This is a genomic window from Kitasatospora sp. NPDC004745 (genome assembly GCF_042873275.1).
Classification (GTDB): Bacteria; Actinomycetota; Actinomycetes; order Streptomycetales; family Streptomycetaceae; genus Kitasatospora.
This window is the reverse complement of record NZ_JBIALK010000008.1, coordinates 110536-168206: the sequence shown is the minus strand read 5'-3', so window position 1 is coordinate 168206 and position 57671 is coordinate 110536. Positions and strand designations below refer to the sequence as shown.

Below are 57671 nucleotides of genomic sequence, written 5' to 3'. Positions count from 1 at the left end.
ACAGCCCGCGCTCGGGGTCGGCCGCCCGCGCCACGCCGAGGTCCGTCTCCGCGTACGGGTAGCCCGGCCCCGGCGAGGCGGTGGCGGCGCCTGACGCGGCCGGGGTCACCGCGTCCAGCAGCGGCTGGCAGGCCGGCACGTCCGCCACCTCCCGCCCGGCCCCGGCCCCGGTGTCCCCGTGACCGGGCGTCATCACCGTCACCGCGTAGCCCGCCCCGAGGTCCGCGTCGGCCACCGCGGCGGCGCGCAGCTCGGCCGCGGACAGCTCCCGGGCGGGCGCCGCCCGGTCCGCGGAGGGGCCGCCGACGGTGGTGCAGCCCGCGGCGAGCAGCAGCAGACCGGCGAGGGCGGCGGCGGACGGTCGGGCGGGGCGGAACGGCACGGGGGCCTCGGCAGGGTGTCGGCGGCGGATCCGGCGCGGTGGGTCCGGCGGCGGGGCGGGCCGCCACCGTAGCGCAGCCGAACCGTCACCCAGAGCGACGGAACGGGCTCCGGTTCCCGTCCAACTAGGCCAGTCGTGCCTGATTGATCACACCTGAGGCCCCCGGAGGCGGTTCACCAGACGGCGTCGATAGGATGCTGGCGGCCGGTGGACCGTACCCGGCCGGGCTGACCGACACCGAAGCCGGCCGAGCCCCCAATCGCTTCCGGAGGGTTTTTCCGTGCCGGCTGGAACGCTGTACCGCGGCCGGGAAGGCATGTGGAGCTGGGTGGCTCATCGAGTCACCGGCGTCCTCATCTTCTTCTTCCTGTTCGCCCATGTCCTGGACACCGCGCTGGTGCGGGTGTCGCCCGAGGCCTACGACACCGTCATTCAGACGTACAAGACGCCTCTCGTGAACCTGATGGAGTACGGCCTGGTGGCCGCCATCCTGTTCCACGCCCTCAACGGCCTGCGGGTCGTCGCGGTCGACTTCTGGGCCAAGGGCCCGAAGTACCAGAAGCAGATGCTCTGGACCGTCGTCGGCGTCTGGGTCGTCCTGATGGCCGGCTCCTTCTACGGGATCCTGCAGCACACGCTGATCTCCTGGTTCGGGAAGTGAGCCGACACATGTCCACGGAAATCTCCGACGCGCTGGTGGTCCCCTCCGCCCAGGCGCACACCGGCAAGGGCCTCGGCACCGGGAACCCGGCCGACGAGTTCGTCATCGAGCCTCCGCGCAAGCGGACCGCGAAGACCCCGCGCCGCACCCGCACCAACTTCGAGATGCTGGCCTGGCTCTTCATGCGCCTGTCCGGTGTCGTCCTGGTCGTGCTGATCCTCGGCCACCTGCTGATCATGCTGGTGCTCGACGGCGGCGTCTCCAAGATCGGCTTCGCCTTCGTGGCCGGCCGCTGGGCCTCGCCGTTCTGGCAGGTCTGGGACCTCGCGATGCTGTGGCTCGCCATGCTGCACGGCGCCAACGGCATGCGTCAGGTCATCAACGACTACGCCGAGAAGGACTCGACCCGGCTCTGGCTCAAGGGGCTCATGGGTACCGCCACGGTCTTCACCGTGCTGCTCGGCACCCTGGTGATCTTCACCTTCGACCCCAACATCTGAGCCGCGAGCAACATCGGACATCGGCAGAGGCCAGAGGCGAGTTAACCCCCCATGCAGATTCACCAGTACGACACCGTCATCGTCGGCGCCGGCGGCGCCGGCATGCGCGCGGCCATCGAGTCGACGCAGCGCAGCCGCACCGCGGTCCTGACCAAGCTCTACCCCACCCGGTCCCACACCGGCGCGGCCCAGGGCGGCATGTGCGCCGCCCTCGCCAACGTCGAGGAGGACAACTGGGAGTGGCACACCTTCGACACGGTCAAGGGTGGTGACTACCTGGTCGACCAGGACGCCGCCGAGATCATGTGCAAGGAGGCCATCGACGCCGTCCTCGACCTGGAGAAGATGGGTCTGCCCTTCTCCCGCACCGAGCAGGGCCGCATCGACCAGCGCCGCTTCGGCGGGCACTCCCGCAACCACGGCGAGGCCCCGGTCCGCCGCTCGTGCTACGCGGCCGACCGCACCGGCCACATGATCCTCCAGACGCTGTTCCAGAACTGCGTCAAGCACGGCGTCGAGTTCTTCAACGAGTTCTACGTCCTCGACCTGCTGCTCAACGAGGGCAGGACGGCCGGCGTCGTCGCCTACGAGCTGGCCACCGGCGAGATCCACGTCTTCCAGGCCAAGTCGGTCGTGTTCGCCTCCGGCGGCACCGGCAAGTTCTTCAAGGTCTCCTCCAACGCCCACACCCTCACCGGTGACGGCCAGGCCCTGGTCTACCGCCGCGGCCTGCCGCTGGAGGACATGGAGTTCTTCCAGTTCCACCCGACGGGCATCTGGCGCATGGGCATCCTGCTCACCGAGGGCGCCCGCGGCGAGGGCGGCATCCTGCGCAACAAGGACGGCGAGCGCTTCATGGAGCGCTACGCCCCCGTCATGAAGGACCTCGCGTCCCGTGACGTCTGCTCCCGCGCGATCTACACCGAGATCCGCGAAGGCCGCGGCTGCGGTCCGGACGGCGACCACGTCTACCTGGACCTCACCCACCTGCCGCCGGAGCAGCTGGACGCCAAGCTCCCGGACATCACCGAGTTCGCCCGCACCTACCTCGGCATCGAGCCCTACACGGACCCGATCCCGATCCAGCCCACCGCGCACTACGCCATGGGCGGCATCCCGACCAACGTCGAGGGTGAGGTGCTGCGCAACAACACCGAGGTCGTCCCGGGCCTGTACGCGGCCGGCGAGGTCGCCTGCGTGTCCGTGCACGGCGCCAACCGCCTGGGCACCAACTCGCTGCTGGACATCAACGTGTTCGGCAAGCGCGCGGGCGTCGCCGCCGCCGACTACGCGCAGACGGTGGACTACACCGAGCTGCCCGAGAACCCGGCCGAGAAGGTCCAGGCCCTGGTCGACGGCCTGCGCGAGTCCACCGGCACCGAGTCCGTGGCGCAGATCCGCAAGGAGCTGCAGGAGACCATGGACGCCAACGCCATGGTCTACCGCACCGGCGCCACCCTGAAGCAGGCCGTCGAGGACATCGCCGCGCTGCGCGAGCGCTACAAGCACGTCTCCATCCAGGACAAGGGCTTCCGCTACAACACGGACCTGCTGGAGGCCGTCGAGCTGGGCAACCTGCTCGACCTGGCCGAGGTGCTGGCCGTGTCCGCGCTGGCCCGCGAGGAGTCCCGCGGCGGCCACTACCGCGAGGACTTCCCGACCCGTGACGACGTGAAGTTCATGCAGCACACCATGGCGTACCAGGAGGTTGCCGCCGACGGCACCACCTCCATCCGCCTCGACTACAAGCCGGTCGTCACGACCCGCTACCAGCCGATGGAGCGTAAGTACTGATGAGCACTCCGACCGTGGAGAAGCACTCGGCCGCTCTGGACGCGGCCGAGAGCGGTGCCACCCAGCTGATCACCGTCACCTTCCGGATCCGCCGGTTCAACCCGGAGGAGCACCCGGACCCGGTGTGGGTCGACTACCAGCTCGAGATGGACCCGAAGGAGCGCGTCCTGGACGCGCTCAACAAGATCAAGTGGGAGCAGGACGGCACCCTCACCTACCGCCGTTCCTGCGCGCACGGCATCTGCGGCTCCGACGCCATGCGGATCAACGGCCGCAACCGGCTGGCGTGCAAGACCCTGATCAAGGACGTCAACCCGGAGAAGCCGATCACGATCGAGGCCATCAAGGGCCTCACGGTCCTCAAGGACCTGGTCGTGGACATGGACCCGTTCTTCCAGGCGTACAAGGACGTCATGCCGTTCCTCATCACCAAGGGGAACGACCCGACGCGCGAGCGCCTGCAGTCCGCCGAGGACCGCGAGCGCTTCGACGACACCACCAAGTGCATCCTGTGCGCCGCGTGCACGTCGTCCTGCCCGGTGTTCTGGAACGACGGCCAGTACTTCGGCCCGGCCGCCATCGTCAACGCGCACCGCTTCATCTTCGACTCGCGTGACGAGGGCGCCGAGCAGCGCCTGGAGATCCTCAACGACCGTGAGGGCGTGTGGCGCTGCCGCACCACCTTCAACTGCTCCGAGGCCTGCCCCCGTGGCATCGAGGTCACCAAGGCGATCCAGGAAGTGAAGCGGGCCCTGGTCACCCGCCGCTTCTGAGCCACCCGGCCCGGCCCGACGAAGGCCCCCGTCCGCACCGCGGACGGGGGCCTTCGCGCGTACCGGCGCGCGGTCGCCGGCCTCAGTCCGCGGCCGGGGCGGCGCGGCGGGCGGCGCGCAGGCCGCGGACCCCGACGGAGCCGACGGCGATGCCGAGGAGGAAGGAGGTGACGGCGAGGAGGAGGTGCACCCAGAAGAAGGCGGTCGGCTGGGAGTGGTCGCCGCCGGTGAAGGCCTGGCCGCCGGAGTCCTTCCACAGGTTCTTGACGAAGGTCGTCCAGATGATCATCGACCAGACGCCGAAGGCGGTCAGGAACCAGGAGGTGCGGCGGCTGAGCTTCATGGGATCCTCGGCGGGGGTGTGAAGGCGGTGTGCGTCCCCAGTATGCGCGGACGGCCGATCGGCGTACGGCGGGGCCCTCCTGCGGAGGACCGGCCCGGTGCGGCGGACGGCCGGCGCCCGGAGTGGGTACGGTCAGCTGGTGCCCACAGCCCGTCACACGTTCGCCCACCTGTGCGCCGCGGTCACTGCGGCCCTCCCCGTCCTGCTCGTCGCCCCGGCGGCGGCCGCCGCCCCGTACGAGCCGCCCCCGCCCACCGCGGTCGGCGGCGGCCGGCTCGGGCTCCCCGGGGTCCAGGTCGACCCGCTGGCCGGCGCCCCGGCGCTGCCCGGGGACCTCACCGGCCAGTCCTGGATAGTCTCCGACGCCACGTCGGGAGAGGTGCTAGCGGCGAACAACCCGCACCTGAAGCTGCCCCCGGCGAGCACCCTGAAGATCCTCTTCGCGGACACCGTGCTGCCCAAGTTCGACCGCAACCTGGTGCACCGGGTCGCGGACGAGGAGATCCTGGGGATCGGCGCCGGCAGCAGCCTGGTCGGCATCAAGGAGAACCTCGACTACCGGGTCGAGGACCTGTGGCGCGGGGTGTTCCTGAGCTCGGGCAACGACGCCGTGCACGTCCTCGCGCACATGAACGGCGGCGTGCAGCAGACCGTCGGCGAGATGCAGGCCCGCGCCGACGCCCTGCAGGCCCGGGACACCCGGGTGATCTCGCCGGACGGGTACGACATGGACGGCCAGGTCTCCTCGGCCTACGACCTCACCCTGTTCGCCCGGGCCGGCCTGCGCAATCCCGACTTCCGGATGTACTGCGCCACCCGGGACGCGATGTTCCCCGGCGCGGTGGACAAGAACACCGGCCAGCGCGGCAGCTTCGGGATCGCCAACACCGACCGGCTGCTGGGCAAGTACCCCGGCCTGATCGGGGTGAAGAACGGCACCACCACCAACGCGGGCTCGACCTTCGTCGGCGCCGCCGAGCGCAACGGCCGGACCCTGCTGGTGACGGTGATGCACCCGGCCAGCTACCAGAAGGTCTACGACGAGACGGCCGCGCTGCTGGACTGGGGCTTCGCGGCGGCCGACAAGGTGCGACCGGTCGGCCGGCTGGTCGACGAGCTGCCGCCCGGCGGCGAGCCGACCGGCCAGGCCGGCGGCGCCGCCGGCGTTCCCGCGCCCCCGCCGCACCCGTCCCCCACCGCCACGGCACCCGCCACCCCGGCGGCGGCCCCCGCCGCGGCCTCCCGGGGCACCGGGCCCGGCCTCGGCGGCTGGCTGGCCGTCGCGCTGGCCGTGGCCGCGGGCGGCTACGGGGCGCTGGTCGTGCACCGCCGCCGCAGGGCCGCGGGCTGATCCGCCGACGGGCCCGGGCACGGGCCCAGGGGCCGGCTCCCAGGACGCTCAGGACTGGGCCGGACCCTGGGCCCTGGCCGCCGGCTCCGCCGCGGCCCCCGCCTCGTCGGCCGCCTCGATGACGGCCCGGCCGTGGGCCCTGGCCCGCTCCCGGGCGGCCTCCGGGTCGGCGAGGGCCGTCCAGGCCACGCAGTACATCAGCAGCCGGCTGACGAAGTTGATCCAGAGCAGCAGCGCCACCGGTACGCCGAAGGCGCCGTAGAGGCTCTTCCCGGCGACCGAGCCGAGGTAGGAGGCGAGCAGGATCTTCAGCGCCTCGAAGCCGACCGCGCCGATCAGCGCCCCCTGCAGCACGTCCCGCCGGCGCTGGCCGCCGATGCCGGGGAAGGGCGCCAGCAGGTAGGCGAAGAGCAGGGTGTCGCACCCTATGGCGATGAGGATGCCGATCCCGGTGAGCAGGTAGCCGTTGTGCAGGCCGAGCTGGTCGGCGATCCGCCCGGCCAGCGTCGTCCCCGCGGCGGAGGCGCCCAGCGAGACCAGCGAGACCAGGCCGAGGCCGCCGAGCACCACGCAGTCCCACGCCTTGCGCAGCACCGGGTTGCCGTCCTCCTCGGGCAGCTGCCACACGTCCCGGATCGAGGTGCGCATGGTGTCCACCCAGCCGAGGCCGGAGATCAGCAGCAGTGCCCCGCTGACGAGTCCGACGGCGCCCGCGTTGGCCACCAGCGACGGCAGGTTGAGTGCGTCGGAGATGCCCGGCAGCTGGTCGGAGATGCGTTTCTGAATGTCCGCCACCCGGCTGTCGCTGAACGTCGCCACGGCGATCGCCAGGGCGACGGTGAGCAGCGGGAACAGGGCGAGGAAGCCGAAGAAGGTGACCGCGCCGGCCAGTCTGTTCCCGCGGGCCGCGGTGAAGTGCTCGTACACCCGGTACGGGCGGCTGCGCAGCAGTCGCGTCACGAGCGGGCCGATGACCGGAAGGCGGGTCAGGAAGTCCACCCGACCGGTTATACCGGCCCGTCCCCCGAACGGCCGTCAGGCTCGACGCGCGGCCGGGGCCGCGTCGTGGCCGCCGGGGCCGCCGCAGCTAGCCGCGGACCAGCCGGCGGGCCCGGGCGAGCGCCCTGACGGCCTGGTAGGCGCCGTAGCGGCCGTGGCTCAGCAGTTCGGTGCGCACGCCGTCGACGCCCGCCGGGGGGCGGTAGCCGGCCGGGCGCAGCCGGGCGCAGTGGGCGGCCGCGCGGCGGAAGTACTCGCGGCGGTCGCCGGGCGGGACCCGGCCGGGCTTGGAGACGACCGTGTTGAGGTGGTGCAGCATCCGGCCGTAGACGACGGGGCGCCAGTGGTCCAGGTCGGGGCGGCCGTCCAGGAAGCCGAAGACCAGGTCGTACTGGTCGAAGACGTCGAAGTGCTTGCGGCTGGCGGTGGCCAGGATGTTGCCGCCCTCCTGGCGCTGGCGGTAGTGCACGCCGACCTCGTCGAGCAGGGTGATCCGGGCGGCGGCGAGGAGCGCCGGGTACGTCCAGGGGGTGTCCTCGTAGTAGCCGGCCGGGAAGACCAGCCGCTGCGCGGTGACGAAGTCGCGGCGGTAGGCCTTGTTCCAGACGACCTGCAGCAGGTCGAGCAGGTCCGGGCGGGCGGCGAGGTCGAAGACCTCGGGGGAGGCGGCGCCGAAGACGTGGGCCGAGGCGGCGCGGGTGATCCGGCCGTCGACGTAGGTGCGGGCGTAGTCGTAGACCAGGACGTCCGGGTCGCCGGTGGCGGTGAGCCGGTCGTCGACGCTCTTGAGCAGGTTCGGGGTGAGCGTGTCGTCGCTGTCGAGGAAGACCACGTAGTCGCCGGTGGCGACCTCCAGGCCGGCGTTGCGGGCCCGGCCGAGTCCGACGTTCTCCGGCAGGTGCAGCACCCGGATCCGCGGGTCCGCGGCGGCGGCCTCGTCGAGCATCGCGCCGCAGCGGTCCGGGGAGCGGTCGTCGACCGCGATCAGTTCCAGGTCGGGGCCGCCCTGGCCGAGGACCGAGTCGAGGCACTCGGCGAGGTAGTCCTGGACCTTGAACACGGGGACGATCACGCTGAAGCGGGGCACGGGCCCCAGAGTAGTGGCCCGGAGGGGCCGCGGAGCCCGGAGGTAGGATCGGGGCGCACGTACGCACCGATCAAATGCGGTCACGCCCCCCACGGGCTGCCACGCTCCTTCCCGAGAAAGGCCTGCGTAGCCGATGGCTCCCCGCCTCTCCATCGTCGTTCCGATCTACAACGTCGAGCGTTACCTGGTCGAATGCCTCGACTCGATCGCCGCCCAGACCTTCACGGACTTCGAGTGCGTCATGGTCGACGACGGTTCGAAGGACGACAGCGCGGCCCTCGCCGAGGCTTACGCGGCCAAGGACTCCCGGTTCCGGCTGGTCCGCCAGGTGAACAAGGGCCTCGGCGCCGCCCGCAACACGGGCATCCGGCACATCGACCCGGACTCCGAGTTCCTGTGCTTCGTCGACAGCGACGACTCGATGCCGCCGAGCGCGTACGAGCTGATGATCAGCACGCTCGACGAGACCGGCTCGGACTTCGCCACCGGCAACGTGCTGCGCTTCCGCGCCGTGGGCTACTACCAGTCCGGCGGGCACTCCAGGCCGTTCCGGGAGACCAAGCTCAAGACGCACATCACCGAGATCCCGGCGCTGGTCACCGACCGCACCGCGTGGAACAAGGTGTACCGCCGCTCCTTCTTCGACGCGGCCGGCATCCTCTACCCCGAGGGCATCCTGTACGAGGACGCCCCGGTCAGCGTGCCGCACCACTACCTCGCCAAGAGCGTGGACGTCCTCTCCGAGCCGATCTACCACTGGCGCGAGCGCGAGGTCGGCGAGATGTCGATCACGCAGATGCGGACCAACCCCAAGGGCCTGATCGACCGCGTCACCTCGGTCGAGCTGGTCCGCGGCTGGCTGAAGAAGCAGACCGAGCCGCGCTTCGCCCAGTACCTGCGCTCCTACGACGAGAACACCCTCGTCGAGGAGATCCCGATGTTCTTCTGGTCCGTCGTGGACGGCGACAAGGAGTACCGGGACGCCTACCTCAAGAACGTCAGCCGGCTGCTCCGGGCGATCGGCCCCGAGCAGGTCCGCAAGCTGCGGGCGCCGCTGCGGCTGAAGTACCACCTGACCCTGCAGGGCCGCATCGACGAGTTCGTCGAGCAGATCAAGTACGAGGGCGAGAGCAACGGCGGCGTCCAGGCCCGCGGCCTGCTGCGGCCGTACGCCGACTACCCGTTCCTGCGCGGCGGGCGCAAGAGCGTGCCGTCCGGCGTGCTCAAGCTCGACAACTCGCTGGTCATGCGCAGCCGGCTGTACGAGACCGGCTGGGTCGGCGGGCGGCTGGAGCTGTCCGGCCACGCGTACCCGGAGCAGATGGGCGCGGCCGGCAAGCACGACATGGTCCGCACCCTGGTGCTGCGCGAGGCCAAGGGCCGCCGGGTGATCGCGGTGCCGATGAAGACCACGTACAGCCCCGAGGCCACCGCCAGCTGCCACCACGACCTGTACAACTGCGACTGGGCCGGCTTCAACGTCTCCATCGACCCGAAGAAGCTCCGGCACCGCGGTCAGTGGAAGGACGGCAACTGGCGCGTCCTGGTGGCCGGCGCCGGCAAGGGCGGCGTCTACAAGGGCCGGATCTGGGCCGGCTGGAGCGACACCGCCCAGTACATCCCGGCGCACTGGGTCGAGCCGGACGTGCGGATCGTGCCGTGGGTCCGGGACGGCAGCGTCTACCTGCGGGTGGAGACCGTCAAGGCCCGGGTGACCGGCCTGGCCGCGCACGGCGGCCGGGTGGAGGTCTCGGGTGCGGCCCGCTCCGGCGCGAGCTTCGCCGGGGCCAAGCTGCGGCTCCTGCACGTCGAGTCGGACCGCGAGCTGGCCTACCCGGTGGAGCTGGGCACGCCGGTCGGCAGCCTGCAGCCGTTCACGGTCTCCTTCCCGGTGGCCGAGCTGACCGCCCTGCGCGAGTCCTGGGCCGAGCTGGACCCGGTGGCGGCCGACCGCGCCCGCGACCGCTGGGACACCTCGCTGGTGCTCGCCGACGGCAGCACCGTCGCGATCGCCTGGGACGACCGCAACGCCCCCTCGCAGCTGCACCTGGCGCTGAACCCGGAGGCCCCCTCGGACCGGCGCCGGGCCCTCTACTCCAAGCCCTCCCCCAGCGGCTACCTGCAGTTCTCCGACCAGCTGCTGCAGCCGGTGGTGGACGAGGTCTCCTCCCGCGGCGCCGACGGCTTCCTGCTCAGCGGCTCGTTCCCGCTGCCCGGCACGCACCGCTGGGAGCTCGTCGTCCGGCACAACTGGCGCGAGGAGGAGCACGTCTACCCCGTGGAGATCGCGGACGGCCGGTTCCGGACCGCGATGCCGGCCGTGCCGACGGCCTCCTTCGCCGGCCGGGTGCCGCTCGCCCAGGGCACCTGGGGCGTCTTCTTCCGCCCGCTCGGCGCCCCCGTCGAGGAGATGCCGAGCTCGTACGCGCTGATCGCGCCGGAGTGCTTCGGCGCGCTGCCGCTGGAGGTGGAGTCGCGCGGCAAGCGCGTCGTGCTGGAGCGCCGCCACCACGACGGGATCTCGCTGGAGTCGCACTCGGCGCTGCTGCCCGAGGAGCGCAGCGGCTACCGCCAGCGCCAGCTGCGCAACGTCGACTACCCGGGCGCCCGCCGGCACCCGCTGCGCGACGCCGTGCTGTACAACGTCGGCCTCGGCGGCCTGTACGCCGACTCCCCGCGGGCGATCCACGAGGAGCTGGTCCGCCGCGGCCTGCCGCTGGAGCACCTGTGGGGCAGCGACGACCTGCAGGCCGAGCTGCCGCAGACCGCGGGCGCGCTGCGGCTCTGGAGCCCGGAGTGGTTCGAGGCGCTGGCGACGGCCAAGTACATCGTCACCAGCACCCACCTGCCCGACTTCTTCGTCCGCCGCCCCGGCCAGGTCGTCGTGCAGACCTGGCTCGGCAGCCCGCTGAAGCAGATCGGCCTCGATTTCGAGAAGGTCTGGTTCACCGATTCGAACTACCTGAAGGGCCTCGCCAAGGAGGTTCCGAACTGGAGCCTGCTGGTCGCCGGGAACAGCTGGTCGGCTCCGGTGCTGCGACGCGCGTTCGACTACAAGGGCGAGATCCTGGAGAGCGGTTCGCCCAGGAACGACCTCCTCTTCGCGGTCGACCGGGAGAAGACCGCCGAGCAGGTCCGGGAACGGCTCGGCCTGCCCGAGGGCAAGAAGGTCGTGCTCTACGCGCCGACCTGGCGCGAGGACCGGCGCCGGCCGGACGGCGGCTACCAGCTGGACCTGCGGATCGACCTGGAGGCGGCCAAGGCCGCGCTCGGCGACGACCAGGTGCTCCTGGTGCGCCGGCACAGCATGATGTGCGGCCAGATCCCGGACGCCGGCAACGGCTTCGTCTGGGACGTCGGCAGCTACCCCGACATGGCGGAGCTGCTGCTGATCGCGGACGTGCTGGTCACCGACTACTCGGCGAGCGTCTTCGACTTCGCCGCGACCGGCAAGCCGGTGCTGTTCTTCACCTACGACCTGGAGCACTACCGCGACAACCTGCGCGGCTTCAGCCTGAACTTCGAGGCGGAGGCGCCCGGCCCGCTGCTGGCCACCTCCGAGCAGCTGGTCGACGCGCTCGGCCGGGTGGACGAGGTCGCGGCCGAGCACGCGGACCGGGCCGCCGCGTTCCGCGAGAAGTACTGCGACCTGGACGACGGCAAGGCCGCCGCCCGGGTGGTCGACGCGATGCTCCGAAAGGAGTAACCGCCCCCCGCCCCGCCGAGGCGCCCGACGCGATCCGCGTCGGGCGCCTCGGCGCATTCTGGACGTTTCCTGGACACTTCCCCGCCCTTTACGTCCGCATTGCACTCGAACTCGTGTTTCGTTGACGAATTTCGCGGGAAATTCGCCGGACCGTACAGTTGACCCCGGGTGTCGTCCCGGTATGGGATGTCAATTCGGATCCGGCCCGGTGGATATCGGCCCGGAGCCCCGGTCCACCGCCATGGCCCGGCCGCCGTCCCGAAGGGCCCACCCCCGATGTCTGTGCTCACGCGGTTCGTCCTCCCCCACGCGGGCCCGCGGGTCGGCACCGAGCGGCCCGCCGAGGACGAGGACGTCGTCTTCGGCCTGCTGCGCGCCCGCTGGACGGGCCGCGGGCTGGAGCTCACCGGCTTCGCCCGGCCGGATGACCTCGACACCGGCCGCCCCGGCTCCGCCTGGACCTGGCTGACCCTGCGCCACCCCGACCCGGACCTCCCGCCCGTCCACCTCCGCTCCCGGCCGCGCCGGCTGCCCGAGGTCACCGACGACAGCGCCCAGCCCGACCTCAACCACGACTGGTCCGGCTTCACCGCCCTGGTCGACCCGGCCCGGCTGCGCCGCGGCCCCGACTGGCCGCTCGGCGACTGGCAGGTCGAGGCCACCCTGTTCACCCGCCCGCGCCCGGCCCGGGTGCGGCGCCAGTACGGCTCCCTCGCCCCGCACTGGTGCGGCTCCGGCGAGTACCCGCCGGCCCGCTGGCTGGACCGGGACGTCCGCCTCCAGCCGGAGTTCTCCGACGGGCGGCTGCGGCTGCGGCTCGAACGCCCCGGCGTCCGGCTCACCCACGCCGCCCCCACCGCCGACGGCCTCGACCTGCGCGGCACCGCGCACGACCAGCCCGACGGCACCGTGCTGCGGCTGCGCCACCGGCAGAGCCCGGCCGTCATCGAAAGGCCGGTCGCCCGCACCGGCGACCGCTTCGCCGTCCACGTCCCGTACCGGCCGTTCACCGCCGACGGCCGCGGCGCCGACGACCTCGAACACTGGGACGCCGAGTTGCAGCGCCCCGACGGCACCACCGAGCAGCTCTGCCTCGATGAGCGCCACGGCCGGGTGGCCGGCCAGCACCGGCTGCCCGGCGCCCCGGACCGCGCGCTCTACCTCAAGCACCTCGCCGACGGGCGGCTCCAGCTGTGCGTCCAGCCGGCGGCCGGCCTGGTCGAGCGGATCGCCGTCCGGGCCGGCGGCTTCGAGCTCACCGGCCACTGCCCTGGGGGCTCCGCCGACCGGCTGGAGCTCGTGCTGCGGCACACCGGCGTGGCCGGCGAGGTGCGCAGCCCCGTCGAGACCGGCCCCGGCGGCCGGTTCCTGGTCCGGGTGCCGGCGACCCGCACCGGCTCGGACGGCGCCGGCCTGCCGCTGCGCAAGGGCGTCTGGGAGGCGTCGCTGGAGCCCGTCGGGCACTCCGGCCCGAGCCGCCCGCTGCTCGCCGCGCCCGCCGCGCTCCCCGCCCTGCCCGCCGCCACCTCCGTCGGCGGCAAGCGGATCCTGCTGCAGCGCCGCTGGCACGACACCCTGCTGGTGGACTCCACCCCGGTGCTCACCGCCACCGAGCGCAGTGCCTGGACGCAGGCCCGGCTGCGCACCCGCGCGTACCCCGCCGCCCGCCGCGAGCCGCTGCGCGAGGCCGTGCTGTACGACGTGTTCGGCGGCCGCGGCTACGCCGACTCGCCGCGCGCGGTGCACGCCGAACTCGACCGCCGCAGCGCGCCGTTGGAGCACCTCTGGGTGGTCGACGACGCCCAGGCCGAACTCCCGCCCGGGGTGCGCGCCGTCCGGATCTGGAGCCCCGAGTGGTACCGGGCCCTGGCCACCTGCCGCTACCTCGTCGGCAACACCCACTTCCCGGACTTCCTGGAACGCCGCCCCGGCCAGGTGGTGGTGCAGACCTGGCACGGCTCACTGCTGAAGCGGATCGCCCACGACGTCGACAACCCCTGGCTGGCCGACCACGGCTACCTGGACGCGCTCGACCGGGAGACCCCGCAGTGGAGCCTGCTGCTCTCCCCCAGCCCGTTCGCCACCCCGATCCTGCGCCGCGCCTTCCGCTACCAGGGCGAGATCCTGGAGGCCGGCTACCCCCGCAACGACGTGCTCGCCAGACCCGACCGACGCACCGCCGCGGCCGTCCGCCGCAGGCTCGGCGTCCCGGACGGCAAGCGGATCGTGCTGTACGCGCCGACCTGGCGGGAGGACCAGCAGCGCGGCGACGGCGACGGCTTCCGCTTCGACCTGCGCCTCGACCTCGACCACGCCCGGCGCCTGCTCGGCCCGGACCACGTGCTGCTGGTCCGCCCGCACGCACACGTCCGCGAACCGCTGCCCGGCGCCGGGGACGGCTTCCTGTACGACTGCGGGGACTACCCGGACCCGCAGGAGCTGCTGCTGGTCGCGGACGTGCTGGTGACCGACTACTCGTCGATCATGTTCGACTTCGCCGTCACGGGCCGCCCGGTGCTCTTCTTCACCTACGACCTGGAGCACTACCGGGACACCCTGCGCGGCTTCTACTTCGACTTCGAGCCGCAGGCCCCCGGCCCGCTCGTCCCCACCTCCGCCGGACTGCTCCGCGCGCTGCGCGAACTCGCCGACGGCGGCACCGGGCTGCCGCCCGGCTACGCCGAGCGCCACCGCCGCTTCCGGGCCGAGCACTGCGTCCTGGACGACGGCGGGGCGTCCCGCCGGGTGGTGGACCGGATGCTGGAGCTGGGGACGGGTCAGGAGAACCGGTAGCCGCGCCAGGGCCGCCAGACCTCGTCCGCGTCGAAGCGGGAGAGGCTGAAGCCCGGCACGTCGAAGGCCGCCCGGAAACCGCGGGCCTGCGCGTACGCCTGGTCGAGCGCGTCCTCGGACAGGCCGTGCGCCACCGTCACGTGCGGGTGGTAGGGGAAGGCCAGCTCGCGGGCCAGCGGGCCGGAGCGGACGTCCGCCTCCAGCAGGCGGCACTCCTGCGCGCCCTCCTCGACCCGGACGAACACCACCGGGGAGACCGGGCGGAAGGTCCCGGCGCCGCTCAGCAGCATCCGGAACGGCCGGTGCGCGGCGGCCACCGCGGCCAGGTGCTCCTCGATCTTCGGCAGCGCCCCGGCCGGCACCTCGGTCGGCGGCAGCAGGGTCACGTGCGTCGGTATCGACCGGGCCTGCGGATCGCCGTGCCCGGCGCGGGCGTCCTGGATCTCCGTCCCGTACGGGTCCGGGACGCTCACGGACACGCCGATGGTGAGGACCTCCGGGAGGTCCTCACCATCGGGCAGTCGCGGCAGCGCAGTCACCGCTTGGCGGCCGGGAGGAAGCCGATCCGGTCGTACACCGTCGCCAGCGTCTGCGCGGCCACCTCGCGGGCCTTCTCGCCGCCGATCGCCAGCACCCGGTCCAGCTCGGCCGGGTCGTCCAGGTAGACGCGGGTGCGCTCCTGGAAGGGGGTGACCCACTCGGTGAACAGCTCGGCCAGCTCGGTCTTCAGGGCGCCGTACATCTTGCCCTCGAAGTGCGCGACCAGCTGCTCGACCGACTGGCCGCTGAGCGCCGAGTGGATGCGCAGCAGGTTGGAGACGCCGGCCTTCTCCTCCTCGTCGTAGGAGACCACGGTGCCGGTGTCGGTGACGGCGCTCTTGAACTTCTTGGCGCTCGTCTTCGCGTCGTCCAGCAGGCTGACCAGGCCCTTGGCCGAGGAGGCCGACTTGCTCATCTTGATCGCCGGGTCCTGGAGGTCCTGGATCTTGGCCGTCTCCTTGAGGATGTACGGCTTCGGGACCGTGAAGGTCGGGCTGTAGCGGGTGTTGAAGCGCTCCGCGAGGTCGCGGGTGAGCTCCACGTGCTGGCGCTGGTCCTCGCCGACGGGGACGGCGTCCGCCTGGTAGAGCAGGATGTCGGCGACCTGGAGGATCGGATAGGTGAACAGGCCCACGGAGGTGCCGGCGGCGCCCTGCTTGGCCGACTTGTCCTTGAACTGGGTCATCCGGGAGGCCTCGCCGAAGCCGGTGAGGCAGTTCATCACCCAGCCGAGCTGCGCGTGCTCGGGCACGTGCGACTGGACGAACAGGGTGCAGTGCTCAGGGTCCAGGCCGGCCCCGAGCAGCTGTGCGGCGGAGATCCGGGTGTTCTGGCGCAGCGTCGCCGGGTCCTGCTCGACGGTGATCGCGTGCAGGTCGACGACCATGTAGAAGGCGTCGTTCTCCTTCTGCAGGTCGACCCACTGGCGCACCGCGCCCAGGTAGTTGCCGAGGTGGAACGAGCCGGAGGTGGGCTGGATGCCGGAGAGCACCCGGGGACGGTCCTTGACCGGACCGGTGACCGCTGCGTTGACCATGCGCGCCATTGTTCCAGTTCCACCGGTCGCTCAGGAAACGTCTGCCCCTGGAGGTTCCGCCAGTGTGACCGCACTCACCCTCACCCTGGCGATCCGCCGGCCCTCCATCTTGGCCACCGTCAGCAGCACGCCGCCCCCGCCGTCGACCGGGACGCGCACCTGGTCGCCGTCCCGGGGGAGCCGGCCGAGCGAGGCGACCAGGCAGCCCGCCACCGTCTCGTACGGGCCCTCGGGCAGGGTGGCGCCGGTCTCCTCGGTGAAGTCGCCGAGGTTGAGCAGGCCGTCGAGCTCCATGCCGCCGCCGGCCAGCCGACGGGTGGCGGCGGTCTCCGGCCGGTCGTACTCGTCCCGGATCTCGCCGATCACCTCCTCGACCAGGTCCTCCAGGGTGACGATCCCGGCGGTGCCGCCGTACTCGTCCACCACGATCGCCAGGTGGTGGCCCTCCCGGCGCATCTCGCCCATCGCCTCCAGCACCAGCTTGGTGCCGGGCAGCAGCTTGACCGGGCGGGCCAGGTCGCGGGCCTTGACGGCCTGCTCGCCGCGCGCGCCGTACAGGTCGCGGACGTGGACGAAGCCGACCACCGCGTCGGCGCTGCCCTCGACCACCGGGTAGCGCGAGTGCGGCGAGGTGTCCGCCTGGTGCCGGACGGCGGCCAGCGGGCGCTCGGCGTCCAGGAAGGTCACCTCCGTCCTCGGGACCATCACCTCGCGCAGCTGGCGCTCCCCGGCGGAGAACACGTCCGCGATCAACGCGCGCTCGTCGCTGCCGAGTTCGGTGTTGGCGGCGACCAGGCCGCGGAGCTCCTCGGAGCTCATCGACCCGCGGCCGGCGGCCGGGTCGCCGCCGAGCAGGCGGACCATCAGGTTGGTGGAGTGGCCGAGCAGCCAGATCACCGGGCGCAGCACCACCGACATCACGTCGACCACCGGCGCCGCGAGCACCGCGATGGACTCGGCGCGCTGCAGGCCGATGCGCTTGGGGGTGAGCTCCCCGAGCACCAGCGAGGCGTAGCTGATCACCAGGGTGAGGCCGACCAGGGCGATCGCGTCGGCGACGCCCTCGGTCAGCCCGGCCCGCACGAACAGCGGGGCGACCTTGCCGGACAGGGTGTCCGCGCCGAAGGCCGCGGACAGGAAGCCCATGCAGGTCACGCCGACCTGGACGGCGGCCAGGAAGCGGTTGGGGTCGGCGGCCAGGTGGGCGGCCCGGGCGGAGCGGCGGGTGCCGTGCGCCTCCAGGGTCCGGATCTGGCCCTCGCGCAGCGAGATCAGCGAGATCTCGGCGACGTTGAACAGTCCGCCCAGCAGGATGAAGACGAGGACGAGCGCGGCGTCCCCGAGGGTTTCGTTCACAGCGGGCCAGTGTAGGGCGACGGCCCGCCGCCCCTCGGGAGGGGCGGCGGGCCGTCGGGAGGCGTCGCGCGGGGCTCAGATGAGGCCGAGCTCCTGGACCGCGTCGCGCTCCTCGGTCAGCTCCTTGACCGAGGCGTCGATGCGGGCGCGCGAGAAGTCGGAGATCTCCAGGCCCTGGACGATCTCGAACTTGCCGGCCTTGGTGGTGACCGGGAAGGAGGAGATCAGACCGGCCGGGACGCCGTAGGAGCCGTCGGAGACGACGCCCATGGAGGTCCAGTCGCCCTCGGCGGTGCCGTTGACCCAGGTGTGCACGTGGTCGATGGCGGCGTTGGCGGCCGAGGCGGCCGAGGAGGCGCCGCGGGCGTCGATGATGGCCGCGCCGCGCTTGGCGACGGTCGGGATGAAGTCGTTCTCCAGCCAGGCCTGGTCGCTGCCGACGGCCTCGAAGGCCGGCTTGCCGGCGATCTCGGCCTGGAAGACGTCCGGGTACTGGGTGGCGGAGTGGTTGCCCCAGATGGTGACGCGCTTGATCTCGGAGACCGGCGCACCGGTCTTCAGGGACAGCTGGCCGACGGCCCGGTTGTGGTCCAGGCGGGTCATCGCGGTGAAGCGCTCGGCCGGGACGTCCGGGGCGTTGCGCTGGGCGATCAGGGCGTTGGTGTTGGCCGGGTTGCCGACCACCAGGACCTTGATGTCGTCCGCGGCGTGGTCGTTGATCGCCTTGCCCTGCGGGCCGAAGATGCCGCCGTTGGCCTGCAGCAGGTCGCCGCGCTCCATGCCCGCGGTGCGCGGACGGGCGCCGACCAGCAGCGCCACGTTGGCGCCGTCGAAGGCCTCGTTCGCGTTGTCCGTGATGGTGATGTCGCGCAGCAGCGGGAAGGCGCAGTCGACGAGCTCCATGGCGGTGCCCTCGGCGGCCTTGAGGCCCTGCGGGATCTCCAGGAGGCGCAGGTTCACCGGCACGTCGGCACCGAGCAGGTGGCCCGAGGCGATGCGGAAGAGCAGCGCGTAGCCGATCTGGCCGGCCGCTCCGGTGATGGTGACGTTGACGGGGGTGCGGGTCATTTCTACCTTCTCCAGCAAATCGCCAGGTGCCCCAGGCACACCGGCGCACTGGAGCCGAGGATGGTCTCTCGACATCGAGAGACCGGCGTCAGGTTATCGCAAAGCGAAGCGTACGCCGCGGGTACCGGACTGGCTGATGCGTCACAACGACGGCGGCCCCCGCCCGGAGGGTCCGGGCGGGGGCCGTCACGGGGGCCCGGCTCAGTGCTTGGGCCGGCCGATCAGCTGGCCGATGTTGTCGAGCAGCGGGATCTCCAGCCACGGGTTCGGCTGTGCCACCAGGGTCAGCAGCACGATCGACGCGCCCAGGAAGGTCAGCACGATCACGTCGGTGAAGCGGCTGCGCACCGCCAGCATCCCGACCTCGGGCATCACCAGCCGCAGCACGGCGCCGAGCAGCACCCCGCCGCCGAGGATCAGCAGCCCGTACTTGAAGCCGTCCTTGAAGTCGGCGAACCAGGTGACCGCGAGACCGGCGCCGACCACCAGCAGGACCAGGGTTATCGGCCACTGCCGGACGGGCAGCGCGTGGTCACGCCCCAGGGCCGCGGCCGAGCCCTCGGGCGGCAGGGTGCCGGTGGTCTTGACCGGCCTGCGCCGGGTCCGCGCCGGTCGCGGTTCCGTCATGCTCGCCGTCCCTCGTCGTGGTGTCGGTCGGGTGTCAGACGCCGGCGCGGCGCTCGGCCGCCACGACGATGTTGTTGAGCAGCATGGCCCGGGTCATCGGGCCCACGCCGCCGGGGTTGGGGGAGATCCACCCGGCCACCTCGGCCACGCCGGGGTGCACGTCGCCGACGATCTTGCCCTCGCTACGGCTGACGCCCACGTCCAGCACCGCCGCGCCCGGCTTGACGTCCTCCGGCTTGACCAGGTGCGGCACACCGGCGGCGGCCACCACGATGTCGGCCTTGCGCAGGTGGTAGGCGAGGTCCCGGGTGCCGGTGTGGCACAGGGTCACGGTGGCGTTCTCGCTGCGGCGGGTGAGCAGCAGGCCGATCGAACGGCCGACGGTGACACCGCGGCCGATCACGACCACCTCGGCGCCGTCGATCCCGACGCCGTGGCGGCGCAGCAGCTCGACGATGCCCAGCGGGGTGCAGGGCAGCGGGCCCTCGATGCCCAGGGCGAGGCGGCCGAGCGAGGTCGGGTGCAGGCCGTCCGCGTCCTTGTCCGGGTCCATCAGCTCCAGGACCGGGTTCTGGTCCAGGCCCTTGGGCAGCGGCAGCTGGACGATGTAGCCGGTGCACGCGGGGTCGGCGTTGAGCTCGCGGACGACGTTCTCGACGTCCTCCTGCGTGGCGGTGGCGGGCAGCTCGCGCTGGATCGAGGCGATGCCGACCTCGGCGCAGTCGCGGTGCTTGCCGTTCACGTACCAGCGGCTGCCCGGGTCGTCGCCGACCAGGACGGTGCCGAGGCCGGGCGTGACGCCCTTCGCCTTGAGGGCCGCCACGCGGGCGGCGAGTTCGGACTTGATCGCGGCGGCGGTGGCCTTGCCATCGAGAATCTGGGCAGTCATGACCCCATTCTCCCGGATCGCGGCGCGCCGCCGTACCAGGGCCCGCCAGCCGACCGAACGGACACGGAACGTCCTGGCCACGTTGCGGTTGCGCCACAGTCCGGCCCGCGCGCGGGGAACCGGCTGGACACGGCCAGGCCGTCCGTTCGACGATATGCGGGCATTCCCTGCCGCGAACCGGCCCGGTGACGGGCCGACGGACTCCCGGCGGGGCGTACCCGGGGGAAAGAGCACGTGAGCCGACCACTTCAGATCGAGCAGCCCGACCAGCGAGGCGTCGTCCCGCCCGCGGCGTGCCCGTCGACGACTCCGCTCGCGCCGCCGCCACCGCGCTCACCACGCGGCTGAGCCGACCGCGCCGCCCGGCCCCGTGCCGGGCCTCCGCCCTGCCCGCGCCCCGTTCCGTCGACGACCCGACCCGCCGACCGGAACCGGGACCTCCGCACCGTCCCCACGTCCCCGTAACTGCCCGGAGGCATCGATGAGTTACCCGCCCGACCCGAACAACCCGTACGGCCAGCCGCCGCAGGCCCCCGGCTACGGCTACCCCCAGCAGGCCCCGCCGGCCGCCGCGTACGGCTACCCGCAGGCCGCTCCGGGCTACGGCGCCCCGGGCTACGGCTACCCGCCGGCCGTCCCGCAGAGCATGCCGGGCCTGGTCGTCACCACCCGGGTGCTGCTGTTCGTCATCGGCGCCGTGCAGATCATCGGCGCGGGTGCGTACCTGATCATCGCCGCGGCGGCCAAGGAGGTCACCAACCGGGCGCAGGAGATCGACGGCAACGACCCGTTCAACGGCTTCGGCAACGCGGCGGCCGGTGTGCTGGTGGTGATCGGCGTCGTGTGCGCGCTGTTCGCGGCGTTCTCGATCACGCTGGGCGCGAAGTTCGGCAAGGGCGGCCCGGCCGTGCGCGTCACCACCCTGGTGTACGGCGCGCTCGGCGCGCTGCTGGGCCTGCTCGGGCTGCTCGGCACCTTCGCCAACAAGGCCAACCCGGTCGGCCTGGTCTTCGTGCTGATGTGGCTCGCGGTGTCGATCATCATGATCGTCTCGATGAGCGTGAAGGACGGCGTCGCCTGGTTCTCCCGGCCGCGCTACTGAGCACCGGGCCCGGCGGGCGGCGCCCGCACCGGGCCACCGGCCGCCGGGCCGGAACGACGAGCGGCCCGGCCCCCTCCCGCGGGAGGGGGCCGGGCCGCTCCGTCACACCGTCAGCCGGTGACGGTCGGGCGACCGGACGGGTCGGGCGACCGGGCGATCAGTGGAAGAAGTGCCGGGCGCCGGTGAAGTACATCGTCACGCCCGCCTCGGCGGCCGCCGCGACGACCTCCTCGTCCCGGATCGAACCACCCGGCTGCACGATGGCCCGCACGCCGGCCGCGATCAGGATCGCCGCACCGTCCGCGAACGGGAAGAACGCGTCCGAGGCCGCGTAGGCGCCCTTGGCGCGCTCGCCGGCCCGCTCGACCGCGAGCTTGCACGAGTCGACCCGGTTGACCTGGCCCATGCCGACGCCCACCGAGGCTCCGTCCTTGGCCAGCAGGATCGCGTTGGACTTGACGGCCCGGCAGGCCCGCCAGGCGAAGGCCAGCTCGGCCAGCTCCGCGCCGGACAGCGCCTCGCCGGTGGCCAGCGTCCAGTTCGCCGGGTCGTCGCCCTCGGCGTGCACCCGGTCGGTGTCCTGCAGCAGCACGCCGCCGGAGACCGGGCGCACCTCCTGCCGGCCGGCCGGCGCCTCGGGGGCCAGCAGCACCCGCAGGTTCTTCTTCCGGGCCAGCACCTCGACGGCGCCGTCCTCGTAACCCGGGGCCACCACGACCTCGGTGAAGATCGGGGCGATCTGCTCGGCCAGCTCGACGGTGACCGGGCGGTTGACCGCGATCACGCCGCCGTACGCCGACACCGGGTCGCACTCGTGCGCCTTGCGGTGCGCCTCGGCGACGTCCGCGCCGGTCGCGATGCCGCAGGGGTTGGCGTGCTTGATGATCGCGACGGCCGGCTCGGCGTGGTCGTACGCGGCACGGCGCGCGGCGTCGGTGTCGACGTAGTTGTTGTACGACATCTCCTTGCCGTGCAGCTGCTGCGCGCCGGCCAGGCCGCCCGTGCCGTCGCTGTACAGCGCGGCGCCCTGGTGCGGGTTCTCGCCGTAGCGCAGCACGTTCTGCCGCTCCCAGGTCGCGCCCAGGAACTCCGGGAAGCGCTCGTCGCTCGGCGCGTAGCCGGCCTCGAACCACGAGGCGACCGCGACGTCGTAGGCGGCGGTGTGCGCGAACGCGGCACCGGCCAGGCGCTTGCGGGTGGCCAGGTCGAAGCCGCCGCCGGCGACGGCCTCCAGCACGTCGCCGTAGCGGGCCGGGTCGACCACGACGGCCACCGACGGGTGGTTCTTGGCGGCGGCGCGGACCATGCTCGGGCCGCCGATGTCGATCTGCTCGACGCACTCGTCCGGGGTGGCGCCCGAGGCGACGGTGGCCTTGAACGGGTAGAGGTTCACCACGACCAGGTCGAAGGGCTCGACGCCCAGCTCGGCCAGCTGCGCGCGGTGCGACTCCAGCCGCAGGTCGGCGAGCACGCCGGCGTGCACGCGCGGGTGCAGGGTCTTCACTCGCCCGTCCAGGCACTCCGGGAAGCCGGTCAGCTCGGAGACCTCGGTCACCGGGACGCCGGCGGCGGCGATCCGGCCTGCGGTCGAGCCGGTGGAGACGATGGCGACCCCGGCGGCGTGCAGGCCCTGGGCCAGCTCCTCCAGACCGGTCTTGTCGTACACGCTGATCAGCGCGCGACGGATCGGACGGACGTCCTCGGAGACAGGAGGGGTGGTGGAGCTTGCGCTCATGCCGGAATCCATACCTTTCGGTCCTCGATGCGGTGACCTTCGCGGGCCAGCCGGCCCACGACGTCGACGAGCAGCTTGCGCTCGACAGTCTTGATGCGCTCGTGCAGCGCGTCGCCGCCATCGGCGTGGTCGGCGTCGACGACCTCGACGACGCCCTGCGCGATGATCGGCCCGGTGTCCACCCCGGCGTCGACCAGGTGGACGGTGCAGCCGGTGACCCGGACCCCGTAGGCGAGGGCGTCGGCCACGCCGTGGGCACCGGGGAAGGACGGCAGCAGCGCGGGGTGGGTGTTCACGATCCGCCCGGCGAAGGCCGCGATGAACTCGGGGCCGAGGATCTTCATGAACCCGGCCGTGACCACCAGGTCCGGTTCGTGGGCGGCGACGGAGGCGGTCAGCGCGCGGTCCCAGTCGGCCCGGTCCGGGTGGTCCTTCACCCGGTGCACGAAGACCGGCAGTCCGGCCCTCCCGGCGCGCTCCAGACCGGCGATCCCGTCGCGGTCCGCGCCCACGGCGACGATCTCGGCCCCGAAGGCCGGATCGGCGGCGGCGTCGATCAGCGCCTGCAGATTGGTGCCGGAACCGGAGACCAGCACCACCAGTCGGGCCGGTCCGGGCGTACGGGGCGGGAAGAGCTGGGCGGGGGCGGCCACTGCGCGATTCTCCGTAGGTCGGGCGCCGCCCGCTGGTACGTCCACCGGCGGTGGGGCCACTACGAACGGCAGGTCGAGCGAGGGGGAACACCAGGAGAACCCGCCGCGACGCGGGCCCCCGGGAACCTATGTGAGCTGCTGACCGTCACCACGATAACGGCTGGTCGGACGCCCCTCGAACCCTCCTGTCGGCGCTACGCGCGTAGTTGAGACGGGGATCTCCTCCCGCCCCCCGCAGCGCAGTTGCCGCGGCGGGGCGCGTCCGGAACCCGGGCGGCCGTCCCGCACCGGACGGCCACGGCGGGCCCCTCCCGGCCCGGGCAGCGGGCGGGCCGCCGGAGCCCCGGCGAACGGCTGCGGGATCATAGGGGGCGCGGGAGACCGCCCCTCCGACCGAGAAGGAATGGCTGAACCATGAGCAGCGGTGACGACACCGGCGAGCGCAACCCCTTCGCGCCGCCGCCGGCGGATGCCCCGGACCAGCCGTGGCAGCCGCGCAACCCCTGGCCCGGCGAGCACCCCCGGGGCGACGGCGGCCAGGGGCCCGACGGCCAGGGCACCGGCGAGCGCCCGCAGTTCCCGCCGCCGCACCCCTGGGGCCCCGTCCAGCACGGTGACGGCCGGGGGCCGCGGCCCCCCGCCCCGCAGCCGCCGAAGCTCGACCCCACCGACCCGGCCCAGCGCCGCGCCCGCAACGCCGCCCTCGCCGGACCGGCCGCGCTGGTCTGCCTGTTCATCGGCCTCCAGTGGGCGGCCCTGTTCTTCGGCGTGCTCGGCATCGTCCTGGGCGTCAGCGCGATGCGCACCCCGCGGCGCGCGGCCGCGGGCCCCGGCGCCGCGCCCCGGCCCGCCGCCCCGAACCCGCTCACCCCGGCCGCGCTCGCGGGCATCCTCACCGGCGCGATGACCGTCGTGGTCGCCTCCTCGGTGATCGCCCTCGGGGTGTACTACGACGACTACGTCACCTGCGTCCGGGACTCGCTGACCTCCGTCGGCGCCGAGAACTGCAACCGCCTGGCGCCCAAGTGGTACGTGGACTTCACCGGGAACGCCGGGTAGGTCCCGGACCCCACCCCTCCCGAGGTCCGCTCAGGCGCACCACGGCGGCGTACGCGCGGGCGCGCACCAGCAGCGCACCCCGGTGCGCCTGCGCCGCGAGCCGGGCGCGGGCGGTGAGCGGAGCGCCCCCCACACCGCCGTCCCCGACACCGCCGTCCCCGGGGGCGGCGACCCCAGGGGCGGCGACCGCGGGACGCAGCGCCCGGTGACGGGTCAGCAGCGCCCCCGGCACGGCCACCAGCACCAGCCAGCCCGCCGCCGCCAGGCCCGTCCACCACGGCACCGGGCCGATCCACGCCATCCGCCCACCGGCGAGCGCGCCGCCCGACAGCCAGCCCAGGGCGGCCGCCCCGGCACCCGTCAGCAGCGCCGCCGCCAGCACCGCCGCCGCCGTGGCGGCCGGCGACCAGGGCACCGCACCGGCCTCCGCACCGGGCTCCCCGGTGGGCTCCCCCGTGGGCTCCGCCGGGCGGCCGTGACCGGCCGCCGCCCGGCCCAGCAGCACCGCCGGCACCACGGCCGCGAGCACCGGCAGCAGCAGCGCCGCCCACCGCCAGCCGCCCGGCCCCTCGGCCGGGAGCAGCGCGAACAGCGGGAACTCCGGCACCGGGCCGAGCGCCGTACCGGCCGGGGCCACCGCCGTCCCGGCGCCCACCGCGAAGCCCGGCCCCAGCGCGTACGCGGCCCCCCAGAGCACGGCGTTCGGCAGCAGCGCGACCCCGAGCAGCAGCAAGCCGGCCAGGGCCGCCGGACCGCCCCCGAGCACCGCCGCCCCGCGGCCGCCCCCGACCACCGCGGCCAGCACCGCCGCGACCGCCACCAGCAGCCCGCCCGCCGCCGCCAGCCCCGCACCGGCGGCCAGCGCGGCCCCGCGCACCGCCGCCTCGCCACCGGACGGGCGCAGCGACGGCGGCAGCCGGTCCAGCAGCGGCCGACCCGGACCGGAGGCCCGCGCCGAGCGGGCGCCCGCCGCCGTCGCCAGCCCGGTCACCAGGCCCACCACCAGCACGTCCGGCAGCACCCTGGTCCGGAAGAGCCCGTCGCCCGTGCAGTGCAGGACCACCGCGAACGCCACCGCGCAGTAGCCCGCCCACACCGCGACCGGGCCGCCCCACCGCCGCCGGGGCCCGCGCCGGGCGGCCACGCCGGCGGCGGCCCGGTAGAGCTGAACCACCGCCAGCACGCCCAGGAGCAGCGGAGTGACGGTCAGCGGGGCGTCCGCGGCCCCCCGCACCAGCGGCGCGCCGTGCCCGAGCAGCCACAGCGCACCCGCCAACCGGGTGGCACCGGCCGCGCCGTTGTCCGCGTACGGCGTGGCCACCCAGAGCCCCAGCACCGGCACCCCGACCGCCGCCAGGCCGACCAGCGCCGTCCGCACCCCCGCCAACAGGTCGGCCGGCAGCGGGCGTCCACCCAGCTCGCCCGGCACTTCGAGGATCGGACGGCCCATCAGCTGCGTCATGCGCCTCATGGTGCCAAGGCGACTCGCCATGCTCGGTGAAGCGGCAAACTGCCGCCGTGTCCCAGATTATTGGCTTATGCGCATTTTCAGACCCTGCCCCCAAGCCGCCGGCGCCCCGGCCCGGAGCGTCTGATGACCACGCCACCCACCGCCGAACACCCCGCCGGGGCCGACTCCCCCACCCCCGGCCGCCGACCCCGCAAACCCCGGGCCGCCCGCGCCGACCAGGACACCGCCCGCCTCCTGCGCAAGCTGACCCCCCGTGAGGCCCAGGCCCTCGGCCACCTCGCCACCGGCCGCGACCTCCCGCAGACCGCGGCCGCCCTCGGCGTCACCCCGGCCACCGCCCGCAGCTACGTCCAGCGGGCCATGCGCAAGCTCGGCGCCGCCACGGAGGCCGAGGCCGTCGCCCTCACCGCCGGCCTCCGCGCGCCCCAGACCTCGCCCCCGGCGGCTCCCCCGGCCACGTCGGCGGCACCGGCTCCGGCTCCGGCCAGGCCCCCGGGCCCGGCCGTTCCCCCGGCCGACGGCGCCGGCCGGGCCCCGGTCCTCGGCACCGGCGGACGGCCGAAGGAGAACCGCGCATCCGCCCCGGACGGCCACCGCCCGCAGCCGTCCCCCGGCGAGCGGCCCGGCGGCGCACCCCCCGGCACCGGCCGCCCACGCACGCCCCCACGCTCCGCGAGCTCCCCGGCCGCCCCGGCCCCCGCCGCCCCCGCCCCCGCGGAGCCCGGCAACCCGCCCACCAGCACCGGAAAGCCCGCGCCCGTGAAAACAGCGACCCCCACCGCGCCGACCACGGCACCGACCGAGGCGCCGACCACGGCCGGGCGGCAGACCACCGCCCCCACCGGCACCGCCCCCACCGGCACCGGGCCCGCCCGCGCCGGCCGGCGCCCCCGAGCGGTCGCGGGAGCGACCGGCCCCGGCGCACCGGCCCGGGCGGGTGAACCGGCCCCGGCGGGCCCGGCCGACCGGGGCGGTCGCGGCGAGCCCGCCCCCGCCCGGGCGGCGGAGCAGCCGGTCGACGCCCCCGCGCCCGCCCCGGCCGGCTCCGCGACGGCCGCCGTCCCCCGGAACTTCGAGGAGCTGTACGAGGCGGCCCACACCCGCCTGGTGCAGCAGGTGTTCCTGCTGACCACCTGCAGGCACCGGGCGGTGCACTGCGTCCGGCTGGCGTTCGGACAGGCGCGGCGGGAGTGGGAGGCGGTGGCCGCATCGGGGAATCCGGAGGGATGGGTACGGGTGCGGGCCTGCGAGCTGGGGCTGTCGCCGTGGCATCGCGGGGGCCCGCGGCGCTCGCACCTCTGGAGCCTGCCGCACCGCCGGATCACCGTCCGACCGGCCGACGAGTCGCAGGCCGTCCTGCCGGACCACGACCGGCTGACCGACCGGGACCGCGCGCTGCTGAAGGCGCTGCGCCGCCTGTCGCGGCCGCAGCGGCGGGCGCTGGTGCTGCACGACGGCCTGGGGCTGCCGGCCGCGGCGGTCTCGGTCGAGGTGGAGTCCACGCTGGCGGCCGCCGAGGGCCGGGTGTGGGCGGCCCGGGCGGCGCTGGCCCAGTCGGTGCCGGACCTGGTGGGCCCGGACCCGACGGCGCCCGGATTCGCGGACCGGCTCAGCGGCCTGCTGCACCGGGCGGCGGTGCGGGGCTGCCCGGAGCCCCACCGGGCCCCGGTGCCGGTGCTGCGGGCGCGGCACCGCATGTGGAGCGCGAGCCGGACCGGGGCGGCGGCGGCCCTGACGGTGGCGGTGGGCGGAGCGGTGCTGGCGACCCTGGTGGGGATCCGACCGGCGGCACTCTTCCGGGAGCCGGAGCCGCCGGAGCCGGCCGTGTGCGTGCCCGCCCCGGACGCCGACGAGCCGGGCGTGCCGGTGCTGCCGGGCGGCCCGCCGAACGGCGTGCGCAGCCTGTGGTGCAGTCCGACGCCGGGGATCGAGGCGGTGGTGGTGGAGCCGCGGACGGAGGCCCTCGCCCGGTGGGAGCTGCCCGCGGCGGCCCGGGGGGCCGGGGCGCCCCCGCCGCAGGGGCCGGCGGCCTGTCCGCTGTGGTCGCCGCTGCCCTGCACCACCGGGCCGGCACCGCGCTGAACGGCCCGGGAACGGGCGAGCGCCCCCGCCCGGGAGGGCGGGGGCGCTCGTCGCGCCGCTGACCGAGGTCAGCCGGCGATGATCTCGCGCGCCAGGCGGGCGGTCTCGGACGGCGTCTTGCCGACCTTGACACCGGCGGCCTCGAGGGCCTCCTTCTTCGCCTGGGCGGTGCCCGAGGAGCCGGAGACGATGGCGCCGGCGTGGCCCATGGTCTTGCCCTCGGGGGCGGTGAAGCCCGCGACGTAGCCGACGACCGGCTTGGTGACGTGCTCGGCGATGTAGGCCGCGGCACGCTCCTCGGCGTCGCCGCCGATCTCACCGATCATGACGATGAGCTCGGTCTCCGGGTCCTCCTGGAACGCCTTGAGGGCGTCGATGTGGGTGGTGCCGATGACCGGGTCACCGCCGATGCCCACGGCCGAGGAGAAGCCGATGTCGCGCAGCTCGTACATGAGCTGGTAGGTCAGGGTGCCCGACTTGGAGACCAGACCGATCTTGCCGGAGGTGGTGATGTCGGCCGGGATGATGCCGGCGTTCGACTGTCCGGGGCTGATCAGGCCGGGGCAGTTCGGGCCGATGATCCGGGTCTTGTTGCCCTTCGAGCCGGCGTAGGCCCAGAAGGCGGCGGTGTCGTGCACCGGGACGCCCTCGGTGATGACGACGGCCAGGCCGATCTCGGCGTCGATGGCCTCGATGACGGCGGCCTTGGTGAAGGCCGGCGGCACGAAGAGGACGGAGACGTCGGCGCCGGTCTTCTCCATGGCCTCGGCGACGGAGCCGAAGACCGGGATCTCGGTGCCGTCGACGTCGACCGTGGTCCCGGCCTTGCGCGGGTTGACGCCGCCGACGATCTGGGTGCCCGAGGCGAGCATGCGGCGGGTGTGCTTCATGCCCTCGGCGCCGGTCATGCCCTGGACGATGACCTTGCTGTCCTTGGTAAGGAAGATAGCCATGGTGTTAAGTCCCCTTCCTTACTTGTTGGCCAGCTCGGCGGCGCGGTCCGCGGCGCCGTCCATGGTGTCCACGCGCTGGACCAGCGGGTGGTTGGCGTCGTCGAGGATCTTGCGACCCAGCTCCGCGTTGTTGCCGTCCAGGCGGACGACGAGCGGCTTGGTGACGCTCTCGCCCTTGCTCACGAGGAGCTCCAGGGCCTGCACGATGCCGTTGGCGACCGCGTCACAGGCGGTGATGCCGCCGAAGACGTTGACGAACACCGACTTGACGTCGGGGTCGCCCAGGATGATCTCCAGGCCGTTGGCCATGACCTCGGCGGAGGCGCCGCCACCGATGTCGAGGAAGTTGGCGGGCTTGACGCCGCCGTGGTTCTCTCCGGCGTAGGCGACCACGTCGAGGGTGCTCATGACGAGGCCCGCGCCGTTGCCGATGATGCCGACCTGGCCGTCGAGCTTGACGTAGTTCAGGCCCTTGGCCTTGGCCGCCGCCTCGAGCGGGTTGGCCGCGGCCTTGTCCTCGAGCGCCTCGTGCTCGGGCTGGCGGAACTCGGCGTTCTCGTCCAGGGAGACCTTGCCGTCGAGCGCGATGATCTTGCCCTCACCGGACTTGATCAGCGGGTTGACCTCGACGAGGAGGGCGTCCTCCTTGATGAAGACGGTCCACAGCTTCTGCAGGACCTCGGCGACCTGGTCGGCGACCTCGGCCGGGAACTTCGCCGCGGCGACGATCTCGGCGGCCTTCTCCGGGGTGCAGCCCTCGTTGGCGTCGACCGGGATCTTGGCGAGCGCGTCGGGGTTCTGCTCGGCGACGACCTCGATCTCCACGCCGCCCTCGACGCTGGCCATGGCCAGGAAGGTGCGGTTGGTGCGGTCCAGCAGGAACGAGACGTAGTACTCGTCCTTGATGTCCGCGGTCTGGGCCAGCATCACCTTGTGAACGGTGTGGCCCTTGATGTCCATGCCGAGGATCTGCTCGGCCTTGGCGACGGCGTCCGCCGGGTCGGAGGCGAGCTTCACGCCACCGGCCTTGCCTCGGCCACCCACCTTCACCTGAGCCTTGACGACGGCGCGGCCGCCGAAGCGCTCCGCGATGGCGGCAGCGTCTGCGGCGGTCTCGATGACATCGCCGTCAAGCACGGGCACGCCGTGCTTGGCGAAGAGGTCCCTCGCCTGGTACTCGAACAGGTCCACGTGTTTGTCCTTGTTCGTGGTCGCGGATTGTGTCTCTACGAGCGTGCCACGGCAGGATCTTCGCTGCGGGTCGTCGGGGCGGTGCGGGTACGCAGAGGTACGGCCTTGCGGCCCACACAGCCACGGGCGCACACGTCAATCAACACGCGCGTCACGTCCGTCTGGCAGGTTATCCCCGTACGACGGGACTGTTTCGCCCGGGGCCTTCCCGTCTTGGGTGAGAACCGTCACAGACAGCCTAGAGCGGTGCGGCGCGGGCCCCGCCCACCGGCGGGCGGGTTTAGCGCGTCCGGGTGAATCCTCACACTCCCTGGTCAGGCACCGGGACGGGGCGCTTCTCGATCGCCGCGGCCATGACCTCCGGGAAGGCGTCGGGGGTGCAGGCGAAGGCCGGTACGCCGAGCGCGGCCAGGGCGGCCGCATGGGCGTGGTCGTACGCGGGCGCACCTTCGTCGGAGAGCGCCAGCAGGGCGATGAACTGCACGCCGGCCGCCTTCATCGCGGCGACCCGCCGCAGCATGCCGTCCCGGATCCCGCCCTCGTAGAGGTCGCTGATCAGCACCACGACCGTCTCGGCGGGCCGGGTGATCCTCGACTGGCAGTAGGCGAGCGCGCGGTTGATGTCGGTGCCGCCGCCCAGCCGGGTGGCGAACAGGACGTCGACCGGATCGGTGAGCTGCTCGGTGAGGTCGACCACCGAGGTGTCGAAGACGACCAGGCGGGTGTCCAGGCTCCGCATCGAGGCGAGCACCGCGCCGAACACCGCCGAGTGCACCACGGACGGCGCCATCGAACCGGACTGGTCGATGCAGAGGATGACGTCCTTGCGCACCGCGTGCCGGGCGCGGGCGTGGCCGACCAGCCGCTCGGGGACGACGGTGCCGTGCTCGGGCAGGTAGTTGCCCAGGTTGGCCCGGACGGTGCGGTCCCAGTCGATGTCGCGGTGGCGGGGCCGGTTCACCCTGGCGCTGCGGTCGAGGGCGCCGCCCACGGTGGCCCTGGTGCGGTCGGCGAGCCGCCGCTCCAGGTCGGCGACCACCTTGCCGACCACGGCCCGGGCGGTCTCCCGGGTGGTCTCGGGCAGCGCGTGCCGGAGCGAGAGCAGGGTGCCGACCAGGTGCACGTCCGGTTCGACGGCCTCCAGCATCTCCGGCTCCAGCAGCAGCCGGTCGAGGCCGAGCCGGGAGATCGCGTCCTGCTGCATCAGCTGGACGACGGTCGACGGGAAGTACTCGCGGATGTCGCCCAGCCAGCGGGCCACCTGCGGGGCCGAGCCGCCGAGCCCGGCACCGCGCCGGCCGCCGCGGGCCGGACGGCCGCCCTCCTCGGGTGCGCCCCGGTAGAGCGCGGCGAGGGCGCCGTCCATCGCGGCGTCCCGGCCGCGCAGGGTGCAGCCGGTGCCGTCGGCCTCGCCGCCGAGCACCAGGCGCCAGCGGCGCAGCCGGTCGTCGGTCGTGGTCGCAGCCATCTCGTCCTCCTTCGACGGGGACAACGGGGGTAAGAGGGGTGACGGGGGCACCGGGGGTGACCGGGGGGCGGCCCGGGGAGGCCGCGTCAGGTGTTGCGCCCGGCAGCCTGCCGGGGGATCCGCGGCCGGACCCCGAGCAGCAGCGCCACCACCGGCACCGCCGCGTCGGCCCGGCCCCGGTCGAGCTCGCCCGGCTGGTCGGCACCGGCCGGGGCCTCGCCCAGCGGGCCGGCCGCCACCCGGCCGCCGATCGTGGTCCGCACGCCCGCCTCCAGCCCGGCGAAGGTGCGGCGCAGCAGCGGCAGGACGTCGGTGAACACCCCGGCGGGGACGCCGCTCACCCACGCGTCGAGCAGGGCGAGCAGCCGCGGGTCGTGCAGCAGCAGGGCTCCGCCGCCGGTGAGGAAGCCCTCGATCCAGCCGGCCGCGTCCAGCGGGGCGCTGGCGGCGGACAGCACCAGGCGCAGCCGCCGGCCGGCCTCGTCGGAGTCGAGCCGGCCGTCGTCCAGCAGCAGCCGGACGGCGCGGCCGCGCAGCAGCCCGGGGACGCCGGTGGCCGGTCCGGCGCTCGGCTCCCGGCGGGCCAGGCCCCGCAGGGTGGCGGCCCAGCGCCCGGCCAGGCCGTCCGGGCTCCGGCCGTCGGGGCCCGGGCCGCCGGGCCCGTCCGCGGCGTCCGGGTCGCCCGCGGCGTCCGGGTCGGCCGGTCCGCCCGGCCCGAGCAGGCCGATCGCACCGTGCACCTCGTCGATCCTGACGCGCATGGCCGCCGCGCCCTCGGCGTCCAGCCCCACGCAGGCGGGCGGCAGCCCGACGCAGATCCGGTCGGCGAGCCCTGCGGCCACCGCGCCGAGCGCACCGTGGTCGGTGCCGCGGACGTCGCCGTAGCGCAGCGCCCGCACCAGCGCGGGCAGCGCCCCGGCCAGGTGGGCGACGTCGGTGTCCAGGGCCGCGCAGTCCGCGAGCACCCGCATCACCGCGGGCAGCGCGCCGGGCAGGCCGGCCAGCAGGCAGGTCTCCACCAGGCCCGTCAGCTCGGCGAGTTCGGCCGCCGCGCGGGCGGTGCCGACGGCCTTGCCGGTGGCCGCCTCCTCCACCGTGGTGCCCCACTGGGCGGCCTCGGCGATCCGGACCGCGAACTCGGGCTGCCAGCAGAGCCGCCAGCTCTCCCGGAACGTCCCGGTGGAGTTCACGGCGGACCGGGCGGGCACGCCCCAGTCGACGCCCAGCAGCCGCAGCCGGTGCAGCAGCCGGGAACGGGCCGCGTCGGTGTCCTTGCGCAGGTCGAGGTCCAGGTCCTTGGGCTCGGCCGCGGGCTTGAGCCGCAGCGAGCGCTGCAGCCTGGTGAGGTCCCGCTGGAGCGGCACCGCCGGGGCGGTGTCCGGGACCTCGCCGAGCGCGTCGCCGACGACCAGGCGGTCCCGGACGAGCTCCAGGGCGACGTCCGAGCCCTCGCACAGCACGGCCCGTACGGCATCCAGGGTCTCGGTCAGCCCGGCCAGCGGGCGGCCGCGCATCACCGCGAGGGCCTCGGCGAGCCGGACCGCCTCGATCACGTGGGCGGAGGAGACCGGGTGGTCCTCGGCGCGCAGCAGTTCGGCGGCCCGGGTCAGCCAGCGCGGCACCGGGTCACCCTCGGTGGTGAACAGGTGGTGGTACCAGCCGGGCGACCGCACACCCGCGCCGTAGCCGGCGGCCTGGGAGAGCCTGCGGTGCGTCCACGGCACCCAGGTGACCTCCGTCCGCACCTTCCGGGGCAGTCCGGCGAGCAGCGCCCGGTCGTGCGCGACGCTCGGCGCGGCCGCCAGCGCGGGCACGTGGAACGCCCCGCAGACCACGGCGATCCGGCCGTGCCCGGCCCGGCGGGCGGCGCGGACCTGCTGGCGCATGTAGGCCTCGCGCAGGGTGTCCCGCCGGGACTCGCCGAGGCCCTCCGCCCGCAGCGCCGCCATCGCCTCGGCGACGGCCGCGAACGGGGCCAGCGCGTCCGCACCGGGCGCGCGGTGCTCGACCACGTCCTCCCACCAGCGCTCCGGGTCGTCGTGCCCGGCGGCCTCGGCGAGCAGCGCCAGCGGATCGGCCGCCGGCGCCTCCGGCTCGCCGTCCGCCTCCCCGGCGGCCGGACCGAAACCGTGGCCCGCGGGGAGGTCGATGAAGCGGACCGGCAGCTCCCGCTCGACGGCGTGACGGATCGCCACCCACTCCGGGGAGAACTCGGCGTACGGCCAGAAGGCGGCCTTCGCCGGGTCGTCCACGGCGTGGGCGAGCAGCGCGACCGGCGGCACCAGGCCCGTCCCGGCGGCGAGGTGGAGCAGGCCGTCGGCCTCGGGCGGGCCCTCGATCAGCACCGCGTCGGGCCGCCACTGCTCCAGGGCGGCGGCGACCGCCCGGGCCGAGCCCGGGCCGTGGTGCCGGATGCCGAGCAGCGCGACGTCGGCCGTCATCGCACCTCCTCGCGGGCGGCCCGGTAGAAGTCCTTCCAGCCGTCGCGCTCCCGCACCACGCCCTCCACGTACTCGCGCCAGACCGCGCGGTCCGCGACCGGGTCGCGGACCACGGCGCCGAGGATGCCGGCCGTCACGTCCCCGGCGCGCAGCACGCCGTCACCGAAGTGGGTGGCCAGGGCGAGCCCGTTGGTCACCACCGAGATCGCCTCGGCGGTGGAGAGGGTGCCGCTCGGGGTCTTGACCTTCGTCCGGCCGTCCGCCGTGATCCCGGCCCGCAGCTCGCGGAAGACCGTCACCACCCGCCTGATCTCCGCGGCGCCGCCGGGCAGTTCGGGCAGCTCCAGGGAGCGGCCGAGCTGGTTCACCCGGCGGGTGACGATGTCGACCTCCTCCTCCAGCGAACCCGGCAGCGGCAGCACCACGGTGTTGAACCGGCGGCGCAGCGCGCTGGACAGCTCGTTGACGCCGCGGTCGCGGTCGTTGGCGGTGGCGATCAGGTTGAAGCCGCGCACGGCCTGCGTCTCGGAGCCCAACTCCGGTACCGGCAGCGTCTTCTCGGACAGCACGGTGATCAGGGCGTCCTGCACGTCGGCCGGGATCCGGGTCAGCTCCTCGACCCGGGCGATCTTCCCGTCGGCCATCGCCCGCATCAGCGGCGAGGGGACCAGGGCGTCCCGGCTCGGGCCGTGGGTGAGCAGCCGGGCGTAGTTCCAGCCGTACCGGACGGCCTCCTCCGGGGTGCCCGCGGTGCCCTGCACCAGCAGGGTGGAGTCGCCGCTGATCGCCGCGGCCAGGTGCTCGGAGACCCAGGTCTTGGCGGTGCCGGGCACACCGAGCAGCAGCAGCGCGCGGTCCGTCGCCAGGGTGGTGACGGCGACCTCCACCACCCGGCGCGGACCGATGTACTTGGGGGTGACCCGGGTGCCGTCGGGCAGCTCGCCGCCGAGCAGGTACGTCGCCACCGCCCACGGCGAGAGCTTCCAGCGCTCCGGGCGCGGACGGTCGTCCTGCGCGGCCAGGGCGGCCAGTTCGCCGGCGAAGGCGTCCTCGGCGTGCTGCCGCAGAACGTCGGTCATCGGGGGCTCCTTCGGGTCGGCCGCCGGGTGCACGGGTGCCCCGGCGGCGGGGTGATCGGGGGGAGCCAGGTCGGCGTCCCGGCCTGCGGAACCACCTTGCACCGGGCCACTGACATCACCTGACGGACCGGCGGGCGCCCTCGCGCGCGGGCCGGACGGGCACCCGGGCGATGTCAGTGCCGCCGCCTACCGTCGGTCGCATGGAGGAACGCTGGAGCACCGAACACGTCCTGTCCCTGGCACCTGACGCCGCGTCGCAGAAGGCGGCCGGCAAGCTCTCCTCGCCCGCGCCGTGGTCCGGGGCGGGCACCGACGGCACCGCGGTCTGGGGCGAGTGCCGGGGCAGCGGCAGCACGCCGTACCGCACCGTGGTCGAGCTCGCCACGCCCGCCTACCAGTGCAGCTGCCCCAGCCGGAAGTTCCCGTGCAAGCACGCGCTCGGGCTCCTCCTGCTCTGGACGGGCGCCCCGCAGGCCGTCCCCGCCGCCGAGCCGGCCGACTGGGCGGCCGACTGGCTCCGGGCCCGCGGGGAGCGCGCCGAGAAGCGCGCCGCCGCCCCGGCCGACCCTGCCGCCGCCCGCCGCCGGGCCGAGAAGCGGGGCGCCCGGGTGGCCGCCGGCGCCGCCGAGCTCCGGCTGCGGCTGGCCGACCGGGTCCGGCACGGCCTGGCCGACCAGTCCGCCGCCGGCCCCTGGGAGGCGGTCGCCGCCCGGATGGTCGACGCGCAGGCACCCGGCCTGGCCACCCGGGTCCGCACGCTCGACACCGTCCCCTCCGACCTCCTCCTGGAGGAGTACGCGATGCTCCACCTGCTCGCCACCGCCGCCACCCGCCTCGACGAACTGCCGGCCGACCTCGCCGCGACGGTCCGCACCCGGGTCGGCTACCCCGCCGACACCGCCGAGGTCCTGGCCGGGCCCACCGTCCGCGACCGCTGGCAGGTGCTCGGCAGCCGGACGGTGCAGATGGAAGGGGGCTCCGACGACCGGCTGACCACCCGCCGGGTCTGGCTGCGCGGCGCCAAGACCGGCCGGCCCGCCCTGCTGCTGGCCTTCGGCCGGCCCGGCCAGGCCCCCGACCTCGCCCTGCCCACCGGCCACCTGCTGGAGGCCGACCTCGCCTTCCACCCCGGTGCCCGCCCGCTGCGCGCCGCCCTCGGCACCCGCTACGGCGCCCCCGCCCCCGGCCCGGCCGGCCCGCCCGACGGCCTCGCCGTCGCCGAGGCGGTGGCCGGCTACGGCACCGCCGTCGCCGACGACCCGTGGCTGGAGAGCTGGCCGACCGTCCTCGCCGGGGTCGTGCCGGTCCGCACCCCGGACGGCTGGCACCTGACGGACGGCCACCACACCGTGCCCGTGCACGGCCCTGCCGTCCCCGAGGCGGCGCTGTGGCGGCTGGCCGCGGTCTCCACCGGCCGCCCGCTGACCGTCTTCGGCGAGTACGGCCACCAGGGCTTCGCCCCGGTCACGGCCTGGTCCGGCCAGGACCGCCCGATCGGCCTCACCACTGCGTAGGAGCAACGGACATGACGACCACCCAGGACCCGTGGGAGACCCTGCACACCACCGCGCTGCTCGGCACCGACCGCCGCCCGCTCCCGGCCGCCGCGCTGCCGCTCGCCGACGAGGTCGACCGGTCCGACCCGGCCACCGCCCTGCTGGAACTGGCCGCGCTCGCCACCGTCCGCCGCCGGGCCGGCGCCCTGCCCGTGCCGGCCGCCGGCCCGCCCGGCCCGCCCGCGCCGGAGGACCGGCGCCCGGTGCTGCCCGAGCCGGCCGCCCGCCGGCTCGCCGTGCTGCTGGCCGGCCGCTCCGGCGGCACCGGCGGCAGCACCCTGGCCAACCTGGCCGAACTGCTCCCGCAGTGGCTCGCCACCGCGCGCGCCCGGGGCCTGCGGCCGCCCGGCGCCCTGATACCCGGCCTGCTCGACGCCGCCCGGGCCCGCAGCGAACTGCGCCCCGACGCGGTCGCGTTGGCCGGCCCGCTGGGCCGCTGGCTGGCCGAGCAGAACCCCGACTGGCGGTTCGTGCTGCGCACCGCGGGCGATCCGGCCGGACGGCCCGGGCAGCCCGTCGACCACCACCTGTGGCACGAGGGCCTGTTCGCCGAACGGGTCACCCACCTCACCCTGCTGCGCCGCCGGGACCCGGCGGCCGGTCTGGAACTGCTGAGCGGCACCTGGCCCACCGAGCGCGCCGAGGACCGCCTGCTCTTCCTGGACGCCCTGCAGGACGGCCTCTCCGCCGCCGACGAACCGTTCCTGGAGGCCGCCCTCGGGGACCGCAGCAAGAACGTCCGCGCCACGGCCGCCGAGCTGCTCTCCACCCTGCCCGGCTCGGCCCTGGCCCACCGGATGGCCGAGCGCGCGCTGGCCGCCGTCCGCCTCGCCGACGCCGGCACGCACCTGCTGGTCACCCCGCCCGCCGAGTGCGACGCGGCCATGCAGCGCGACGGCATCGCGCCCACCTCCCCCACCGGGCGCGGCGAGCGGGCCTGGTGGTTCGGCGAGGTGGTCGCCGCGGCGCCGCTCGCCACCTGGCCCCGCAGCACCGGCCTGACCCCGGAGCAGCTGCTGGCCCTGCGGGTCGGCGACAGCATCGACGAGACCAGCAGCAGCTGGGCCGACGACCTGCGGGAGGCCTGGGCGCGGGCCGCCGTCCGCCAGCACGACGCCGACTGGGCCCGGGCGCTGCTCGGCCCCGCCCCCGCCCCGCCCGTCCGCGGCTCCGGACGGCCCCGCGCGCCGCGCGCCACCGGCGCCCCGGCCAAGCTGCTGGCCGTCCTCCCGCCCGGGGAGCGGGCCGCCTGGACGGCCGCGTTCATCGAGGTGCACGGCCTCGGCGAGGCCTTCCAGCTGCTGGGCGCCTGCGCCACCCCGTGGACGCCGCCGCTGTCCACCGCCGTGGTGACGGCCCTGGCCCGGGCCGCCGGCTCGGGCGCGTACCCGTGGAGCCACAGCGGGGTGCTCGGGATGACGGAGCGGGCGCTCGCCCCGGAGACGGCGGCCGCCGTGGAGGAGCTGGCCGCCGGGGCCGCCCCGGACTCCGCGTGGTCGGAGACCTTCGCCCGGCTGGCCGGGACGCTGCGCTTCCGGGCGGCGATGCTCGCCGAACTCGGCGGCTGACGCGGCGGAGCGGGCCGCCCCCTCCGGAGGGGGCGGCCCGCTCGGCCGTGCGCGCTACCGCTTCGAGGGAGGGGCGGGCCTCAGCCGGCCGCCCGCAGGTTGGCCTCGACCCAGGCGACGACGTCCCGGGTGGGCGTGCCCGGGGTGAAGATGTCGGCGACGCCCATGGCCTTGAGCTCGGCGATGTCCTCGTCCGGGATGATGCCGCCGCAGAACACCTTGATGTCCTCGGCGTCGCGCTCCTTCAGCAGCTCCAGCACCCGCGCGCACAGCGTCATGTGGGCGCCGGACAGGATCGACAGCCCGATGCCGTCCGCGTCCTCCTGGATCGCGGTGTCGACGACCTGCTCGGGCGTCTGGTGCAGCCCGGTGTAGATGACCTCCATACCGGCGTCGCGCAGGGCGCGCGCAATGACCTTGGCGCCACGGTCGTGACCGTCGAGCCCCGGCTTGGCGACCACCACACGGATCGGCCCCGACACACTCATGACTGCCTCCTGGACATCGTCGTCCACCGTCCGACCGGACCTCGTGGGCCGCGGGCTCGGTTAACGGTCAATAACCAACCTGAGGGGAGGTTAGCGCCACCCGGCCCCGTTGGTCGTGCCACCCCCCAAGAGGAGGGCAAAGTCACAAGCCACCGGCCTTGCTACCAGTGGGTATACCCGTCCGCCGCCGTCCGCACGGACCCCCGGCCGACCCCTTGACAAGCGCTGGTTTTTCGGGGGCGTCGGCCTTGCGACTACAGTCTCGGCTGTTTTCCCCCCGGTTTTCCCCCACGCCCGACGACGCGCCCGAGGCCCACCGAGGAGGCAGCCCCCGATGGCTCCCGAAGCAGCCCGCCCGACCCGTGCGGAGCTGCGCCTCGCGGCCCGCGAGCAGTCCCGCGCCCAGCGCCGCGGCGCCGCCCGGGCCGCCACCCGGACGGCGTTGCTGCGGGTCGCGCTGCCGTCGGTGGCCGCGCTCGGGGTCGCCGCCGCCGCCGCGGCGGTCACCGTGCAGGGCGAGGCCGACCAGCGCGCGCAGGCGGCCGGCCGGGTCCCCCCGCAGTCGACGGCGGCCGACGCCCCGGACGGCACGGCCGCCACGGCCGCGAAGGCGTCCGCGCAGCAGGCGCTCGCCGTCGGCGACCAGGCCCAGGCCTCCCGCGGCGACGCCCGGCAGCCGCTGTCCGGCGCCCAGCCCACCGATGCCACGGCCCCCGGCGCCACCCCGACCGCCCAGCCGACCGCCGAACCCGCCCAGCCCAAGGTGGTCATGCCGGTCGCCCAGCACGGCCTCGGCGAGCTGTTCGGCGAGGCGGGCACCCACTGGGCGAACCGCCACACCGGCATCGACTTCCCGGTGGACGGCGGCACCCAGGTCGTGGCCGTCACGGACGGCACCATCCGCACGCAGTGGAACCCGTCGTACGGCTACATGTCGATACTGAAGATGCCCGACGGCACCGAGGCCTGGTACTGCCACCTGCGGGCGTACAAGGTCCGCAAGGGCCCGGTGAAGCAGGGCGACGTGATCGCCTTCGTCGGCAGCAGCGGCAACAGCACCGGGCCGCACCTGCACTTCGAGATCCGCCCGGCCGGCAGCGGGCCGGTCGACCCGCTGCCGTGGTTCCTCTCGAACGGACTGGACCCCCGCTAGGACCGGACCCCCGCCAGGCCGGACCCCTGCTGGGACCGGCCCCCGCCGGCCCCTGCCCGGCGCCCGGCCCGGGGGTCAGAGCTTCTCCACCGGTGCGTACCGCAGCAGCAGCTGCTTGCGCCCCTCCGTGCCGAAGTCGACGGTGGCCTGGGCCCGGTCGCCGACACCGGTGACGCCCACCACCGTGCCCAGTCCGAAGGTGTCGTGGGTGACGCGGTCCCCGACCGCCAGCGAGACGACGTCCCGCTCGACGACCTTGCCGCCGCGCCGCGCCGACTGCCCCCAGCCCGCCTTCGGGGCGGCCGAGGCGGACGCGGAGGAGCGCTGCCCCCCGCCCCCGGACGAGGACCTGCCCCAGGACGAGCCCGAGGAGAAGCCGCGCGCCGCCGGCGCCTGCGCCGCGCCCGTCCGCTTCCACTCCACCAGGGTGTCCGGGATCTCCTCCAGGAACCGCGAGGCCGGGTTGTAGGCGGGCTGCCCCCAGGCGCTGCGCAGCACCGAGCGGGTCAGGTAGAGCCGCTCCCGCGCGCGGGTGAGCCCCACGTAGGCGAGCCGCCGCTCCTCCTCCAGCTCCTTGACCTGGTTGAGCGCCCGCATGTGCGGGAAGATGCCGTCCTCCATGCCGGTCAGGAAGACCACCGGGAACTCCAGGCCCTTGGCGGTGTGCAGGGTCATCATCGTGATGACGCCCCGGCCCTCCTCGTCCTCGTCCGGGATCTGGTCGGAGTCGGCGACCAGCGCGACCCGCTCCAGGAAGTCGGCGAGCGAGCCGACCGGCGGCGCGCCGTCCTCGCCGGCGTCCGGCCGCTCGCCCGGGTCCTGCTCGTACTCCAGCGCCACCGAGGCGAGCTCCTGGAGGTTCTCCACCCTGGTCTCGTCCTGCGGGTCGGTGGAGGCCTGGAGCTCGGCGAGGTAGCCGGTCTCCTCCAGGACGGCCTCCAGCACCGCGGCCGGGCCGGCGCCCGACTCGACGACCTGCCGCAGACCGGCCAGCAGCACGTTGAACTTCTTCACCGCGTTGGCCGAGCGCGCGGCCATCCCGTACGCCTCGTCGACCCGCAGCAGCGCCTGGGCGAAGGAGATCCGCTCCCGCGCGGCCAGCGCGTCGATCATCGCCTCGGCCCGCTCGCCGATGCCGCGCTTGGGCACGTTGAGGATCCGGCGCAGCGGCACGGTGTCCTCCGGGTTGGAGAGCACCCGCAGGTACGCCAGGACGTCCCGGACCTCCTTGCGCTCGTAGAAGCGCACCCCGCCGACCACCTTGTACGGCAGGCCGACCCGGATGAACACCTCCTCGAACACGCGGGACTGGGCGTTGGTCCGGTAGAAGATCGCGACGTCGCCGGGCTTGGCGTCGCCCGCGTCGGTGAGCCGGTCGATCTCGTCGGCGATGAACTGGGCCTCTCCGTGCTCGTCGTCCGCGACGTAGCCGACGGCCTTCTCGCCGTGCTCGCCGGCCGTCCAGAGCTTCTTCTCGCGCCGGTTGGCGTTGCGCTCGATGACGGAGTTGGCGGCGCTCAGGATGGTCTGCGTGGAGCGGTAGTTCTGCTCCAGCAGGATCGTGGTCGCGTTCGGGTAGTCCTCCTCGAACTGGAGGATGTTGCGGATCGTCGCGCCGCGGAAGGCGTAGATCGACTGGTCCGCGTCACCGACCACGCACAGCTCGGCGGGCGGCACCTCGGCGAGGTGGGCGGCGGCCGGGTTCACGAAGTCCCCGTCGACGGTGCGCCTGGGCGCGGCGGCGACGGAGCCCCCGCTCAGCTCCCGGACCAGCATGTACTGGGCGTGGTTGGTGTCCTGGTACTCGTCGACGAGGATGTGCCGGAACCGCCGCCGGTAGTGCTCCGCGACGTCGGGGAAGGCCTGCAGCAGGTTCACCGTCGTCATGATGATGTCGTCGAAGTCCAGCGCGTTGGCCTCGCGCAGCCGCCGCTGGTAGAGGGCGTACGCCTCGGCGAGCTTCTTCTCCATCGGGTTGGCGGCCTGGTCGGCGAAGGTCTCCTCGTCGATCAGCTCGTTCTTGAGGTTGCTGACCTTCGCCGTGAAGGACTTCGGCGGGAACTGCTTCGGGTCCAGGTCGAGGTCGCGGCAGACCAGCGACATCAGGCGCTGCGAGTCGGCCGAGTCGTAGATCGAGAAGCTGGAGGTGAAGCCCAGCAGCTTGGACTCGCGGCGCAGGATCCGCACGCACGCGCTGTGGAAGGTGGAGACCCACATCGCCCGGGCCCGCGGGCCGACCAGGGCCTCGACGCGCTCGCGCATCTCGCCGGCGGCCTTGTTGGTGAAGGTGATGGCCAGGATCTCGCCGGGCTGCACGCCGCGGGCGCCGAGCAGGTGGGCGATCCGGTGGGTCAGCACCCGGGTCTTGCCGGAGCCGGCGCCGGCCACGATGAGCAGCGGCGAACCCGCGTGCAGCACCGCCTCGCGCTGCGGGTCGTTCATGCCCTCCAGCAGCTGCGCCGGGTCCACCACCGGGCGGGCGGCGCCGTTGCGGTACCAGGCGTCCCGCTCGGCCTCGGCGGCGTGGTCGGTGTGGAACAAGCCGTCCGGGATCGCCTCCTCGTAGGCGTCGTACGGGACGTCGCCCTCGTACGGCGGAGGCTCCTCGTCGATGGGTGCGGCGGGCTGCTTCGACCCGGCGGCGGGGGCCTCGAAACCGGGGAGCGGGAGGTCGTCAAAGAGGCTACTCATGGCACTCCGAGTCTATGGCCACCCACCGACAAGCCCGCCCGGCCCGTACGGAACGGGCCGGGCGGGCTCGACGGGGCCCGGGTGCGGGCTCAGACCAGGCGGCGGGCGGTGGCCCAGCGGGTCAGCTCGTGCCGGTTGCTGAGCTGCAGCTTCCGCAGCACGGCGGAGACGTGGCTCTCCACCGTCTTCACCGAGATGAACAGCTGCTTGGCGATCTCCTTGTAGGCGTACCCGCGCGCGATCAGGCGCAGGACCTCGCGCTCGCGCTGGGTGAGCCGGTCCAGGTCCTCGTCGACCGGCGGGGTGTCCGTCGCGGCGAAGGCGTCCAGCACGAAGCCGGCCAGCCGCGGCGAGAACACCGCGTCGCCGTCCGCGATCCGGAAGACCGCGTTGACCAGGTCGGTCCCGGTGATGGTCTTGGTGACGTAGCCGCGGGCACCGCCGCGGATGACGCCGATGACGTCCTCGGCGGCGTCCGACACCGACAGCGCCAGGAACTTGACCGCTCCCCCCGCCTCGCCCATCAGCCCGGCCGAGCGGCGCAGCACCTCGACGCCGCCGCCGCCGGGCAGGTGGACGTCGAGCAGCACCACGTCCGGCCTGGTCTCGGCGACGACCCGGACCGCCGACTCCACGTCGTCGGCCTCGCCGACCACGTCGATGCCGGTCACGTCGGTGCGGCCGATCTCGGCCCTGACCCCCGTCCGGAACATCCGGTGGTCGTCCACCAGGACGACCCTCGCCGTGCGCTCCGGAGCTGCCTCAGTCATTCGTTCTCTCCATCTCCAGCTCGACCTCGGTCCCGCCGTCCGGCGCGGGCCGCACCCGTGCGGTGCCGCCGTTGCGCTTCATCCGGCCGATGATCGACTCCCGTACGCCCATCCGGTCCTCCGGCACCGTGTCGGGGTCGAAGCCGGGGCCGTGGTCGCGGACGAACACCATCACGGTCCTCCCCTCGACCTCGGCGTAGACCTGGACCGGTCCCCCGCCACCGTACTTGGCCGCGTTGACGGTCGCCTCCCTCGCGGCCTGCATCTGTGCCGCGATCCGCTCGTCCATCGGGCAGTCGCCGACGATCACCAGCTCGACCGGGACGCCGTGCCGGTCCTCCACCTCCGCCACGACGGCCCGCAGGCTCTCCGCCATGGTGTCCGGGGCGGCCTCCGCGGCGGCCTCCGGGCGGTACAGCCAGAGCCGCAGCTCGCGCTCCTGGGCGCGGGCCAGCCGCAGCACCTCCTTGGGGTCCTCGGCCCGACGCTGGATCAGGGTCAGGGTGTGCAGCACCGAGTCGTGCACGTGCGCGGCGATCTCGGCCCGCTCCTGGGCCCGGATGCGGGCGGTGCGCTCGGCGCCGAGGTCCTGCCACAGGCGCAGCCCGTACGGGCCGAGCAGGACCAGCACCCCTGCGAGCACCGCGAGCGAGGCCTCGACGACCGACCCGAGGGTCGAGCCGCTGCCCTGCACGGCGAGGAAGGCGATGGTGCCGCCCACCACGAGCAGCACGCCGACGCCGACCCGGGTGTAGGCGCCGCGGCGCCGGTCGCCCTCCTCCAGGCCGAACCAGCGCTGCCAGCGCGAGTCGTCGGCCTGCCGCCAGACCAGCGCGACGCCGACGCCGATCGCGAGCAGCGGCCAGGTGTACGGCTTGGCGGTCTGCACGCCCAGCACGTTCAGCAGCGCGATCAGGCCGATCACCGTGATCACCAGGGCGGCGAGCTGGCCGAGGCCGCCCTGACCGGGGCGGCCGCCGGGCGCGGCGCCCTCCCCCTCCGCGGCCGGCGCGGCCGGTTCGCCCTGCAGCGCGTGCTGCAGCAGCTCGCGCAGCCGGCCGAGCCAGCCGCCGCGGCCGCCCTTGGTCAGCGCCCCGCCCTGCTGCTGCCCCTGGCCGGTCGGGACGAAGCCGCCGTTGACGTACACCCAGTGCGCGCCGCCGCGCTGCGCCGGCTCGCCGATGCCGATCGGCACCACGAACCAGAACGCCGCGTACAGCAGGGCGCCGATGCCCTGCGCGAAGAACAGCAGCACGAACGCCAGCCGGACCCACCGCACCGGCAGCCCGAGGTGCACCGCGAGGCCGTGCGCCACACCGCCGAGCATCCGTCCCTGCGGGCTGCGGTAGAGCCGTCGGTAGGGCGGCCGCCCGCCGTCGGGCACGCTCGGGTCGGTGCCCGCCGACGCGGTGTCGGGGGCGAGGGGTCGGGGATCGGTACCGGGTGCTGCCACGGCACCGATGGTTCCACGCTCGCGCACGCGGGCGCATCAGGGTGTGTCCCTAAGCCCTTCTCAGGGACGGGTCAGGGTACGGACAGGGCTCCCACCGGTTGGGCGGGCCGGGCCCAGCCGGGAGGATGGTGCCCATGACCGAGGACCACCGCATCGAGGAGGCCGGGCCCGCCGCCCCGCCGGAACCGGACCGCCCGCCGCTGACCAGGGCACGGCACCACCGCGTGGTGGCCGGTGTCTGCGGCGGTCTCGGACGGCACCTGGACATCGACCCGGTGGTCTTCCGGGTCGTCATCGTGGTGCTCTGCCTCTCCGGCGGCCTCGGGCTCTTCCTGTACGGCCTGGCCTGGCTGGTCGTCCCGACCGAGCCGGTGCCGGACGGCCGGGGCGAGGACCGGCAGGGGCGCACCGAACTCCAGCGGGTGCTCACCGGCCGGGTGGACGGCCAGTCGGTCGGCGCGGTGCTGCTGACCGTGATCGGCACCGGGGTGTTCTTCTCCTCGATGGGCGACGACGGCCAGCTCTTCCCGCTGCTGCTGCTCGCCGGCCTGGTCTTCCTGGCGGTGCGCTACGACCCCGAGCGGCGCCGCGGCCGGGTGCGCGGACGCCGCCGCGGCGGCCCGTACGACCGGCACTTCCCCGAGGACGACCACGGCGGCCACCCCTGGTCCCGGCCGGAGGAGGACGCGGCCGCCCGCGCCCGGCACGCCGCCGCGCAGGCCGCCGGCACGGTGCCCGCCGACTCCCCGGCCCCCGGCCCGAGCGGCTACCTGTGGGACCCGCGCCACCCCGACCGCAACCCCTACGGCGGCACCGGCACCCCGCCGTACGGCACCCCGGTGCCGCCCGCCGGCGGCCCGGCCCAGCCCTGGTGGCAGCGCGCCGACCTGCCCGAGGGCGATCCGCTGCGCAAGGACGGCCCGCCCCGCCGGCCGCGGCCCGCCGCCGTCCGGCACCCGCGGGAGCGCTCCGCGCTGGGGTTCTTCGGCCTGCTGCTGGCGATCGGCGCGGGCGCCGCGGTCTGGTCCGCCTCGGTCGGCCACACCGATCTCGGCGTGCTGAGCACGTCGGTGCTGGCCACCGCGCTGCTGGTGGTCGGTCTGACCCTGCTGCTCGGCGCGAAGTTCGGCCGGGCCCGCAAGCTCGCGGCGATCGGCCTGCTGATCACCCTGGCGCTGACCTTCGTCGGCCACTCCCCGGACTCCGTGCGCGACGCGGTCGGGCGGCGCGACTTCACCGTCACCGCGACGACCGACCTGGCGCCCAAGTACACCCTCGGCGCCGGCGAGCTCCACCTCGACCTGAGCGCGCTGGACACCACCGGCGCGACCCTCACCAGCCGCGCCGAGCTGGGCGTCGGCGAACTGACCGTGGTGCTGCCGCCGGACGCGACGGTGAACCTGGTGACCCGGACGGGCCTCGGCAACGTCTCCGTCCCGGGCGGCCGCGACGACGGCACCGGTCGCCACACCTACCTGCTGCAACCCGTCGGCGGTCAGGCGTCCAAGGGCACGATCGACCTGGAACTCTCGGTCGGCCTCGGCAACATCAAGGTGGAGGTCCAGCAGTGAGGAAGCACCGGCTCGACCCGTTCTCGCTGATCGCGGGCGGACTGTTCACCACGATCGCCGTGCTCTACCTGGTCGCGGCGCTCAACGACCAGACCGTGAACGGCCGGATCGTCATCCCGGTCACCTTCCTCGTGCTCGGCCTCGGCGGCCTGGTCGGCGCCGTCGCCGCGGTCGCCCGGCGCAACCGCGGCGACGGCGGCGAACGCGACGGCGGGTGACGCAGCGACGGGCGGAGCGGTCAGCTCTGCAGCGGACCGAGCTTCAGCTGGTCGCCGTCCTTGGTCACGCCGTACCTCGGCAGCGGCTTCACCGCCGGGCCGTTGACCACCGCGCCGGTGGCGGCGTCGAACCGGGAGCCGTGGCAGGGGCAGTACAGCTGGCCGTTCTTCGGGGCGTCGACCGCGCAGCCGGAGTGGGTGCACACCGAGGAGAGGCCGCAGTACTGGCCGGCCTTGGGCTGCACGATGTAGACGGCGTCGCCGGTGGCCGGGTCCTTGACCTGGGCCGAGCCGCCGACCGGCACGCTCGCGGCGGGCACCGAGGGGGCCGGCCCGGCGGGGGCCGGGGCGGAGCTGACCGGGGCCGCGGACTGCTTGGCCGCGGACTTCCCGCCCCGGCCGAAGGTCCGGGTGAGCGAGCCGGTGAGCAGCCCGGCGCCGCCGATCGCGACGGCGGCGATCCCGCCGTCCACCAGGGCCCGGCGCTTGACCCGGTCCTCGGCGAGGCCGCGCGCCCGGTCCCGGCCGGCCCGGGCGGCCAGGTAGCCGTCCACCGACAGGTACGGGGTGCCGGCCAGCAGCAGCGGGGTCCAGGCCATCAGGTAGGCGAGGTCGTTGCCCAGGTAGTACGGGGAGACGCTCCAGCTGACGGTCAGCCAGAGGCTCAGGTTGATCAGCGCGCCGCCGAGCGCCGCGACCCGGCCCCAGAGGCCGAGCAGGGTGCCGAGGCCGACCGCCAGCTCGCCGAAGGCGATGGCGAGCGCGAACAGGGTCGGGGCGTCCAGGGCGGGGCCGAGCAGGAAGGAGATCGGGCTGCCGGCCCTGACGGCCTGGGTCTGCGAGACGAACGAGGCCGGGTCGCCGGCGCCGGCCAGGTAGTGCCCGTCGGAGAGCTTGTCGAGGGCGGCGTACACGAACGTGACGCCGAGGAAGAGGCGCAGCGGCAGCAGCGCGTACCGGGACGCGAACGCCCGCCGCTGCGCCGCCCGGTCGGCCCGACCGGCCGCTCCCCCGTCGACCGCCACGGAGTTGCTGGCCTCCGACATCCGTCACACCTTCCCTCGCGGCCTGCCACGTCCTGACAGGTCCGGTCCGCATTCTGCCCGGTCCCGATCGCTTTCGGTGGGAGGGCCCACCCGGTGGGCGGAAGCCCCACCGCGAACGGCCGCGCCGCCGCTCCCCTGTATACGGGAACGACGGCGCGGCCGTTCAGCACCGGCTCAGCGTCCGGCGGGAGTGGCTACTCCCACTCGATGGTGCCCGGCGGCTTGCTGGTGACGTCGACGACGACGCGGTTCACGTCGCGGACCTCGTTGGTGATCCGGGTGGAGATCCGGGCCAGCACGTCGTACGGCAGGCGCGACCAGTCCGCGGTCATGGCGTCCTCGGACGAGACCGGGCGCAGCACGATCGGGTGACCGTAGGTGCGGCCGTCGCCCTGCACGCCGACGCTGCGCACGTCGGCCAGCAGCACGACCGGGCACTGCCAGATCTCCCGGTCCAGACCGGCCGCGGTCAGCTCCTCGCGGGCGATCGCGTCGGCCTCGCGGAGCAGGTCGAGCCGCTCCTGGGTGACCTCGCCGACGATCCGGATGCCCAGACCCGGGCCCGGGAACGGCTGGCGCTGGACGATCTCCTCCGGCAGGCCCAGCTCCTGGCCGACCATCCGGACCTCGTCCTTGAACAGCTTGCGCAGCGGCTCGACCAGCTGGAACTGCAGGTCCTCGGGCAGGCCGCCGACGTTGTGGTGGGACTTGATGTTGGCGGTGCCGGTGCCGCCACCGGACTCCACCACGTCCGGGTACAGGGTGCCCTGGACCAGGAAGTCGACCGACTCGCCCTGCTCGCCGGCCTCGGCGATGATCTCGGCCTGGGCCTGCTCGAAGACCCGGATGAACTCCCGGCCGATGATCTTGCGCTTCTCCTCGGGGTCGGTGACCCCCTTCAGCGCGGTCAGGAAGCGCTCGGCGGCGTCGACCACCTTCAGCTGCACGCCGGTGGCCGCCACGAAGTCCTTCTCGACCTGCTCGGTCTCGCCCTTGCGCATCAGACCGTGGTCGACGTACACGCAGGTCAGCTGGTCGCCGACGGCCTTGTTGACCAGGGCGGCCGCGACCGCGGAGTCCACGCCGCCGGAGAGGCCGCAGATCGCGCGCTTGGTGCCGACCTGGGCACGGATCAGCGCCACCTGCTCCTCGACCACGCTGCCGGTGGTCCAGGTCGGGGCGATGCCCGCGCCGCGGTAGAGGAAGTGCTCGAGGATCTGCTGGCCGTGGTCGGAGTGCAGCACCTCGGGGTGGTACTGGACGCCGTACAGGCGGGCCTCGTCGTTCTCGAAGGCCGCGACCGGGACCACCTCGGTGGAGGCGGTGACGGTGAAGCCCTCGGGGGCGGCGGAGCAGGCGTCGCCGTGCGACATCCACACCGAGTGCCGGGCCGGGACGCCCTCGAAGAGGGTCGAGCCGGTGCGGCTGACGACCAGCGGGGTGCGGCCGTACTCGCGGGCACCGGTGTTGTCGACGGTGCCGCCGAGGGTCTTGGCCATCAGCTGGAAGCCGTAGCACATGCCGAAGACCGGGACACCGGCCTCGAAGATCGCGCGGTCGATCTGCGGCGCGCCCTCTTCGTAGACCGACGACGGACCGCCGGAGAGGATGATCGCCTTCGGGTTCTTGGCGAGCATCTCGGCGACCGGCATGCTGCTCGGCACGATCTCGCTGTAGACCCGCGCCTCACGCACCCGACGGGCGATGAGCTGGGCGTACTGGGCACCGAAGTCGACCACCAGGACGGGGTCGTTGTCCGGCGCGGACTGGACGGGGATTGCAGAGGACACAGACGGCCTTCCGGCAGCGGTACGAGAGGTGTCACACCGAACCGCTTCCCCGGCGGGGGCCGCGGCGGCGACGGGTGGGGGTGTCTGGACACCGATTCTACCGGGCTGTCCGGTTTCACTCGTCTGCCCGTCCAAAGAACCGTGACCGGGCGGGGCCGCGCTTCGTTGCTTCTGACGACCGTACGACCGCGCCGCGCCCGCCAGGCGCGCCGCCTTCGCCCCGGCCAGGGGCGCCGCCGTACGGGCTGCAGGACCACGCGTGGAGCTTCATCCCAGTCCACCGGCGCGCGTGGCGCCACCGCCCCGGCCCCGCCGGGAGCGCGGCGCCGTGGGACCGTGCGCGGGTGCCGCGGCCGGACAGCAGGGGACAGCGACCCCGGCCGCGACTGGACCGAGAGGTGGGACGGCCGGGCCCGGGGACGCCCGGGGCCGGCCGTCGCACCCCCGGCGCGAGCCGGACACACCCGGGCGCACAACCCCCGCCGTCCCACGCCGCTACGCGCGTCCCCGTGCGCCGCAACGCCCACACCACTACACACCGTGATCATCGACGGCCTGGTGCCGTCACTCCGACCGGAGCCGCGGAACCGGCCGGCACGGCGTCCGCAGGTCGGTACCCGCACTTTGTGGATTGCACCCAACTGTGCCGAATCGGTTGCAGAGCAAGCCCTTCGTCCAGCACGATGCTGCGTGGAAGAGGTTCTCCCGGCCGCCGGAAGGCGCACCGCGGAGGGCCGACCGGGGTCGCCGCGCGCTGCGGCAACCCCGGAGGAGATCTCACGCTCCGTGAGCGAAGGTCCGGCGCAGACCTGCGCCGACCCGCCGCCCCGGGCACTCGTGCGCCCCGCACGACCGGTCACCCACGCCGGGCCGCGGCGGCGCACCCCCGAGCCGACCGACCGGATGGCGCTCCTCCCCCGGCGCCGTCCACCCAGCACCGGCGCAGCCCTGACGCCGCGTGCTGAACGACAAAGGGCCCCGTTCCCCCGCGGGGCCCTTTGCCCTGTCCGGGCCGCCGGGCCCACCCCGACCGTCCGGGTGGGCCCGGCGGCAGGTCGCCCCGGCGGGGCTCAGTCCTGCTTGCGCCAGACGCTCGGGTCGACCGACTCACCGGCCGCCGCCGGCGGGGCGTGGCCGGCCGGCGGGGCGTCGGACGAGCCGATCACCTCGCGCACCTCCGCCGCGGGGGCGGACGGCTGCGCGGCCTGGTGCGGCACCCCCGGCGAGGCACCGGCGAACGGCGCGCCCTCGTGCGGAGCGCCCTCATGCGGAGCACCCTCGAGCGGTCCGGCCCCGTACCGGGCCGCCGCGCCCCGGCCGCGGACGGCCGCCAGCAGCGGCGGCACCAGCAGCGCGCCCACGGCCGCCCAGACCAGGCTCGCCAGCAGCACGCTCACGAACACCAGACCGACCGAAGTCTCCCGGGTCGTGTCCAGCTGCCGGCCGGCGGTGCCCCAGCCCCCGGTCGCGGAGGAGGAGGTGGTCGTCGTCAGCGCGCCGGCCGCCGCCGACAGCGCGACGAGCAGCACGGCGTACACGCCCGCCAGCCGGAGCCGGTCGGCCGCGTCCAGCTGCCGCCGGTACGCCGACCAGCCGAGGATCCCGGCGGCGGCGAGCGCCAGCAGGCCGGTCCAGCGCCAGTCGGCGCTCTGGGCGGGCAGGTCGAAGAAGGACAGCTCCGTCCGGTCCGGGCTGCCCCCGTAGTCGCCGTAGTCACCGCCGCCGGAGGAGACGCCGTCCACCCCGTTGAAGAACCGCAGCGTCGCCCCCGAGCCGAGGCCGAGCAGGCCCAGGCCCAGGTTCGGCAGGAAGGCCAGCGAGACCGCGGTCTGCCAGCCCTTGTCGCTGTTCGCGGCGACCAGCACGAATCCGGTCAGCGAGGCCAGCCCCAGGGTCAGGGCCAGCGCCTGGCCGGCGGTCAGCGCGGCCACCGCCCAGCCGCGCACCGCCCGGCTTCGCCAGGCGGCCCAGCGCAGCGCGTCGGTGCCGTGGACGGCGAAGGCCAGCAGGCCAGCCAGCAGCGCGGTCCAGCCGACCGCCTCCGGCCAGCCGGAGTCCATGGTGTACGTCGCCCCGAGAGCACGGCCGACGATGCCGCCGGGGTAGCCGGCACCACCGCGCTCCGGCTGCCAGCTCGTCCCGCCGAGGAGCCCGAGCAGCGCCGTCACGGCCGACAGGACCACCGCGGTGCGCAGCGCCTCGCCGGCCGCCTGGCCCTTGGTCAGCTGGATCCCGGCGGACCGGCGGCGCCGGGCCCCGGCCCGCAGGCCGAGCCAGAGCGCCACCGCCCACAGCACCGTGACCGTCATCGGGACGACCCGGAGCAGGAGGTCCGTCCCTCCGGCGTCGCCGCGCGTGAACGTGGTGTGGTAGCCCACCTGGAACGGCGCGCCGAGCGCGTTCAGCGCCATCGCCAGGGCGGCGCCGTAGCGCTCGCCGAACTCGGGCGCCCGGAACAGGAAGGCGTACTGGTAGTCGCTCGGGACGGCCGCGACCAGAGCCGCCAGGAGCAGCACCAGGGTCGGCGCGACGGCCGCCACGAGTGCCGGGCGCCAGTCCGCGCCGAGCAGTCCGCGCAGCGCGGCCGACTGACCGGCCCTCGGGTCGTACGGCCGACCGGCGCCCCAACCGGCCAGCGTGGGCGGGCCGGTGGGCGGGCCGGCAGGCGGCGGGTAGCCCGGCTGCGGGCCGGGCGGCGGGGGCGGGTACCCCGGCCCGGCGGGCGGCGGTCCGTACACCTGCCGGGGCGGCGTCGCGGGCGGCACCCCCGGGGGCGCGGCCGGCGGCCCGGCGGGAGGCGGCCCGGCGGGAGGCGTGGCCGCCGCCGGGGGCACCGCGGGTGGCGGGGGCGGCGGTGCCGCCGGCCGCCCGCACGAGGCGCACGCGGGCGCCCCCTCCACCGATGCCGCGCCGCACGCTGCGCAGTTGGCCATGGGCCGGTTTCCCCCCGCTCGACGAGTTCCTGGTCGCCCAGAAAGCCCGTTTATCCCATCGGATCCGAACGGATGTCAACCGGGTACCCGGGCCTGCCGGTTGGCCCGTCCGGCGTGCTCAGGCCTGCTTCTTCGGGACCTCCGGGACGGGCAGCAGCGGCAGCCGCAGCGCGCCGAACGCCCCTTCCGGGACGGCCGGCCGGGTCGGCGCCACCGGGGTGACCCGCAGGTAGGCCTCGCCCTGGGCGGGGCGGCGGTCCGTCTCGCCCTTGTTGGGCCACATCGACATGGCGCGCTCGGCCTGCGCGGTGATGGTCAGCGAGGGGTTCACCCCGAGGTTGGCGGAGACGGCCGAGCCGTCCACCACGCTGATCCCGGGGTAGCCGTACAGCCGGTGGTACGGGTCGACCACGCCGGTCTCGGGGGCGTCGCCGATCGGGCAGCCGCCGAGGAAGTGGGCGGTCATCGGGATGTCGAAGATCTCGCCCACGGTGCTGCCCGCGAAGCCGTTGATCTGTGCGGCCAGCGCCTGCGCGCCCTGCTCGGCGGCGGGGATCCAGGTCGGGTTGGGGGCGCCGTGGCCCTGGGTGGAGGTGAGCCGGCTCTTGCCGAGCAGGTCCTTCTTCAGCGAGACGGTGATCGAGTTGTCCAGCGACTGCATCACCAGCCCGATGATCGTCTTCTCGGACCAGCGGCGCTGGTTCATCGAGCGGGCGAAGGTCACCGGGTGCAGCGCCGAGTTCCCCAGGTAGCGCAGCCAGCGCGGGCCCCGACCGCCGCCCTTGACCTGGGCGATCGACAGCGCGCCCATCGCGTTCGAGCCCTTGCCGTACCGGACCGGCTCGATGTGGGTGTTGGCGTCCGGGTGGATCGACGAGGTGATCGCCACGCCCTTGGTGAAGTCCGCCCGGGCGCCGTAGCGCCGGTCGGTGGTCTGCGCGCCCACCAGCGCCTCGGAATTGGTGCGGGTCAGCTCGCCGAGCCGGCTCGAGATCCGGGGCAGGTGCCCGGCGTCGCGCATCCGGTGCAGCAGCGACTGGGTGCCGTACGTGCCGGCCGCCACCACCACCCGGGCGGCGGTGATGGTCCGCGCACCCGCCTTCACCCGGTCGGTGCGGGAGCGCGAGTCCGTGCGGCGCACGTCCACCGCGTAGCCGCCGGACCCGTCCTCGCCGCCCAGCGCGCGGATCCGGGCCACCGTGGTCAGCGGGTGGATCTCGGCGCCGCCGCGCTCGGCCAGGTGGAGGTAGTTCTCGGTGAGCATGTTCTTGGCCCCGTGCCGGCAGCCGGTCATGCACTCGCCGCACTCGACGCAGGCCTTGCGGGCCGGCCCGGCACCGCCGAAGTACGGGTCGGCGACCTCGTCACCGGGCGCCGCCTTGGCCGCGCCCCCGGCGTCCTCGCCGTCACCGAAGAAGACGCCGACCGGTGCCATGTGGAAGGTGTCGCCGACGCCCATCTCCTCGGCGGCCGCCCTGAGGTGGACGTCCGAGGGGGTGACGGTCGGGTTGAGCCGGACCCCGAGCATCCGCTGCGCCTGGTCGTAGAACGGCGCCAGCTCCTGCTGCCAGTCGGTGATGTGGCTCCACTGGCGGTCCTCGAAGAAGGCCTTCGGCGGCACGTACAGGGTGTTCGCGTAGTTCAGCGAGCCGCCGCCGACTCCGGCGCCGGCCAGGATGAGCACGTTGGCCAGCAGGTGGATCCGCTGGATTCCGTAGAGGCCGAGCTGCGGCGCCCACAGGTAGTTCGACAGGTCCCAGGAGTTCCTGGGCAGCTCGTCCCGCTCGAAGCGCCGCCCCGCCTCCAGGACGGCGACCCGGTAGCCCTTCTCGGTCAGCCGCAACGCGGCGACCGAGCCGCCGAACCCGGACCCGACCACGACCACGTCGTAGTCGAACTCCGCCGCACCGCCGGACTCCACCATCTGCCACTGCTCCTTCGGGACACGAACCTGACCACGGGCGCGGACGAGCCGCACCCCCGAACCCATGACGGCGGGGCCGCCCGCCCGCACCGCGGCGCCCGCGGCCGGTCGGACCGCGGAGCCGGCGGCTACTTGAACCGCAGCGCCTTCAACGCCCGCAGCCCGCCGGTCATCACCGCGGCGAACTGCCGGTCGTCCAGGCCGAACGAGGGCGCGATCGGCATCAGCCGCTGGGTCGCGATGGTCTGCGCCTCGGTGAACCGCAGCAGGCCCTCGGCCCCGTGCCTGCGGCCGAGCCCGGAGTCCCCCATGCCTCCCATCGGCGAGGCGACCGAGCCGTACGCCGCCGCGTAGGCCTCGTTGACGTTGACCGTGCCGGTCCGCAACCGGGCCGCGACCGCCCGGCCGCGCCGCTGGTCCCCGCTCCAGACGCTGGAGTTCAGCCCGTACGGCGTGGAGTTGGCCGCGGCCACCGCCTCGTCGTCGGTGTCGAAGCGGTAGACGGAGACGACCGGGCCGAAGGTCTCCTCACCGCAGACCGCCATCTCGGGGGTCACGCCGTCGAGGATGGTCGGCTCGAAGAAGAAGGGGCCGAGGTCGGGCCGGGCGCGGCCGCCGGCCAGCACGGTGGCGCCCGCCTTGACGGCCTCCTCGACGTGCCGGGTGGTGGTCTCCAACTGGCGGACCGAGACCAGCGAGCCCATGTCCGCGCCGTACGCGAGGCCGCCGCCAAGGCGCAGCGCCCGGGTGCGGGCGGCGAAGCGCTCCAGGAACCCGTCGGCCACCGACCGGTGCACCAGCAGCCGCTCGATCGAGATGCACAGCTGCCCGGCGGAGGAGAAGCAGGCCCGGACGGCGCCGGCGGCGGCCCGGTCGAGGTCGGCGTCGGCGAGCACCAGCATGGCGTTCTTGCCGCCGAGCTCGAGCGAGGCGCCGACCAGGCGGGCGGCGGCGCGCTGGGCGACGTCGCGGCCGGTGCGGGTGGAGCCGGTGAACGAGACGTAGTCGGCGTGCTCCACGACGGCGGGGCCGATCACCGGCCCGTCGCCGATCACGACCTGCCAGAGGTCGGCCGGCAGCCCGGCCTCGACGAGCAGCTCCCGGGCCCACAGCGCGGTGAGCGCGGTCTGCGTGTCCGGCTTGTTGACCACCGCGTTGCCGGCCACGAAGGCGGGCAGGGCGTCGCCGACGGACAGCTCCAGCGGGTAGTTCCAGGGCGAGATGTGGCCGATCACGCCCTTGGGGCGACGGGCCTCGACGGCGTGGGTGAGCACCGGCAGGGCACCACCCCGCCGCTTGTCCCGCAGGTGGGCGTGCGCCGTCCGCCCGTAGTACCGGGCGGCCATGGCGACGGCCAGCACCTCCTCGAAGGCGTGCAGCCGGGCCTTGCCGGTCTCCGCCTGGACGAGGTCCAGCACCTCGTCCTGCCGCCGCAGCAGCAGGTCGTGGAAGCGCAGCAGGACGGCCGCGCGGCGGCGCACCGGCAGGGCGGCCCAGGCCGTCTGCGCGCGGCGGGCCAGCTGGAAGGCGACCTCGACGTCGGCCGGGGTGGACTGCGGCAGGCTGGCCAGCCGCTCACCGGTCAGCGGGGCGACGGTGTCCACCAGGCTGGGCTCGCCGGTGGCGGTGACCCCGGCGGCCAGCCGGGCGACCAGGGACGGCGGGACGGCCGCGGCGACGGTCCGGCCACCGCCGGGGGCGGGCGGGTTCCCGGTCGCGGAGTGTTCGGTGGCCACTGCGTCTGCTGTGAGGTCCGACATACGGCGCAGCCTAGGCGTTCGGGGGCCGGATCGGTACCCGTCGGTAACAAGAATCTGCCGCCGCCCGCCCGCAGGCCGGCCCCGGCGGATCGCGGCGGGCCTCAGCCGGCCTCAGCGGGCCTCAGCGGGCCTCAGCGGGTCGGCGTGAAGTAGTGGAGCACCGCGTTGAACCGCTGTTCGGCCTCGTTCCACTCGTTGCCCCGCTCCGGGCTGGAGGAGTAGATCGCGTAGCTGGTGCCGTCGTCGTCGATGAACTCGGCCTCGACCGCCCGGCGCCGGCCGCCCTCCTTGGCGGCGTAGCTGAACTCCCACACGGCCGCCTCGTGGCCGTTCACCGCGACGCCGGTCATCTTGTGCTGCTTGTAGTCCTTCAGCGTCCTGGAGACGGAGGTCTCCATCTGCCGCATGTGGTCCAGCGGCTTGACCGACTGCCCGACGGTGACGGCGAACTGCAGGTAGTGCACCTTGTTGTCGGGGCTGTAGTAGATCTGGTTGTCGGTCGTGGCGGTGCGCTGCCACACCGGATTGCCCGAGGGCAGCGGGAAGCGGAAGCCGGCCGGGTCGTCGACCCAGTGGTAGCCGCTGGGCGCCGCCGGTTCGGGGCTGGCGTCGCCGGTCGGCGTGGGGCTGGTGGTCGCGGTGGGGTCGGCGGTCGGCGTGCCGGGCTCCTGCCGGGTGGCGAAGAAGGTCGCGCCGGCGGCCACCAGGCCGACGGCGAGGGCGACGGCGGCGACCCTCAGCAGGTTGCGGCGCCTGGCCGGGCCGCGCGCGGGCGCGACGGGGTGTGCCACCGGCGTGACGCCGGTGGTCTGCGCCGGCGTGCCGAGGGCCGCGCTCCCCACCGCCTCCGGCAGGACGGCCGGCCCGCGCGGTTCGGTCGGCTCCTCGCCGTCCTTCCCCAGCGTGCCCTCCTCGGCGCCAGCCTCGGGGGCCGTCCGCTCGCTGCGGTCCACCACCGGCACCGACTGGGTGGGGGTGCGCACCGACGCCACCGACTTCAGGCCGATCGTGTGCCCGGCCTGCACCTCGGCGAGCATCCGGGCCGCCTCGTCCGCACTCGGGCGGTCCGCCGGGTCCTTGGCCATCAGCGCGGCCAGCACCGGCCCCAGCGGCCCGGCCCGGAGCGACTCCGGCAGCGGCTCGTCGACCACGGCCGCCAGGGTGGTGATCGGCGAGTCCCGGCGGAACGGCGACTGGCCCTCGACCGCCGCGTACAGCGTCGCCCCGAGGCCCCACAGGTCGGAGGCCGGGCCGGGCCGCTCGCCCTGGGCCCGCTCGGGCGCCAGGTAGTCCGGCGAGCCGACCAGGTCACCCGGCCGGGTCAGCTCGGTCGAGCCCTCGTACTTGGCGATGCCGAAGTCCAGCAGCACCACCCGCCCGGTGCCCCGCTCCAGCAGCACGTTGGCCGGCTTGACGTCCCGGTGCAGCACGCCGAGCTGGTGGCCTCGGTGCAGCGCGGCGAGCACCTGGCTGCCGACCTCGGCGGCGGCGCGCGGCGGCAGGGTGCCGTCCTGGCTGATCACGTCGGCCAGCGAACGGCCGTCGACCAGCTCCATCACGATCCACGGCCGGCCGTCCTGCTCCAGCACGTCGTGCACGGTGATCACGCCG

The 57671-nt window shown here is 74.5% G+C and carries 43 protein-coding genes and 1 pseudogene (2 of these 44 only partly in view); 15 read left to right on the top strand and 29 right to left on the bottom strand.

Annotation, left to right across the window (positions count from 1 at the left end):
- A protein-coding gene (locus ACFYUY_RS16815) for a hypothetical protein (RefSeq protein WP_387901214.1) crosses the window boundary here: on the bottom strand, positions 1 to 382 show its 5' end (the start). The gene continues 401 nt to the left of window position 1, outside the view; only the first 382 of its 783 coding nucleotides appear in the window; it begins with the start codon at positions 380 to 382; the stop codon falls past the left edge of the window.
- 280 nt (positions 383 to 662) lie between these two features.
- Here ACFYUY_RS16815 and sdhC point away from each other — a divergent pair, with 280 nt between their 5' ends.
- From sdhC to ACFYUY_RS16795, 4 genes are read left to right on the top strand one after another with little or no spacing between them, the layout of a single operon-like run.
- The gene (gene sdhC, locus ACFYUY_RS16810) at positions 663 to 1043 is read left to right on the top strand and encodes a succinate dehydrogenase, cytochrome b556 subunit (RefSeq protein WP_360219537.1); all 381 of its coding nucleotides are present in this window, start codon (positions 663 to 665) and stop codon (positions 1041 to 1043) included.
- An 8-nt stretch (positions 1044 to 1051) separates the two neighbouring features.
- The gene (sdhD, locus tag ACFYUY_RS16805) at positions 1052 to 1543 is read left to right on the top strand and encodes a succinate dehydrogenase, hydrophobic membrane anchor protein (protein WP_360219534.1); all 492 of its coding nucleotides are present in this window, start codon (positions 1052 to 1054) and stop codon (positions 1541 to 1543) included.
- A gap of 51 nt (positions 1544 to 1594) precedes the next feature.
- The gene (gene sdhA / locus ACFYUY_RS16800) at positions 1595 to 3337 is read left to right on the top strand and encodes a succinate dehydrogenase flavoprotein subunit (protein ID WP_387901210.1); all 1743 of its coding nucleotides are present in this window, start codon (positions 1595 to 1597) and stop codon (positions 3335 to 3337) included.
- Positions 3337 to 4110 (top strand): succinate dehydrogenase iron-sulfur subunit, encoded by a 774-nt coding sequence (locus ACFYUY_RS16795; RefSeq protein WP_360219528.1) that lies wholly within the window; start codon positions 3337 to 3339, stop codon positions 4108 to 4110. The genes sdhA and ACFYUY_RS16795 overlap by 1 nt, the downstream gene beginning before the upstream one ends.
- A gap of 82 nt (positions 4111 to 4192) precedes the next feature.
- Here the strand turns inward: ACFYUY_RS16795 and ACFYUY_RS16790 are convergent, their stop codons facing one another.
- Complete coding sequence (locus ACFYUY_RS16790; RefSeq protein WP_360219525.1) at positions 4193 to 4453, bottom strand: SCO4848 family membrane protein; 261 nt, start codon at positions 4451 to 4453, stop codon at positions 4193 to 4195.
- Between the two features lie 139 nt (positions 4454 to 4592).
- Between ACFYUY_RS16790 and ACFYUY_RS16785 the strand changes: the two genes are divergently transcribed.
- Positions 4593 to 5804, top strand: coding sequence for a D-alanyl-D-alanine carboxypeptidase family protein (locus ACFYUY_RS16785; protein WP_387901206.1), 1212 nt, complete (start codon positions 4593 to 4595; stop codon positions 5802 to 5804).
- Between the two features lie 48 nt (positions 5805 to 5852).
- Here the strand turns inward: ACFYUY_RS16785 and ACFYUY_RS16780 are convergent, their stop codons facing one another.
- Both ACFYUY_RS16780 and ACFYUY_RS16775 read right to left on the bottom strand, forming a co-directional pair.
- Complete coding sequence (locus tag ACFYUY_RS16780; RefSeq protein WP_360219522.1) at positions 5853 to 6803, bottom strand: YihY/virulence factor BrkB family protein; 951 nt, start codon at positions 6801 to 6803, stop codon at positions 5853 to 5855.
- Positions 6804 to 6891: 88 nt separating this feature from the next.
- Positions 6892 to 7890, bottom strand: a complete 999-nt coding sequence (locus ACFYUY_RS16775; protein ID WP_360219519.1) for a glycosyltransferase family 2 protein — start codon at positions 7888 to 7890, stop codon at positions 6892 to 6894.
- Between the two features lie 133 nt (positions 7891 to 8023).
- Here ACFYUY_RS16775 and ACFYUY_RS16770 point away from each other — a divergent pair, with 133 nt between their 5' ends.
- Together ACFYUY_RS16770 and ACFYUY_RS16765 are read left to right on the top strand one after the other, a co-directional pair.
- Positions 8024 to 11596 (top strand): CDP-glycerol glycerophosphotransferase family protein, encoded by a 3573-nt coding sequence (locus ACFYUY_RS16770; protein ID WP_363364108.1) that lies wholly within the window; start codon positions 8024 to 8026, stop codon positions 11594 to 11596.
- Between the two features lie 276 nt (positions 11597 to 11872).
- Entirely contained in the window at positions 11873 to 14389 is a 2517-nt protein-coding gene (locus tag ACFYUY_RS16765; protein WP_387901202.1) for a CDP-glycerol glycerophosphotransferase family protein, read from the top strand.
- Here the strand turns inward: ACFYUY_RS16765 and ACFYUY_RS16760 are convergent.
- The 6 genes from ACFYUY_RS16760 to ACFYUY_RS16735 form a co-directional block, all read right to left on the bottom strand.
- Positions 14374 to 14862, bottom strand: coding sequence for a 2'-5' RNA ligase family protein (locus ACFYUY_RS16760; protein WP_360223072.1), 489 nt, complete (start codon positions 14860 to 14862; stop codon positions 14374 to 14376). The two genes, ACFYUY_RS16765 and ACFYUY_RS16760, sit on opposite strands and share 16 nt — an antisense overlap.
- A gap of 62 nt (positions 14863 to 14924) precedes the next feature.
- Positions 14925 to 15965 (bottom strand): tryptophan--tRNA ligase, encoded by a 1041-nt coding sequence (gene trpS, locus ACFYUY_RS16755; RefSeq protein ID WP_360223075.1) that lies wholly within the window; start codon positions 15963 to 15965, stop codon positions 14925 to 14927.
- Between the two features lie 30 nt (positions 15966 to 15995).
- Positions 15996 to 17321: a hemolysin family protein gene (locus ACFYUY_RS16750; RefSeq protein WP_360223078.1), complete on the bottom strand. Its 1326-nt coding sequence runs from the start codon at positions 17319 to 17321 to the stop codon at positions 15996 to 15998.
- Positions 17322 to 17396: 75 nt separating this feature from the next.
- Positions 17397 to 18389: a malate dehydrogenase gene (locus ACFYUY_RS16745; RefSeq protein ID WP_360223081.1), complete on the bottom strand. Its 993-nt coding sequence runs from the start codon at positions 18387 to 18389 to the stop codon at positions 17397 to 17399.
- Positions 18390 to 18590: 201 nt separating this feature from the next.
- Positions 18591 to 19016, bottom strand: coding sequence for a DUF3017 domain-containing protein (locus tag ACFYUY_RS16740; protein ID WP_360223084.1), 426 nt, complete (start codon positions 19014 to 19016; stop codon positions 18591 to 18593).
- A gap of 34 nt (positions 19017 to 19050) precedes the next feature.
- Positions 19051 to 19905, bottom strand: a complete 855-nt coding sequence (locus ACFYUY_RS16735) for a bifunctional methylenetetrahydrofolate dehydrogenase/methenyltetrahydrofolate cyclohydrolase (protein WP_360223087.1) — start codon at positions 19903 to 19905, stop codon at positions 19051 to 19053.
- Positions 19906 to 20386: 481 nt separating this feature from the next.
- On the opposite strand from ACFYUY_RS16735, the gene ACFYUY_RS16730 reads away from it, so the two are divergent.
- The gene (locus ACFYUY_RS16730) at positions 20387 to 21007 is read left to right on the top strand and encodes a hypothetical protein (protein ID WP_387901197.1); all 621 of its coding nucleotides are present in this window, start codon (positions 20387 to 20389) and stop codon (positions 21005 to 21007) included.
- Positions 21008 to 21164: 157 nt separating this feature from the next.
- On the opposite strand, the gene purH is transcribed toward ACFYUY_RS16730, so the two are convergent.
- On the bottom strand, positions 21165 to 22742 hold the full coding sequence (gene purH / locus ACFYUY_RS16725; protein ID WP_360208953.1) for a bifunctional phosphoribosylaminoimidazolecarboxamide formyltransferase/IMP cyclohydrolase: 1578 nt from the start codon (positions 22740 to 22742) through the stop codon (positions 21165 to 21167).
- Positions 22739 to 23395 carry a phosphoribosylglycinamide formyltransferase gene (gene purN / locus ACFYUY_RS16720; protein WP_360208955.1) on the bottom strand — a complete coding sequence of 219 codons (657 nt, stop codon included), beginning with the start codon at positions 23393 to 23395 and terminating at the stop codon, positions 22739 to 22741. The genes purH and purN overlap by 4 nt, the downstream gene beginning before the upstream one ends.
- A 414-nt stretch (positions 23396 to 23809) precedes the next feature.
- On the opposite strand from purN, the gene ACFYUY_RS16715 reads away from it, so the two are divergent.
- The gene (locus tag ACFYUY_RS16715; RefSeq protein WP_360208957.1) at positions 23810 to 24454 is read left to right on the top strand and encodes a hypothetical protein; all 645 of its coding nucleotides are present in this window, start codon (positions 23810 to 23812) and stop codon (positions 24452 to 24454) included.
- Here ACFYUY_RS16715 and ACFYUY_RS16710 read toward each other — a convergent pair.
- Complete coding sequence (locus tag ACFYUY_RS16710) at positions 24435 to 25916, bottom strand: DUF6350 family protein (RefSeq protein ID WP_387901192.1); 1482 nt, start codon at positions 25914 to 25916, stop codon at positions 24435 to 24437. The two genes, ACFYUY_RS16715 and ACFYUY_RS16710, sit on opposite strands and share 20 nt — an antisense overlap.
- Positions 25917 to 26048: 132 nt before the next feature.
- Between ACFYUY_RS16710 and ACFYUY_RS16705 the strand changes: the two genes are divergently transcribed.
- On the top strand, positions 26049 to 28007 hold the full coding sequence (locus ACFYUY_RS16705; protein ID WP_387901189.1) for a LuxR C-terminal-related transcriptional regulator: 1959 nt from the start codon (positions 26049 to 26051) through the stop codon (positions 28005 to 28007).
- Positions 28008 to 28075: 68 nt separating this feature from the next.
- On the opposite strand, the gene sucD is transcribed toward ACFYUY_RS16705, so the two are convergent.
- The 5 genes from sucD to ACFYUY_RS16680 form a co-directional block, all read right to left on the bottom strand.
- Positions 28076 to 28960 (bottom strand): succinate--CoA ligase subunit alpha, encoded by an 885-nt coding sequence (gene sucD / locus ACFYUY_RS16700; RefSeq protein WP_350573897.1) that lies wholly within the window; start codon positions 28958 to 28960, stop codon positions 28076 to 28078.
- 18 nt (positions 28961 to 28978) lie between these two features.
- A complete protein-coding gene (sucC, locus tag ACFYUY_RS16695; protein ID WP_387901186.1) occupies positions 28979 to 30151 on the bottom strand; it encodes an ADP-forming succinate--CoA ligase subunit beta in 1173 nt (390 codons plus the stop codon).
- A gap of 301 nt (positions 30152 to 30452) precedes the next feature.
- Positions 30453 to 31619 (bottom strand): VWA domain-containing protein, encoded by a 1167-nt coding sequence (locus tag ACFYUY_RS16690; protein ID WP_387901183.1) that lies wholly within the window; start codon positions 31617 to 31619, stop codon positions 30453 to 30455.
- A gap of 86 nt (positions 31620 to 31705) precedes the next feature.
- Entirely contained in the window at positions 31706 to 34060 is a 2355-nt protein-coding gene (locus tag ACFYUY_RS16685; RefSeq protein WP_387901180.1) for a DUF5682 family protein, read from the bottom strand.
- Entirely contained in the window at positions 34057 to 35139 is a 1083-nt protein-coding gene (locus ACFYUY_RS16680; RefSeq protein WP_360208973.1) for an AAA family ATPase, read from the bottom strand. The genes ACFYUY_RS16685 and ACFYUY_RS16680 overlap by 4 nt, the downstream gene beginning before the upstream one ends.
- Positions 35140 to 35339: 200 nt before the next feature.
- Between ACFYUY_RS16680 and ACFYUY_RS16675 the strand changes: the two genes are divergently transcribed.
- A complete protein-coding gene (locus tag ACFYUY_RS16675; RefSeq protein ID WP_360208976.1) occupies positions 35340 to 36653 on the top strand; it encodes an SWIM zinc finger family protein in 1314 nt (437 codons plus the stop codon).
- 11 nt (positions 36654 to 36664) lie between these two features.
- On the top strand, positions 36665 to 38263 hold the full coding sequence (locus tag ACFYUY_RS16670) for a DUF5691 domain-containing protein (RefSeq protein ID WP_387901176.1): 1599 nt from the start codon (positions 36665 to 36667) through the stop codon (positions 38261 to 38263).
- Positions 38264 to 38343: 80 nt separating this feature from the next.
- Here ACFYUY_RS16670 and ACFYUY_RS16665 read toward each other — a convergent pair whose 3' ends face one another.
- The gene (locus ACFYUY_RS16665) at positions 38344 to 38751 is read right to left on the bottom strand and encodes a cobalamin B12-binding domain-containing protein (RefSeq protein ID WP_350503520.1); all 408 of its coding nucleotides are present in this window, start codon (positions 38749 to 38751) and stop codon (positions 38344 to 38346) included.
- A gap of 334 nt (positions 38752 to 39085) precedes the next feature.
- On the opposite strand from ACFYUY_RS16665, the gene ACFYUY_RS16660 reads away from it, so the two are divergent.
- The gene (locus tag ACFYUY_RS16660) at positions 39086 to 39904 is read left to right on the top strand and encodes a M23 family metallopeptidase (protein ID WP_387901173.1); all 819 of its coding nucleotides are present in this window, start codon (positions 39086 to 39088) and stop codon (positions 39902 to 39904) included.
- Positions 39905 to 39979: 75 nt separating this feature from the next.
- Here the strand turns inward: ACFYUY_RS16660 and pcrA are convergent, their stop codons facing one another.
- The 3 genes from pcrA to ACFYUY_RS16645 all read right to left on the bottom strand — a co-directional run bounded on the left by pcrA (position 39980) and on the right by ACFYUY_RS16645 (position 44692).
- Complete coding sequence (pcrA, locus tag ACFYUY_RS16655; protein ID WP_387901171.1) at positions 39980 to 42595, bottom strand: DNA helicase PcrA; 2616 nt, start codon at positions 42593 to 42595, stop codon at positions 39980 to 39982.
- A gap of 89 nt (positions 42596 to 42684) precedes the next feature.
- Positions 42685 to 43365, bottom strand: coding sequence for a response regulator transcription factor (locus tag ACFYUY_RS16650; protein WP_360208987.1), 681 nt, complete (start codon positions 43363 to 43365; stop codon positions 42685 to 42687).
- Positions 43358 to 44692 carry a PspC domain-containing protein gene (locus tag ACFYUY_RS16645; RefSeq protein WP_387901313.1) on the bottom strand — a complete coding sequence of 445 codons (1335 nt, stop codon included), beginning with the start codon at positions 44690 to 44692 and terminating at the stop codon, positions 43358 to 43360. The genes ACFYUY_RS16650 and ACFYUY_RS16645 overlap by 8 nt, the downstream gene beginning before the upstream one ends.
- A gap of 260 nt (positions 44693 to 44952) precedes the next feature.
- Between ACFYUY_RS16645 and ACFYUY_RS16640 the strand changes: the two genes are divergently transcribed.
- Together ACFYUY_RS16640 and ACFYUY_RS16635 are read left to right on the top strand one after the other, a co-directional pair.
- Positions 44953 to 46389, top strand: a complete 1437-nt coding sequence (locus tag ACFYUY_RS16640; protein ID WP_387901168.1) for a PspC domain-containing protein — start codon at positions 44953 to 44955, stop codon at positions 46387 to 46389.
- Positions 46386 to 46607 carry a hypothetical protein gene (locus ACFYUY_RS16635; RefSeq protein ID WP_387901165.1) on the top strand — a complete coding sequence of 74 codons (222 nt, stop codon included), beginning with the start codon at positions 46386 to 46388 and terminating at the stop codon, positions 46605 to 46607. The genes ACFYUY_RS16640 and ACFYUY_RS16635 overlap by 4 nt, the downstream gene beginning before the upstream one ends.
- A 20-nt stretch (positions 46608 to 46627) precedes the next feature.
- Here ACFYUY_RS16635 and ACFYUY_RS16630 read toward each other — a convergent pair whose 3' ends face one another.
- From ACFYUY_RS16630 to ACFYUY_RS16600, 7 genes and pseudogenes are all read right to left on the bottom strand, one after another.
- Complete coding sequence (locus ACFYUY_RS16630) at positions 46628 to 46912, bottom strand: Rieske (2Fe-2S) protein (RefSeq protein WP_363364127.1); 285 nt, start codon at positions 46910 to 46912, stop codon at positions 46628 to 46630.
- Positions 46913 to 47122: 210 nt separating this feature from the next.
- Positions 47123 to 47653, bottom strand: a pseudogene (locus ACFYUY_RS16625) (DoxX family membrane protein); the annotation flags it as partial.
- 194 nt (positions 47654 to 47847) lie between these two features.
- Entirely contained in the window at positions 47848 to 49443 is a 1596-nt protein-coding gene (gene guaA, locus ACFYUY_RS16620) for a glutamine-hydrolyzing GMP synthase (RefSeq protein ID WP_360208994.1), read from the bottom strand.
- Positions 49444 to 50513: 1070 nt separating this feature from the next.
- On the bottom strand, positions 50514 to 52181 hold the full coding sequence (locus ACFYUY_RS16615) for a hypothetical protein (RefSeq protein ID WP_387901162.1): 1668 nt from the start codon (positions 52179 to 52181) through the stop codon (positions 50514 to 50516).
- Between the two features lie 313 nt (positions 52182 to 52494).
- Positions 52495 to 54300 carry a GMC family oxidoreductase gene (locus ACFYUY_RS16610; RefSeq protein WP_360209000.1) on the bottom strand — a complete coding sequence of 602 codons (1806 nt, stop codon included), beginning with the start codon at positions 54298 to 54300 and terminating at the stop codon, positions 52495 to 52497.
- Between the two features lie 128 nt (positions 54301 to 54428).
- A complete protein-coding gene (locus tag ACFYUY_RS16605; protein ID WP_360209002.1) occupies positions 54429 to 56060 on the bottom strand; it encodes a succinic semialdehyde dehydrogenase in 1632 nt (543 codons plus the stop codon).
- A gap of 131 nt (positions 56061 to 56191) precedes the next feature.
- Positions 56192 to 57671 carry the 3' portion of a protein kinase gene (locus ACFYUY_RS16600; protein ID WP_360209005.1) on the bottom strand. It continues 242 nt past the right edge of the window, so the window shows 1480 of its 1722 coding nt (coding positions 243-1722); its start codon lies beyond the right edge, outside the window; the stop codon is at positions 56192 to 56194.

Excerpts from the sequence above, each read along its gene's own strand:
- ACFYUY_RS16605 (WP_360209002.1), bottom strand. The coding sequence starts at position 56,060 with ATGTCGGACCTCACAGCAGACGCAGTGGCCACCGAACACTCCGCGACC.
- trpS (WP_360223075.1), bottom strand. The coding sequence starts at position 15,965 with ATGGTCAACGCAGCGGTCACCGGTCCGGTCAAGGACCGTCCCCGGGTG.
- ACFYUY_RS16790 (WP_360219525.1), bottom strand. The coding sequence starts at position 4,453 with ATGAAGCTCAGCCGCCGCACCTCCTGGTTCCTGACCGCCTTCGGCGTC.
- ACFYUY_RS16650 (WP_360208987.1), bottom strand. The coding sequence starts at position 43,365 with ATGACTGAGGCAGCTCCGGAGCGCACGGCGAGGGTCGTCCTGGTGGAC.
- ACFYUY_RS16715 (WP_360208957.1), top strand. The coding sequence starts at position 23,810 with ATGAGCAGCGGTGACGACACCGGCGAGCGCAACCCCTTCGCGCCGCCG.
- ACFYUY_RS16640 (WP_387901168.1), top strand. The coding sequence starts at position 44,953 with ATGACCGAGGACCACCGCATCGAGGAGGCCGGGCCCGCCGCCCCGCCG.
- ACFYUY_RS16745 (WP_360223081.1), bottom strand. The coding sequence starts at position 18,389 with ATGACCCGCACCCCCGTCAACGTCACCATCACCGGAGCGGCCGGCCAG.
- ACFYUY_RS16765 (WP_387901202.1), top strand. The coding sequence starts at position 11,873 with ATGTCTGTGCTCACGCGGTTCGTCCTCCCCCACGCGGGCCCGCGGGTC.
- ACFYUY_RS16735 (WP_360223087.1), bottom strand. The coding sequence starts at position 19,905 with ATGACTGCCCAGATTCTCGATGGCAAGGCCACCGCCGCCGCGATCAAG.
- ACFYUY_RS16680 (WP_360208973.1), bottom strand. The coding sequence starts at position 35,139 with ATGACCGACGTTCTGCGGCAGCACGCCGAGGACGCCTTCGCCGGCGAA.
- ACFYUY_RS16670 (WP_387901176.1), top strand. The coding sequence starts at position 36,665 with ATGACGACCACCCAGGACCCGTGGGAGACCCTGCACACCACCGCGCTG.
- ACFYUY_RS16795 (WP_360219528.1), top strand. The coding sequence starts at position 3,337 with ATGAGCACTCCGACCGTGGAGAAGCACTCGGCCGCTCTGGACGCGGCC.
- pcrA (WP_387901171.1), bottom strand. The coding sequence starts at position 42,595 with ATGAGTAGCCTCTTTGACGACCTCCCGCTCCCCGGTTTCGAGGCCCCC.
- ACFYUY_RS16730 (WP_387901197.1), top strand. The coding sequence starts at position 20,387 with ATGAGTTACCCGCCCGACCCGAACAACCCGTACGGCCAGCCGCCGCAG.
- ACFYUY_RS16710 (WP_387901192.1), bottom strand. The coding sequence starts at position 25,916 with ATGACGCAGCTGATGGGCCGTCCGATCCTCGAAGTGCCGGGCGAGCTG.
- ACFYUY_RS16610 (WP_360209000.1), bottom strand. The coding sequence starts at position 54,300 with ATGGTGGAGTCCGGCGGTGCGGCGGAGTTCGACTACGACGTGGTCGTG.
- ACFYUY_RS16690 (WP_387901183.1), bottom strand. The coding sequence starts at position 31,619 with ATGGCTGCGACCACGACCGACGACCGGCTGCGCCGCTGGCGCCTGGTG.
- ACFYUY_RS16660 (WP_387901173.1), top strand. The coding sequence starts at position 39,086 with ATGGCTCCCGAAGCAGCCCGCCCGACCCGTGCGGAGCTGCGCCTCGCG.
- sucD (WP_350573897.1), bottom strand. The coding sequence starts at position 28,960 with ATGGCTATCTTCCTTACCAAGGACAGCAAGGTCATCGTCCAGGGCATG.
- ACFYUY_RS16645 (WP_387901313.1), bottom strand. The coding sequence starts at position 44,692 with ATGCTCGGCGGTGTGGCGCACGGCCTCGCGGTGCACCTCGGGCTGCCG.
- ACFYUY_RS16685 (WP_387901180.1), bottom strand. The coding sequence starts at position 34,060 with ATGACGGCCGACGTCGCGCTGCTCGGCATCCGGCACCACGGCCCGGGC.
- ACFYUY_RS16705 (WP_387901189.1), top strand. The coding sequence starts at position 26,049 with ATGACCACGCCACCCACCGCCGAACACCCCGCCGGGGCCGACTCCCCC.
- ACFYUY_RS16665 (WP_350503520.1), bottom strand. The coding sequence starts at position 38,751 with ATGAGTGTGTCGGGGCCGATCCGTGTGGTGGTCGCCAAGCCGGGGCTC.
- sdhD (WP_360219534.1), top strand. The coding sequence starts at position 1,052 with ATGTCCACGGAAATCTCCGACGCGCTGGTGGTCCCCTCCGCCCAGGCG.
- purH (WP_360208953.1), bottom strand. The coding sequence starts at position 22,742 with ATGAGCGCAAGCTCCACCACCCCTCCTGTCTCCGAGGACGTCCGTCCG.
- ACFYUY_RS16675 (WP_360208976.1), top strand. The coding sequence starts at position 35,340 with ATGGAGGAACGCTGGAGCACCGAACACGTCCTGTCCCTGGCACCTGAC.
- ACFYUY_RS16770 (WP_363364108.1), top strand. The coding sequence starts at position 8,024 with ATGGCTCCCCGCCTCTCCATCGTCGTTCCGATCTACAACGTCGAGCGT.
- sdhA (WP_387901210.1), top strand. The coding sequence starts at position 1,595 with ATGCAGATTCACCAGTACGACACCGTCATCGTCGGCGCCGGCGGCGCC.
- ACFYUY_RS16740 (WP_360223084.1), bottom strand. The coding sequence starts at position 19,016 with ATGACGGAACCGCGACCGGCGCGGACCCGGCGCAGGCCGGTCAAGACC.